The sequence below is a fragment of the Allobosea sp. 01N443 genome, from assembly GCF_056399325.1.
This window is the reverse complement of the sequence record NZ_JBFTRC010000028.1, coordinates 1-48,859: the sequence shown is the minus strand read 5'-3', so window position 1 is coordinate 48,859 and position 48,859 is coordinate 1. Positions and strand designations below refer to the sequence as shown.

Genomic DNA, 48,859 nt, shown 5'->3' with positions numbered 1-48,859 from the left:
GGGGCCAGGTCATTCGCGGCTTTGCCCCGACGACCGACATCGTCACCAATCCCAACATGCTCTACCTCGCGCTCGGCATCATTGGCGCGACGGTGATGCCGCATAACCTCTATCTGCATTCCGGCATCGTGCAGACCCGCGCCTATGGCGGCAGCCTGCCGGAGAAGCGCGAGGCGCTGAAATACGCGACACTGGATTCGACCGTCGCCTTGATGTTCGCACTGACTATCAACGCAGCGATCCTGATCCTCGCCGCCGCGACCTTCTACAAGACCGGTCAGAACACCGTCTCCGAACTCGGGCGCGCGCATGAACTGCTCGCCCCGCTGCTCGGCGCCTCGATCGCGCCATCGCTTTTCGCCATCGCGCTGCTCTGCTGCGGCCTGAACTCGACGGTGACCGCGACCATGGCGGGACAGATCGTCATGGAAGGCTTCATCGACATCAAGCTGCCGGCATGGCTGCGCCGCCTGGTCACGCGCCTGGTCGCCATCATCCCTGCCATCGTCGTGACGATCGTCTATGGCGAAGCGCAGACCGGCAAGCTGCTCATCCTCTCGCAGGTGATCCTGAGCTTCCAGCTGCCCTTCGCCATCGTGCCGCTCGTCATGTTCACGGCGTCGCGCAAGAAGATGGGCGAACTGGTCTCGCCGCGCTGGCTGACGGCGAGCGCCTTCGTCATCGCAGCGATCATCATCGCCCTGAACGTCAAGCTGATCTTCGACGTCGCCTTCGGCTGAACCGAGCGGACATCTACCGGTTCAGCCACCAGATCGAGATTGTCAGCACGGTCGCGAAGGACACCCAGGCGGCATAGGGCCAGAACAGGTTCGCCGCGAGACGATCGAGCGGAGCGAAGCGCTTGATCGTGATCAGGATCATCGCCAGCAGCGGCAGGATCACCAGGATCCCGGCGAGCGGACTCTGCATTCCGAAGAATCCGAATGACCACAGCACGTTCAGCAGAAGCTGGACATGATAGGCGATCAGCGCCCCGGACTTGCCGGGCGTCTCTGCCGGCAGTCGGAGGATGCGGTAGACGCTCAACGCCATGATCGCAAACAGCGCCGTCCAGACCGGCGCGAACAGCCAGTTCGGCGGGTTGAATGGCGGCTTGGCAAGCGTCGCATACCAGCCTGGGATTTGCGGAACGGTGGCCGCGCTGCCCAGCAGCGAGGCGGCGACCACCGGGACGATCGCAATCAGCAGATCGACCCAGATCGGCCTCGGCGAAGATCCGGCCTTGCTCGACAAAGTGCTCATGCCCCCAGCATGGGGTGCGTCTGCGGCATCGGCAAGCCGAGACCCTTGCGCCAACCCCCATGCCTGCGCCAGATGGACATTCCCGTTCCTCATGGAACCTTTCCGGAATCGCTCCATGACCAAGCGCCCGCTTCATCCCCGTTCGCTGGCCGCCCAGGCCATGGGCAAGATCGATCAGCTCACCAAGGGCGTCGTGACGCCGATCCATATCGCCACGACCTATATCCGCGACGAGGACAACGGCTACTCCTCCGGCTTCGTCTATGGACGCCCGGACAACGAGACGGTGCGCGAGGCGGAAACCGTGCTCGCGATGCTGGAAGAGGCGAAGGCGGGGGCATTGCTCTTCAGCTCGGGCATGGCGGCCGCCACGGCTGTCTTCCAGGCGCTCTCGCCGGGGGATCATGTCGTCGCCTCGAAGGTGATGTACTGGGCGCTTCGCTCCTGGCTGCTGACCGAGGCCACGCGCTGGGGCCTGAAGATCGAATTCGTCGAGACAGATGATCTCAACGCGCTGAAGGCCGCCGTAAAGCCAGGCGTCACCAAGCTGGTCTGGGCCGAGACGCCCTCGAACCCGCTCTGGACCATCACCGACATCGCCGGCGCCGCCGAGATCGCCCATGCGGCCGGTGCGAAGCTTGCGGTCGATTCGACCTGCGCGTCCCCGGTCCATACCCGGCCGCTTACGCTCGGTGCCGACATCGTCATGCACGCTGCCACCAAGGTGCTGAACGGCCATTCCGACGTCGTCGCCGGCGCCCTCTGCGCCCGCGAGGATGACGCCTTCTGGAACCGCGTGAAAACAGTCCGCAAGATGCAGGGCGGCGTTCTCGGCCCCTTCGAGGCCTATCTGCTGATGCGCGGCATGCGCACCCTTCACGTCCGCCAGGAACGCCAGACGGCCTCCGCCATGACGCTCGCCCAGAAGCTCTCCGCCCACCCGCTGGTGGCCCGCGTGCTCTATCCCGGCCTGCCACAGCATCCGGGCCATGACATCGCGGCGCGCCAGATGCAGAACGGCTTCGGCTATATGCTGTCGATCCAGGTCACCGGCGGCGAGAGGGCGGCGATCAAGGCGGCGGCGCATGTCGAGCTCTACAAGCGCGCCACCTCGCTGGGCGGCGTCGAGAGCCTGATCGAGCATCGCGCCTCGATCGAGGGCGCAGGCTCGCCCTGCCCGGTCGATCTACTGCGCCTCTCGACCGGCATCGAAGATGTCGAGGACCTCTACAACGACCTCGACCAGGCGCTGAAGGCCGGGCACGCCTAGCGCAGGGTCGCCCGTGCCATAGCCAGCAGGCGCACGTGCCCCCCTTTTCCACCGCCTTTGACCGGCAGCGGAAAGGGTCCCGAATTGCCGGTCGTTCCAGCAGCTTCAGGGCTGGAACAGGCCGCAGCCGTGGGAACGCATGCCGTCGCCCTGAATGGTGTCGTGGCTGCGCGCGCTTGCAGCGCACGAAGGGCATGGCCCGCCTCTTCCTCGGGCGTCCTGAAGCCATGGGAGCCAATCTCTGGGCCGTGTTCGGGTGCGGCCGCGAAACCTGAGCGCGCTGGTAGCCCGACCCGGTGCTTCCGAGCCCGCTGGGGGACAAGGCCCACGATCAATCCGGTGGATCGTCACAGGTCTGCAACAGACCATCGTTAGCTCTGCGCGGCATCAGCGAGGAGATGACGCTCATGACCGGCCAAGCCTTCGAAACGAATCGCCGCACGCTTCTGCTCGGCCTTGGCGCCGCAGCGCTGATACCGCAGCCGATGCCTGCCGCCGCGCGCAGCCTGCCGGCATTTCCGACCGTCAATCCCGGAACGGACACGAGCTACTGGAACATCGTGCGCGGCCTCTACAGCGTCACGCCCGACATGGTGAATCTCGAGAACGGCTATTGGGGCATCATGGCCGAGCCGGTGAAGGCCGAGTACAAGCGCCTGACCGACTTCGTGAACTTCGAGAACACGGTCTATGCCCGCAGCAGGATCGGCGCCGATCTCGACAATGTCCGCACCCCACTCGCCGCATTCCTCGGCGTTGCGCGCGAGGAGATCGCGCTGACGCGGGGCGCAACCGAGGCGCTGCAGGCGCTGATCTCCGGCTACAACAAGCTCAAGCCCGGCGACACCGTGCTCTATGCCGATCTCGACTACGATTCGATGCAGTATGCGATGAACTGGCTGAAGGCTCGGCGCGGTGTCGATGTCGTCAGGTTCGACATCCCGGAGCCCGCCACGCGCCAGGCCGTGCTCGACGCCTATGACGCAGCGCTCAAGGCCAATCCCAGGACGAAGCTTCTCCTGCTGACCCATATCAGCCATCGCACCGGGCTGATGATGCCGGTCAAGGAACTGGCCGCGATGGCCAAGGCGCGCGGTGCCGATGTCATCCTCGACGCGGCCCATAGCTGGGGCCAGGTTGCCTTTCAGGCCCGGGATCTCGGCGTCGATTTCATCGGCTTCAACCTGCACAAATGGATCGGCGCGCCGCTCGGTGTCGGCCTGCTCTACATTGCTAAGGACCGGCTCGGCGATATCGACCCCTATATGGCCGACGAGGATTTCAAGGCCGACGATGTCCGCTCGCGGATCCATACCGGCACGCCGAACTTCGCAGCGCAGCTCGCGGTCCCTGCCGCACTCGCCCTGCATCAGGAGATCGGCCCGGAGGCCAAGGAGGCGCGCTACCGCCACCTGCGCAATCACTGGGTCGCCAAGGCACGCGAACTCAAGGGCGTCGAGATCCAGACCCCGGACGATCCCGGCATGGTGGCCGGCATCACCTCGTTCGCCCTGGCCGGCAAGCGCAGCCCTGCGGAGACCAATGCGATCGTTGCGGAGCTGCGCGACAAGCACAAGGTGATGACCGTTCGCCGCGGCGGCGTCGCCAAGGGCAACACGATCCGGATCTCGCCGGCCCCCTACATCATGGAGGCGGATCTCGATCGCTTCGTCGAGGCCCTGGCGATCGTCTCCGGCAATCGCGCGGGATAAGCCAGCTCGTCGGCCCGCGCGAGCGCAGAGCTCGGCCGCGCCACATCCTCAAGAGGCAACAACGGGGATGAGGCGCGTCGCCGATCCCCGTCCTGTCTTCTCCCTCTCCTCGGAGAGGGAGAATCTCAGGCCTTCGCGACCTTCTGATAGTCCTTGACGTCGGAGAAGGTGATCTCCGGGACGCGCTCCGCATCGTATTTCAGCGTGAACTGGGACGAGGCCATGAAGACCGGGTCGCCGTCGAGATCGTCCGCCATCGAAGACGGCTTCAGCGCGACGAATTTTGCGAGCGCCGCCTGATCGGCCGAGGAGACCCAGCGCGCGATCGCKAACTGGCACGGCTCGAAATCGACGGGCAGCGAATACTCGACATCCATGCGCTCCTTCAGCACGTCGAGCTGCAATGCGCCGACCACGCCGACGATCGCCGGCGCGCCGTCATGCGGCAGGAAGAGCTGGACGACCCCCTCCTCCGCCATTTGCTGCAGGGCCTCGCGCAGCTTCTTCGCCTTCATCGCGTCCTTGAGCTTGACGCGGCGCAGGATTTCCGGCGCGAAGCTCGGCACGCCCTTGAAGACGATGTCCTCGCCCTCGGTGAGCGTATCGCCGATGCGCAAGGTACCGTGGTTCGGCAAGCCGACGATGTCGCCGGCAAAGGCCTCTTCGGCAATCGAGCGGTCTCGCGCAAAGAAGAACTGCGGCGCGTTCAGCGGCATCGGCTTGCCGGTGCGAACCAGCTTCGCCTTCATGCCGCGCGAAAGCTTGCCCGAGCAGACGCGCATGAAGGCGATGCGGTCGCGATGGTTCGGATCCATGTTCGCCTGGATCTTGAAGACGAAGCCGGTCATCTTCGGCTCTTCCGCCTCGACCGCGCGTTTGTCCGCGACCTGGGCGCGTGGGCTCGGAGCGTGCCGGCCGAGCGCGTCGATCAGGTCGCGCACACCATAGTCACGCAGCGCCGCGCCGAAATAGACCGGCGTCAGATGGCCCTCGCGAAAGGACTCCAGGTCGAACGGCTTCAGGCCCTCGCGCGCCAGGAAAACCTCCTCCCGCCAGGTCTCGGCAAGGCCGTTCGGCAGGAGCTCGTCGAAGAGCGGATCGTCCTCGCCCGCAACGGGGGTTCCCGCGTCGCTCTCGTCGCCCTTCTGGTTGCGACGGAAGGTATTCGAGGCGAAATCGAGTGTCCCGACGAAGTCGCGCCCGCGCCCGACCGGCCAGGTCATCGGCGCGACGTCGAGCGCCAGCGTCGTCTCGATCTCGTTGATCAGGTCGAAAGGATCGCGCGTCTCGCGATCGACCTTGTTGATGAAGGTCACGATCGGGATGTCGCGCAACCGGCAGACCTCGAACAGCTTCTTGGTCCGCGCCTCGATACCCTTGGCGGCGTCGATCACCATCACCGCGGAGTCGACCGCCGTCAGCGTGCGATAGGTGTCTTCCGAGAAGTCCTCGTGGCCCGGCGTGTCGAGCAGATTGAAGACGTGCCCGCCATACTCGAAGGTCATCACCGAGGTGACGACCGAGATGCCGCGCTGACGCTCGATCTTCATCCAGTCGGATGATGTCTGGCGGCGGCCCGCCTTGGCGCGCACTTCGCCCGCGAGCTGAATCGCGCCGCCGAAATAGAGCAGCTTCTCGGTCAGCGTCGTCTTGCCGGCGTCCGGGTGCGAGATGATGGCGAAGGTACGCCGGCGCGCATGCGGCGCGACGGCGGTCGCCGGGGCATCAAGGATGGAAATATCGGTCATGCCGGTGTGAAGACAGGAAGGGCGCCCGCTGTCAATGATCCGCAACGCGACTTCGACGTCAGCCGCGCCACCTGATGGGCCCGCAGATCACCATGGATTAACCATTCGCAGCCATCATCCGGCGCCGCGATCACATCTGCGCCAGCTGCGGCCGGCGCTTCAACCCACGAGCGGATGGCGTCCCTGCGCAAGATTTCCAGCCAGATCTTCGGAGCCGTCCTGCTTCTCGCCGTCACTGCCGCCCTGGCAACCATCCTCGGGGTCCAGGCGCTTGGCCGCTACGCGGCGATGACGGACGAGATGCAGCTCGCATCGCGCCGCGTGTTGATGGCCGAACGGATCAACGGGTTGGTCAACGCCGTCGTGATGGAAACGCGCGGGCTCTATATGAGCCGCGATTCCGCCGATGCCGAGCGCTTCGCCCAGCCACTCCTGGATGATCTTGCCCAGATCCATGAGGTCATGGACGATTGGCGCCCTCTCGTTCAGGCAGAGGACGGCGCAGCCTTTGCCGCTGTCTCCGACCAGATCGAGCAATTCATCCGCTTCCGGCGGGAGACGGTTCGGCTCGCACGCATCGAGGGCCCCTCCGCAGCAAACAGGCACGGCAACAACGAGGTCAACCGGGCGAACCGCAAGGCACTGAACGAAGCGTTGAAACACATCGCGGTTCTCAACGACGTCAACAGCCGCATCATCGATTCCCGCCTCGACGCGCTGCAGGACAGCAGCGCGAGGCGGCAGACGCTGATCGGCGCTCTGATGATCGCGGCCGGTCTCGCTCTCGCGCTCTGGATCGTGCATCGGCGCGTTTCACAGCCGCTCAGGCGGTTGGCGGCAACGATGCGCCGCTTGGCACAGTCGGAACCGGTCGCCGAAATTCCTCTGTCGGCACGCCCGGACGAGATCGGCGATATGGCCCGCTCGGTCGTCGTCTTTCGCGACAACGCCATGGCGCGCGCCGAGCTCGAAGGCACCGCCCGGGTGACCGAGACCGCCCGTGCCGAGCGTCAGATCAGGATTGACACGCTCATCCGCAGCTTCGATGCCAGGATCGACGCCGTGCTGAAGACGGTGAGATCCGGTTCGAGCCAGATGGAGAGCACGGCCCGGACGTTGAGCGATGCAGCGACAGCGGCAACCTCGCAGGCCGAAGACGCTCGCGCTGCCTGCCTTGATGCCGCCGACAGCGTTCGGAATGTTGCCGCGGCTTCGGAACAGCTCTCCGGCTCGATCGCCGAGATCACGGGGCGGGTCGCCAAGGCCAATGGCGTCGTCGGCAATGCCGCGCGCGATGCCACCAGCGCGAGCGCGAATGTCGCCAACCTGACCTATGCCGCCGAAGAGATCGGCAAGATCGTCTCGATGATCCGCGACATCGCTGCCCAGACCAATCTCCTCGCCCTCAACGCCTCGATCGAGGCTGCACGTGCCGGCGAGGCCGGGCGCGGCTTCAGCATCGTCGCTGGCGAGGTGAAGACCCTGGCGAGCCGAACGTCCCAAGCGACGGATGAGATCGCCGCCCAGATCGCGGCCTTCGAAACCGAGACACGCGGCGTAGTCGCCGCAATCGAAGCGATCGCGGCGGTGATGGCCGACGTGGCCCAGCACACCGTGGCGATTGCAGGGGCGACTGAGCAGCAGATGCAGGCAACGGCGCAGATCGCCCGCAATGCGCAGGCAACGTCGGATGGCACCGTCCGCGTCTCGCGCAAGATGGAGGGGGTCACCGCCGCATCCGAGGAGACCATGCTTTCGGCAAGTCAGGTTCTGAAGACAGCCGAAAGCCTGAGTCGTGAGGCGGAGACTCTGCGGGGTGCCGTCGAGACCTTCTTCTCTGACGTCAAGGCGGCCTGAGGCCGGCTCAGGTCTTCAGGCGATATCCGGTCCGGAAGATCCAGCCGACAGTCGCAATGCAGGCGGCGAGGAAGACCAGCGTCATTCCCAGGCTGACGACGATGCCGACCTCGGAAACGCCGAAGAAGCTCCAGCGGAAACCGCTGATCAGGTAGACGACCGGGTTGAACAGCGCCACCGTCCGCCAGAATCCCGGCAGCATGTCGATCGAGTAGAACGACCCGCCGAGGAAGGTCAGTGGCGTCACCACGAGCAGCGGGATCACCTGCAGTTTCTCGAAACCGTCGGCCCAGATGCCGATGATGAAACCGAACAGGCTGAAGGTCATCGCGGTCAGGAACAGGAAAAGCAGCATCCAGACCGGATGCTCGACCCTGAGCGGCACGAAGGCCGTCGCCGTCAGCAGGATGATCAGGCCGAGAAAGATCGATTTCGTGGCCGCCGCGCCGACATAGGCGATGACCGCCTCCCACCATGCCACGGGCGCCGAGAGCAGTTCGTAGATCGTGCCGGTGAATTTCGGAAAATAGATCGCGAAGGAGGCGTTGGCGATGCTCTGCGTCAGCAGCGAGAGCATGATCAGGCCAGGCACGATGAAGGAGCCATAAGCGACGCCGTCGATCGCCTGCATGCGCGAACCGATCGCGGCACCGAAGACGATGAAATAGAGCGAGGTCGAGATCACCGGCGAGACGATGCTCTGCAGTGGCGTACGCCAGGTGCGCGCCATCTCGAAGCGATAGATCGCGCGCATCGCGTGGAGATTGATAGCCATGATCAGTGCCGCTCCCTCACCAGGCTCACGAAGATGTCTTCCAGCGAGCTCTGGCTGGTGCGCAGATCCCTGAAGCGGATGCCTGCGGTCGCGAGATCCTGCAGGAGCGCGGTGATGCCGGTCCGCTCCGCCTTGGTGTCATAGGTATAGACCAGTTCCTCCCCCTCGGCCGCGAGCGCCAGATCATAGGCTGCAAGCCCCACCGGCAACGCGGCAAGCGGCTCCTGCAGGGAGAGCGAAAGCTGCTTCTTGCCGAGCTTGCGCATCAGCTCGGCCTTGTCCTCGACCAGGATGATCTCGCCCTTGCTGATCACGCCGATCCGGTCGGCCATCTCCTCGGCCTCCTCGATGTAATGCGTGGTCAGGATGATGGTGACGCCGTCGTCCCTGAGGCGCCGGACGAGCTTCCACATGTCCTGGCGGAGCTCGACATCGACGCCGGCCGTCGGCTCGTCGAGGAACAGGATCTGGGGTTCATGCGCCAGCGCCTTGGCGATCAGCACACGCCGCTTCATACCGCCCGAGAGCGTCATGATCCGGTTGTCGCGCTTGTCCCAGAGCGAGAGATCCTTGAGCACGCGCTCGACATGGGCCGGGTTCCGCGGCAGGCCGAACAGCCCCCGGCTGAAGCTGACCGTCGCCGAGACGGTCTCAAAGGCGTCCGTGGTCAGCTCCTGCGGCACCAGCCCGATGCGCGCGCGCGCGGCCCGATAGTCCTTGATGATGTCATGACCATCGGCGAGCACGCTGCCGGAGGTCGGGTTCACCAGTCCGCAGATGATGCTGATCAACGTCGTCTTGCCGGCACCGTTGGGTCCGAGCAGGGCGAAGATCTCGCCGCGGCGGATTTCCAGATCGACCGATTTCAGTGCGCTGAAGCCGGACGCGTAGGTCTTGGACAGGTTGGAAACGCGGATGATGGACATGGCCACGATATAGGGGAAGCGACGGAGGGATGCGACCGCGCCGCCATGCGCCGCGAGCACGTCAGCAGATCATATGACGACTGACTGATTTCGTCAGCAGTAAAATGCCAATGGCCGGGACAAGCCCGGCCATCCCCAATCCTCGCTGGCCCTTCGTCTCAGCGCATGAAGAACCAGAGCAGGATGATGACGGGAATCGGCACGCCAAGCAGCCAAAGTGCAATCGAACGCATTGGGACAGCCCCTTATGAATGATCGTGCTGGAGCAACGTCCTGAGGCTGCCCAAGGTTCCGGCCGCTCCCTCCTCGCTTCCTCGGGCGCAGCCTCACGAAAACAGCGTCGCGCTTCCATGCCAGAGCGGACGATAGCCATGCGCGAGGGCCGCGATGGTCGCAGGCGGCGTCAGTACCAGGACGGTCCCGGGCGCCCGCCGCCGTCGCTCGATATATCCGTTGGGAGACCAGAGCAGCGCGGCCTCACCGCGCAAGGCCAGCCACTCGCCGGCCCCAGCCTCGATCATGGTTCCGTCCGGCAATCGATCGGCCTGAAGCCGGTGCTTCTGCTTGGCTCGTCCGATCCGGCGCTCGCCATCCAGAATCCGGTCGATCTCGGGAAAGAGCGGCTCGGACATGAGGCCGAGGCCTCGGACCAGCGCCGCACGGTAGCCGAGCGCATCCGCCCGCCGGCACTCCATGCAGGGCCGGTGCCCGGCCGCAAGCGCCGTCACCTCGTCGCAAAAGAACAGCTCGGTGTAACCCTTGCCCCAGACCTGTCGCCGTCGCCCCTTGAAGGAGAGCACGCAACAGATCCACTGCCGCGTGGCGTGCGACCGGATCGGCGCGGCCTGCGTGTGCGGATCGTGAAACCGGCCGCCGCGATTGCCGAACACCAGGCCACGCGCAGGGTCGCGGGCGAGCGAGCCGTCGGGCCTTACACGGTTGGGCAGGGGCATGGCTGGCTCCTGGGTTCTCTCTTCAGAACTTGGCACATCATGCTGCCGGATCCTGTCGGCAGCATTCTTCCCTCCCTGCTTGCGGCACCATGCCCATCTGGCCGGGCACGCGACTTTGCGGCAGTCTTGCCTCTATCGGGAGCGGTCGAACGGGCGTCGGGGCGACATGATCGAGCACCAGAAGGGCGGCCTCGTACCGCACCCCGACCGCGAGGTCATTCTCGCCGAGGTCCACGCCCGCCCCTTCGCGCCGATCGAGACCCCGCGCCGCCTGCTGCATTTCGCCTTCCTGACCGATGCGGCTCAAGCGGCGGCAGACCGCGACGCCTTGGCTCGATTTTGTTCCGAGCGCGGTGTGACGCCCCTGGCCGAAGGCGCCAAGCATCACCGCGCCCGCCTCGCGGAGATTGGCCTGCGCTGGGAACAGCATAGCGAGTTCACGACCTATAGCTGGGAATTGCCATCGCCCGAACGCTCCGCCTTCGTTCCGACGGCAATCGATCTGCAGCATCCCATGCACGAGTTGCCGCAGCCCGGCCCGCACCTCGTCTCGATCGACCTCCATCTCCTGCCCGCGATCGGGGCTGGGGAGCTGGATGCGATCTTCGATCCTGCGAGCCTCGCCGCATCGCTCGTCGATAATGCAAGCGCCGTTGCGGCAACCGATTTCCGGGTCAGTGCCGGCGGGTTCGTCCGCATCCTCCTGCTTGACCGCGAACTGACATCGTCCCGTTCGGGGGCCCTGCCCCAGAGGCTTCTGGAGATCGAAACCTATCGGACATTGGCTCTGCTCGGCCTGCCGGAGGCGCAGCGCATCGGCCCATCGGTGCGTGCCACGGAGGAAACGCTGGTGCGCATTGCCTCGACGATGACGGCGACGGAGGGCCTTGTCTCCGACAATGCGCTGCTCGACGAGATGACCGCGCTCGCCGCGCGTCTCGAATCCGAGGCGGCGTCCACGAACTATCGCTTCGGTGCGAGTCGCGCCTATGACAACATCGTCCAGCAGCGCCTGATCGCGATCGGCGAAACGCCGCATGCCGGCTGGCCGACGCTCGCAGCCTTCCTGTCCCGGCGGATGGCGCCGGCGATGCGCACCTGCCAGATGCTGCAGGAGCGCCAGACCGACCTGTCGCGCAAACTCGCGCGCGCCGCCAATCTGCTACGCACCCGCGTCGATGTCGCACTCGAGCAGCAGAACCGCGACCTGCTGGCGGCCATGAACGAGCGCACCCGCCTCCAGCTGCGGCTGCAGCAGACGGTCGAGGGCCTCTCGGTCGCGGCGATCGGCTATTACGTCGTCAGCCTCTTCGGTTACCTCGCCAAGGGCGCGAAGGATGCCGGCTTCCTGCCCATCGACGTCGGCATGGCGACAGCGCTCTTCGTACCCATCGCCCTCATCGGGGTCTGGGCGGCGGTCCGACGCATCCGGCGCGGGCATAGCGAAGAGAGCTGAGCACGGGCCGTGCCGGTCCTGACATCTACTGACATCAAGTACCGTCACAACTCCCGCCATCGCCGCGACGACGCACCCTATCGGGAGCGCCGTCCTCATGATGGAGAGAGCCATGCTGACCTTCTACCACGCCCCGCAATCGCGTTCCTTCGGCGTGCTCTGGCTTCTGGAAGAACTCGGGCAGCCCTACCGGATGGAGATGATCGATATTCGCGCCAAGAGCGGTGCCCCCGAGGACTACCGCGCCATCCAGCCGCACAAGAAGGTACCCGCCGTCATCCATGACGGTATCATCGTCACCGAGCGTGCCGCGATCTGCATCTACCTCGCCGACGCCTTCCCCCAGGCGGGTCTCGCGCCTGCGCTGAGTGATCCCGCGCGAGCCCCCTATCTGACGGCCCTCGTCTATACCGACGCAGTACTCGACCCGATCATCGCGACCAGGGCGACCAATATCGATTACGTCCCGCAGCATTTCTCCTTCGGGTCGCACGAGGACACCGTTGCCTATCTGGAGAAGCGCCTCGGCAATCAAGATTTCGCGGCCGGCGACCGCTTCACCGCCGCCGACACCCAGCTCGGCAGCGGCATCCATTTCGGCATGAACATTATCGGCGCGCTGCCGCGCCTGCCTGTCTTCGAGGCCTATCTCGCTCGCGTATTCTCGCGGCCGGCGTTGCAGCGCACCCTCGACAAGGATGGTGTCCTTGAAGAAGGGCAGGTCGCCTGAGCGCAGGTCTCGAGGATCGGTCGATCTTGCATGCCCCGGCGACCGCCATGCCCGCCAGAACCGGCGGGGAACAGGGCATGCGAGATCCGCGAGACTTGTCCCCAAGGCCTCAGCATCTTCTTAAGGTTACGGTTAGGTAAGGTCGCTGACGTAAGGCATTTGAAGTATTTTCAGCCGCATTCAGGGCCCGTCAAGAACGCGGACAAATGCTGCCCCGATGAATTCCTACATACCCCTGATTCTGTTTACCGTGCTGACCAACGCAGCCGCGCAACTGATGCTGAAACGGGGCATGACCGGCATCGGTAACCTCGATATCGCGAATGACGGACTGATCTGGACCGTATTTCGGGTCGTCTTCAACCCCTTCGTCTTCGCCGGCCTCTGCACCTTCGTGGTCAGCATGGCCTCGCATCTGATCGTATTGTCCAAGGTACAGATCAGTTACGCCTACCCGTTCCTGAGCCTCGCTTACGTCGTGGTCGCGGTCTACGCCTACTTCGTCTTCCAGGAAGACCTGAGCCCTGCCCGCATCGCCGGCATTGGCTTCATCGTCGTTGGCACCATCTTCATCGCACAGAGCTGAGTCATGATGGACCTGATCGCACGCTTCATTCTCCGCCTCGGCATCCTGTTCGAACCGCCCGAGAACAGACCCGCCTTGCGCCCGGTGCCCGTGCCCGTGCCGGTCCGTGACCGGCGCCCTCGCCTTCCCGACACGTCGCGCTGACGCATCTCATCATCGAACCAGCGGCAAACTCAGCATGAAACACATCATTATCGGCGGAGACGGCTTCGTCGGCTCGCATCTCGCGGCGGACCTCGCCGCCATGGGCGAGGAGGTGCTGGTCGCGGATATCCAGAAGAGCGCTCACGCCCATTACGCGGCGGTCCCCTTCCAGACGATCGACGTAACCAGAGCCGAGAGCGTGGAGAGCATCCCGCTCGGCCAGGATGATCTCGTCTACAATCTCTCGGCCAAGATGCTCTCGCCGATCGTGACCCGTCGGGAACGCCACGATTTCTTCTGGCCGGTGAACTATCACGGCACCGCCAACATCCTGAACTGGATGGAGAAGCGCGGCGCCAACAAGCTCGTCCACTTCACCACGGACATGATCTACGGCCACTCCATCACCGTGCCGCAGGACGAGACCCATCCGGCAAGACCCCTCGGCGAATATGGCGAGAGCAAGCTCGCCACCGAGACCCTGGCGCAGACCTATCGCGACAAGGGTTTTCGGATCCCGATCTTCCGGCCGCGCCTGATCATCGGCCCGGGCCGCCTCGGCATCCTCGTCAAGCTCTTCCGCCTGATCGACATGAACCTCCCGGTGCCGATGATCGGCGGCGGCGGCAATCCCTACCAGTTCATCTCGGTGTTCGACTGCGCCAGCGCCTGCACCGCAGCCTGGAAGGCCGACTTCCCCAACAGCGCCTATAATCTCGGCTCGGACGATCCGCCGCCGGTGAAGAAGCTGCTGGGCGACCTGATCAGGCATGCCGGCTCGAAATCGATCCTGCTGCCGACGCCTGCACCATTGGTCAAGTTCGCCTTGAACACGCTTGACGCGATCAATCTGCCGATCATGGACCCGGAACAGTACATGATCGCCGACGAGATCTGCATTCTCGACACCAGCAAGGCCAAGCGCGAGCTCGGCTGGACCCCGAAATACCGCGACGAGGACATGCTGCTCGCCGCCTATACCGAATATCGCAAGAGCAAGGGCGAGCAGAGGAGCAAGGCCGCATGAGCATGCCAGCTTTCAGGAACGACGATTCCCCAGCCCGCCCGAAGCTGATCAGCGTCGAGGAGGCCAAACAGCTCGACGCCGCACAGGTGAAGGAGCTCTTTGCCAACCACATCAACCCCGGACAGCTGCATTTCCTCAAGCTGCTCGGCTTCGACAAGATCATCGTCGATCGTGCCGAGGGCATGCATTACATCACCCGGGACGGACGCAAGATCCTCGATTTCTTCGGCGGGTTCTGCTCGGTCGCCTTCGGCCATAACCACCCGCGCATCATCGCCGCCCGGCAGAAGTTCCAGGACGAGAACCGCCACGAGATCTGCATGGCGTTCATGTCGCAATATGCGGCCGCCCTGGCCCGGAATCTCGCCACGATCTCGCCCGGCGATCTCGACATGGTCTTTCTCGGCTCGACCGGCTCGGAAGCCATGGAAGCTGCGCTGAAGGTCGCCGAGCAGGTTCAGGGCCCGGGCAAGTCGAAGATCCTGCATGCCGCGAATTCGTTCCACGGCAAGACCAAGGGCGTGCTCTCGGTCACGGATTCGACGCTCTACCAGTCCCAGTTCAAGCTCGTCGAAAACCGGGTCAAGGTGCCGTTCGGCAATATCGAGGCCGTGCGCCTAGCGCTCGAATCCGATCCGGCGATCGGCATCGTCGTGATGGAGACGATCCAGGGTGGCGGCGGCATCGTCGAAGCCCCCGAAGGCTTCTGGCGCGACTTGCGCGCGCTCTGCGACAAGCACGGCGTCCTCTGGATTGCCGACGAAGTGCAGTGCGGGCTCGGCCGCACCGGCCAGTTCTTCGCCTTCGAGCGTGACGGCGTCGTGCCCGACGTCACCGCACTCGCCAAGGCTCTCGGCGGCTCCAAGGCTGCGATGGGTGCGATGATCGCCCGGCGCGAACTCTACATGAAGGCCTATGGCAAGCCGAAAACCGCATTGATCCATGCCCAGGCCACCTTTGGGGGCATGGGCGAGGCCTGCGTCAGCGCGATCGAGGCCCTCAACGTGCTCTATGAGGAAGACCTCATGGGCAACGCCAAGCGCCAGGGCGACTACCTGATCGAGAGGCTGAACACCCTTCGCGCCAAGCACCCGACGCTGCTCAAGGAGATCCGCGGCCGTGGCCTGATGATCGGCGTCGAGTTCCAGGACATCAGCGAGGCCATGCCTTTCGGCGTCAAGCACATGGTCGCGCTGCTCGACGACAAGCTGAAGGGTTCGCTCTGCGGCTTTGTCGGCGCGCTGCTCCTGAAGGATTACGACGTGCTCGTCGCCTTCACCGAATACAACCGCAACGTCATCCGCCTCGAACCGCCGCTGATCGTGACGCGCGAGCAATGCGACCAGTTCATCGAGGCACTCGACGACCTGCTCTCGCGCGGCATCACGCGGATCGTCACCGATTATCTGCGCAAGGTTGCGACCGCGAAGAACTGAGCTCCCTGCCCAGGCAGCTTCCCCAGGGTCGGCATGCGCCGGCCCTTTTGCGTCGCAGCGCCTGCTGACAGAAATCCGTGGCCGCTCGTGCAGAACTCTCCCTTCCGCAGCATCAATCCGGTGAGCCATGTTGAGCCATCTCTCCTTCGGCGTGTCCGATCTCCCACGGGCGATTGCCTTCTATGATGCTGCACTGGCGCCGCTCGGCCTCGTGCGGGTCTGGACGGTTGCCGATGGAGCAGGCTACGGGCCGCCGAATGGCGGCGATCTCCTGGCGCTGAAGCTGCAGGCTGGCCCGGTCACTCCGCCGGGGCCGGGGTTCCACCTCGCTTTCGCGGCGGGGACGCGTCAGGCTGCCGACGATTTCCATCGGGCCGCGCTTGCGGCAGGCGGACGGGACAACGGCGCCCCCGGGTTGCGACCGCGCTATGCACCTGACTATTACGCCGCCTTCGTCATCGATCCGGAAGGCTATCGGCTTGAAGCCGTCACCCGGGCAACCGCCTGAACGACGTTAGCCCGCAGTCACGCGGCGCCAGAAGCCGGATGAGAAGCCCGGATCGACATGCCGGGCAAAATCCCGCCACTGCGGGAAGGATGCCTCGAAGGTCGCAGGCGACATGCGGGCATCCTTGTAAGGGTTCACCCGGCCGCCCGCCGCGATTGCCACGCGATCAAGCTCGTCCAGCAGCTTGAGCGTCCGCTCGCCGCGATGCGGGAAATCGAGCGTCAGCGTCGCGCCCACAACCGGAAACGACATGATGCCTGGCGACGGCACGTCCCCAAACAGCTTCAGCACCGTCAGAAAGGATGCCTCGCCAGCCGCGAGCGTGCGCCTCAGCATCTCCTCGACCGCCCTATGCGCCTGCGCCATCGGCACCGCGCATTGGAACTGGCGCAAGCCCCGAGGGCCATAGGCGCGGTTCCAGTTACTCACCCGGTCGAGCGGGTAGAAGAACGGCCGATAGGGAATGCGCCTCGGCTCCGGCGAACGCGGCTGCGCGGCCCGGTAGAGCATGTTGAAGGCACGCAGCGTCAGGCGGTTGATCAGCGGAAAGGGAGGATTGATCGGGAATGGCAGCGGGCGCGCTGCGCGCGACTGCGGCAATTCCGACGCCGGAGCATGATTGGCACGGAAAAAAACGCCGCGTCCGAAGCTAGTCCCGCCAGCAAGCGAGTCGATCCAGGCCACGGTGTAGTCATGGGTTGCATCGGATTCCGCCGCGACCTCGAAGAAGCGCCCGAGGCTCGGGAAATGGATCGCCTCCTGACGCATCTCGGCGGATGGGATCGGCATCAGCTGCAATGTCACCTGGGTGATCAACCCGGTCAGCCCATAGCCGCCGATCGTGGCGGCGAAGAGCTCTCTGTTCATGTCAGGCGCGCAGGTGAGCCGGGCCCCGTCCGAACGCGCCAGCTCGAAGGCACGCACATGCCGCCCGAACGTGCCGGCGCGATGGTGGTTCTTGCCGTGCACGTCGTTGGCGAGCGCCCCGCCAACGGTGACGAAGGCGGTGCCCGGCGTGACCGGCAGAAACCAGCCCAGCGCAACCACATGCTCCAGGATGGTGTCCAGYAACACTCCGGCTTCGCAGGTGATCAGTCCGCTTTCGCGATCGAAGGCCAGGATCTGATCGAGGCGACGCGCCGCGATCAGCCCGCCGCCATCATTGAGGCAGGAATCGCCGTAGGAACGGCCATTGCCATAGGCGAGCACGGTCGAAGGGTAGCGCGCAGGCTCGGCACTCCAGGCGTCCGGCATGATGATCTGCGTATTCCGGGCGATGAGGCCGCCCCAGGACCGATATTCGGGCGCTCGTCCGTTCACGGCAGGACCGTCGCGGCGACCATGATCAGCAGCACCAACCCACCCGTCACCTGGCTGCGCCAGTCGCGGATCATGAAGACCAGCGGATCATCCGGCATCTGACCACGACGGGCGAGAAACCAGATCCGCGCCATCTGATAGAGGATGACGGGGCAAACCAGCCAGATGATCTCGGGGTGACGATAAAGCTGCTTCACGGCCGCACTATCGACATAGAGCGCCATGATCAGCGCGCAGGTGCAGCCCGAGGCCATGCCGAGCTGCGACAGGGCCTCGATATCCTCGGCCTGATAGCCGCGGCCGGCCTTCTTCAGCCCGGACTGGTCCTGCGTGATTCGCAGCTCCGCATAGCGCTTGACCAGCGCAAGGCTGAAGAACAGGAACATCGAGAAGGCGAGCAGCCAGGACGAGACCGGAATCGCCGCCGCGGCGTTGCCGGCCAGGATGCGCAGGGTATGCAGAGCTGCAAGCCCGAGCACGTCGACCAGCAGCTTGCGCTTGAGAACGAACAGATAGAGCAGCGCCAGGACGAGATAGGCGGTCAGCGCCAGCAGGAACGTACCCGGCTCAGGCACGAACACTGACGAAGCGAAGGCCGCGATCATCAGCAGTGGCACCGCAGCATAAGCCTGCTTCGCGGTGATCTCGCCGGCAGCCAGAGGGCGCTTGCACTTGGTCGGGTGCCGCCGATCGGCCTCGACATCGACAATATCGTTGAGGAGATAGATCGCCGAGGCGAGCAGGCTGAACGCGACGAACGCAATCGCCCCGTGGCCGAGCGCAGCGAGATCGAACACGTCATGGTTCAGCAGGATGGGGACGAAGACGAGCCCGTTCTTGAGCCAATGATGCGGTCGCATCGCTCGGATCATCGCGCGAACAGACATGTCAAAGCCCTTGTCCACCTTTCAGGGCCGCCAGGCGATCGAACAAAGATCGTCATGGCTTCCCGTGCGAGGCGAACAGGAACGGCCTCGGCGCGTCCTGCTATGGCGGTCAAATCCCTAAACCGCGGTGGAAATCACGTCCGCCTCGTCGAGATTCAACCGCCATGCTTAATGACAGGCTGACGATAGGTCAGATTGCCGATGTGCCGCGCGGCCCCCGGAATTCAGGGGGCCTTCTTCGCGGCCACAGCGGTGATCTCGATCGCATATCCCGGCGAAGCGAGCTTCGCTTCCACCGTTGCGCGCGCCGGCGCGCTGCCGCGGGCGACCCATTTGTCCCAGACGGCGTTCATCTCGGCGATCCCAGCAATATCGGTCAGGAAGATCTGAACGCTCAGAATCCGGTCCTTCGCACTACCGGCGGCTTCGAGCGTTTCCTCGAGCAAGGCCAACACCTCCTCGGTCTGCCGCGTCAGCGTCTCCCCTTCGGTCTTCTCCGCGACATGGCCGGCGAGGAAGACAATGCCGTTGAAAATGGCGGCGTCGCACCACCGTTCCGTCAGGCCTATACGTTCGATCGACATGGCTCTGTATCTTCCTGGTTGTTTGAATCGTGACGGCATAGAGCGTCGCGCATGCCAAGCCCCGCCTCGGAGCGCAACTCCACGGCAGACTGGTCCGCATTCTGCGTTGCGCTCCGCATCTTATGGGCGAGCCGGCGCAAGACTCGTCACGGACTGCAAAGGGGTAAGCAACGCCCGACGCACAATCCATGCGCGCGGGCCAATCACGTGCAAGGCACTCTCGCGACCCCGCACGTCCAGGCCTCGACTGGGCAAGAGCTGATCCTATGCAGGCAACGGCGCGAGCTGCGATCAGGCCGAGCGGTCAGACCGGTCCAGTATCCGGCCTCAGGATGTGCGCAGCGCGCGACCGCCCGCTGCGCGATCGCGAGGTCTACTTCATTTCACCGAGATAGGCGGTCGCGTCGATCTCGACGAGACAGTCGGGCGAGCCGAGGCCATTGACGATGCAGGACACGCGATGCGGCGAATCCTCGGCGAAATTGGCGAAATAGACCTCGTTCATCGGCTCCCAATAGGCACGGTCGGTGACATAGACTGTGCACTTGACGACATCCTTCAGGCTGCCGCCCGCCTCCCCCAGGAGAGCGCGGATGTTGTCGATGCATTGCTGCGTCTGACGCCGTGCGTCGCCGACGGCATACTTGCCCTCCCTGTCCATCCCGACGCAGCAGACGAACATGAAGTCCCCGGCGACCGTCGCCTGGGCGAAAGGGAGCCTTCCCTTGAAGACACGGTCGGAAGAGATCGTACGTTTGGGCATCGTGAACCTGTGGGGTGGGAGTTGCGCGGCGGCCGGCCGCTATCGGGCAACAGTCGCGAGGGCTGCACAAGCCAGCAACGGCGCCTGAGCCAAGGCTAACCTATGGTCAGAAGCCCAGCCAGACGGGTCACCCCGTCCAGTCTCAGATTGCTGTGGGAGAACTGGCGTCCCGGAAGGGATTCGAACCCCTGACCTACGGTTTAGGAAACCGTTGCTCTATCCTGCTGAGCTACCGGGACGCACGTGAATGCGTTTAGCATAAAGCGCATGCGGGTGAAGCCTCTTGTTGCAGTCATGCTGAGTCTCATTGCCGCGTCGGGCAAGGCGCTGGCGAACGATTCCTGTCCGGCCGCGGCCGCCGAGACGCCGACGGTTCGTTTGGCTGGCACCGACACCAGCGGCGATCTGCTGCTCGACGATGGCCGGCGGATACGCCTCGTCGGACTGGCCCCTCGGCAGGACGACGCGGAGATCGCGCGTTTCGTCGCGGCCCTGGCAGCGTGGCAAGGCCGCGATCTCCGGATCGTCATCCTGGCCGAGCCCGATCGCTGGGGCCGCATCGCGGCGCGCCTGCTGGCCGATCCGGATACCCAGGCCACCGCACCGCTGGACCTGTCGGTCGCCCTCATCCGAAGCGGCGCAGCCTGGCATCTACCCGATTCCGTCAGCAGCCCCTGCGACGCGCTCTTGCGGGCATCTGCCCCGAATGCCACCCCATCCGCGCGACAAACTGGCCCAAAACCAGCCAATCTCGTCGATGGTCACGATATTGCCGCGTTGAAGGTGCACGCCGGTCGCGTCATCGTGCTGGAGGGGCGGATCGCATCGATCGGCGAGCGACCGCAGCGTTCCTATCTGAATTTTTCGCGCCGGCGGGGAGCCGGTGCGTCGGTCGTCGTGTCGAGGAGGCTCTGGCGGGAGATGCGGGAGGTCGGCTGGACCGCCAGGACACTGACGGGTAAACGCGTGTGGGCGCGCGGCGTACTGAGCGGGCCGGATGGATTGTCGCTTGAACTCCCCTCCCGCGCAGCCCTGGAACTGATCGATTAGAACCATGCTGGCCTTTCGCCGACAGACTGTGTCACGCCCCATGGCGCGACTAGGCGCCCTGCTCCTTCCCGCCCTGCTGCTTTCCGGCTGCTTCGGCGACCAGAGCGTCCTGCCCCCCCAACCGGCCGATGGCGAGCTTGCCCCGCGGCTGAGCACGTTCCAGCGCGCGTCGGACCGCGAGCATTTGCGGCTGCTGGCCGCTTTCGGCGGCGAGTACCGCGCGCCAAACGCTCGGGCCCAGCTCAACGAAGTCGTGGCGCGGCTGGTCAAGGCTGGCGAAGGGCAGATCGGCAGCTACGAGATCACCATCCTGAACTCGCCGGCGGTGAACGCGTTTGCCCTGCCGAATGGCCGGCTCTACGTCACGCGCGGGCTGCTGGCGCTCGCCAACGACACCAGCGAGATCGCTTCGGTGCTCGCCCACGAGATCGCTCACGTAACCGCCCATCACGCCGTCGAGCGGGCTGAGGCCGAAGCTGAGTCTGCGCTTGTCACGCAAGTCGTCACACAGGTGCTCAACGATCCGGCTGCTGGCGCCTCCGTTCAGGCCGGCTCCAAGATCTCGCTCGCCCGCTTCTCGCGACAGCAGGAGCTGATTGCCGACCAGATCAGCGTCCGCAACATCGCGCGCGCCGGCTACGACCCCTATGGAGCGGGCCGCTTCCTGGGCGCGCTCGGCCGCAATACCAGCTTCCGCAACAGCGGCCAGGGCCAGAGCGGCAGCGAGAAGCGGCTCGATATTCTCTCCAGCCATCCCTCGACCCCGGAGCGCGTCGCCGCCGTCACGGCGTCCGCCCGCCAGATCGGTGCACCCGGGCTTGGCGAGCGCGATGCGGCCCGCTGGCTCGCTGCGATCGACGGCATCGCCTATGGCGACGACCCGAGCGATGGCGTGGTACGAGGCCGGCGCTATCTCAACAGCACCTTGCGCATCACCTTCGATGCCCCCGACGGGTTCGACCTCGAGGCGGCGCGCGACATGGTCATCGGTGTCAGCGGCAACGGTGCCCAGGCGCTGCGTTTTGATTCGGTCACGCTCAAGCCCGGCCAGACCCTCGAATCCTATGTCGCCTCCGGCTGGATCGACGGGGTCGAGACCGGCCCCGTCGAAAAGCTCGACCTTGAGGGCCAGTCCGCCGTCCTGGCCAGCGGCAAGGGGACCGACTGGACCTTCAGGCTCGCCGCCATCCAGGCAGGCAATCGCGTCTATCGCTTCATCCTGGCGGCCCGCGGCAGCAGCGATCCGGAGCGCCCGATGCGCGCCGTGCTCAGCAGCTTCCGGGTCCTGACTGCAGCGGAAGCACAGGCCACGAAGCCTCTGCAATTGCGGATCGTCAGCGCCTCCGAAGGCGACACGCCTGCAACGCTGGCCGCCCGCATGGCGACACATGAGCGCGCGTTCGACCTCTTCCTGCTGCTGAACGGGCTCGATCGTAACAGCAAGCTGACGCCCGGCCAGCGCTACAAGATCGTCGCCGAATAGGGGCTGCCCGCGCGGGCAGCCCTGGCTTTCCTTGCTACAGCATCAGGCGCCACCGACGGAACCGGCGTGATCGGCTTCTGCAGGCGCCCCCTGCACCGGCAACAACCTTGCCGGCGCCGCTTCCGAACTGACTGGCCGCAAGGTTCTCCATGGGCGCTCGCCCGATCTGGCCCAGGTCCCGTGGGGTCACGCAGATCAAGGTCCGCCTGCTGATCCACCGGACCGCGCGCGATGGGCGGCCCGTCCAGCAGCTGCCGGATCACGAGAAGACGCTCAGGGCCGCCAAGCCAGCCTGGGAGCGCTTAGTCGCCCTTCTCCCGCGCAAAAACCGGAGCCGTCTGGCCAAGAAAAAACCCGGCGGTTGCCCGCCGGGTTGATTGGCATCATGCCGGAGGAATCGCCTCAGGCGGCTTCTTCCTGCAGATCGTCATTGTCGCTTTCGAGATCGGCATCAGCCGGGTCGACCTCGGTGCCCTTGGCCGCACGACGCGGCGACTTGGCGAGCTGGCCCTCGATCTTCTTCAGCGCTTCGGTCTCGGTCACGTCGTCGACGACCGCGATCTCACGGGTCATGCGGTCAACCGCAGCCTCGTAGAGCTGACGCTCGGAATAGGACTGCTCGGGCTGCGCCTCGGAGCGGTAGAGATCGCGGACGACCTCCGCGATGGCGACAAGATCGCCCGAATTGATCTTCGCTTCATATTCCTGGGCGCGGCGCGACCACATGGTGCGCTTGATCCGGGCCCGGCCGGTCAACGTCGTCAGCGCCTTGCTGACGATATCGGTATCGGCAAGCTTGCGCAGGCCGACGCTCACAGCCTTGGCGGTGGGAACACGCAGCGTCATCTTGTCCTTGGCAAAGCTGACGACGAAGAGTTCAAGCTTGAAGCCGGCAACCTCCTGCTCTTCGATCGCCGTGATCTGGCCGACGCCATGGGACGGGTAGACGACGAACTCGCCCGTCTTGAAACCCTGGCGCACAACAGCTTTCTTCGCAGTGGACATGCCGTTACGACTCCTGACGGGACCGCTTGACACGGCCCACGATGACACGTCCCCGGCCGGAATGACCGGAGACACTCTGCCTGATGCGTTGCAATCCCGACCGAGCGGTCACGGACCCGCAGCCTCACGCTCCCTCAGCCGATTGCTACTTGACCACCGAACACGAAAATCACCACGCTCCGGCCTTCTGCCGGAAGCCCTGGTCATCCCGTATCTATGGGGGTGCCCCGTTTATGAATCCTCGCAGGGGCAGGCGGAACCAATTCGACTGCACGAAGAGGTGTATCACAAAAAACACGCCGAATCAAAGGTAAACGCCGATTAACACCGGAACTGCATGTCGCAGCGCCGGTGTGCTCATCGCTCAGCCTCTTCCCCTTGGGTGAAATTCAGTCGCCTTCGCCGGGGTTCGGCGAGAAATGTTCTTCGAGCTTTCCAGCCACGCCATCAAAGTCCTTGGCGTCGGCCGGCGGGTCCTTCTTCTGGGTCAGGTTCGGCCAGCTCGACGCATATTTCGAGTTGAGCTGCAACCAGCTCTCAAGGCCGGGTTCGGTATCGGGCTTGATCGCCTCGGCCGGGCATTCGGGCTCGCAGACACCGCAATCGATGCACTCGTCGGGATGGATGACGAGCATGTTCTCGCCTTCGTAGAAACAGTCGACGGGACAGACCTCGACGCAGTCCATGTACTTGCACTTGATGCAGTTTTCGGTGACCACATAGGTCATGTCGCCAGTCCTTCCCGGTCCATCCTGCCGGATCATAAAGACCCGGAAGGCGGGTATTTCAAGGTCGATATCCGGGCTGCGGCAGAAAGAAAAATCTCTTCCGGCCAGCTCCGGAAGGAAACTCCTCCTGAAGCACCCAAGCCTGCCCAGGCAGGCCTATCGAACCGCTCCCGCGCTCTATCCGCTCGGATCGTCCTCCGCAAGCGGCGCATCGCCGCGCGTGCTCTCCCCCAAGCGCTCATAGAGCAGTTGCGCCTCCTCATAGGGACCGCGCCTGCTGCCCAGGGCGAGCAGGCGCACCACTATGGTCTCATGCACCAGCGCCAGTGTCAGCACGTCGCCGAGCTTGAGCCCAAGCGCTGCATTCCCTGCACGCCGACCATTCACGCGGACATGGCCGTCATCCACCAGACGCACAGCGACCGAGCGCGTCTTGGCGAAACGCGCGAACCAGAGCCACTTGTCGAGACGCTGGCGATCTTCCCGCAAGGACAGCCTTTCCGCTCAGCCCCAGGTCAGTTGAGCCCCATGTCAGGTCTTGCGCCCGCCGCCCTCGAGCTGGGCCTTGAGAGCCGCAAGCTTCGCAAAGGGCGAATCCGGATCAGGCTCGCGCTCGGCCGGACGCGGCTTTGACGCCTGCTGGAAACGCTCGTTGCCGCGCTCCTCGCGGCGTGGGCCACCTGGGCGTCCATCGCGCTTGAAGTCCGGCCGCGGGCCACGCCCCTGCTCGGGGCGGCCATTGCGCTGCGGCCGGCCGCTGCGCTTCTGATCACCCTCGCGCGGCTGCGCATCCTGTCGGGGAGCATCACCTTGAGACGCATTGGCGGCAGCCGGACGGCCACGATCGCCCTGGCGGCGACGCTCGTCGGGCCGGCCGTCACGGTTCGGACGTTCACCACGCCCTGCGCCAGGCTGACGCTCGCCCTGAGCGCCGTCGCGGCGACCGCGCCCGGCATGCTCCGGCCTGCGCCCACCCTGGTGACGATGCGGCCGCCAGACCTCGATTTCCTGCACCTCGGTCGCAGCAACGACATCAACTGCTGCCTCAGGGGCAAGAGCTCCCGCGGCAAGCGTCTCGGAGACAGCTGTCTCGTCGGCAGGCGCCGGCAGAGCAGACATGGCATCGGCTGGCACCGGATGTGCGGCTTGCTCGAGCTCAGTCTCCGCCGCGGTCGGGGCGTCGGCCGTTTCAGGCGCGGCAGCCTCCGAAGAGGCAGCCTCGGCGGTCTCGATGTCAGTAGCGGCCAGAGGCTCGTCGACAATACCGGCGCCGGCCTCATCGGCCACCACCGCCGGATCGGCCTCGTGCCCAGCCGGGACGTCCGTAGTTTCCGCGGTCGGCGCGTCGGCAACCGGAGCGGTAGCCGCGACCGGTGGCTGCGCCCGCGGCACGGTAATCGCCGGTCCCGGACGCTTGGCCGAGACATAGCCGAGGGAGCGCAGGATCGAGGCGAAATCCTCGCCCGCACAACCGACCAGCGAGGTCATGGCACCGGTGACGACAAAACCGTCCTGATCGGCCGCGCCGGTGGGCGGCTGGCCCTGGGTCAGGCCCGGGCGATAGGCGATAGCCGGCCGGATCAGGTCAGCAAGCCGCTCGAGGATATCGACACGCACGGCGCGCTCGCCGCAGACGCGATAGCCGGCAGCACGGTAAAGACCCTTCGGCACCGCCTTGTCGACGGCAAAGGATGTCCGACCCGAGGCTGCTAGATGGGCAATATCGTCGAGGCCCGACGTATCGGGCCCGCCATGCTTCAGCGCCCAGAGCTGGGCAGCCAGCGCACGTGGTGCCGGCTTCAGCAGGGCCGGGACGTAAAGATGAAAGGCTCCGAAGCGGATGCCGAGCTGACGGAGTGCTGCGCGGCCCTCCTGATCCAGCGTCTTCATCTCCTCGCCGACCTTGGCGCGCTCCAGCACGCCCAGCGACTCCCCGGCCTGATAGGCGATGCCGCGCGCGATACCGGTGACATTCTCGGCATTCTCGAGCAGCTGCAACGCACCAAGCAGACGGGCGATGTGATTCTTGAGCCAGAGAGTGAGGCGCGCGTCGACCTGCTCGCGCGCCGGTCCGGTCAGGTGCTCCTCGACCAGCAGGCGCAGGCGCGGCTCCAGAACCTTGTCGCCGGCGACAAGCCGCGCGACCGGCTCACCGATCCAGCGCACCAGCCCGTCATGCGAAAGCACGAAGGCATCATCAGCCGCGAGCACGACACGCGCGGCGCGCGCTTCGATCTCGCTGGCAAGCGCCTTCATCGCGGCCATGTTCAAGGCTTTCGCCTCGGGCCCGCCAGCCTTGGGATCCGCCGTGAAGCGAAATCCCTGAAGCATCCCGACATGCTGTCCCTCGACGAGCACATCGCCCGTCGTGGTGACCTCAGCCTCCAACATTGCATTCTCCCGCAAACGACGCATCAGCACGCTCGTGCGCCGATCGACGAAACGGCTGGCTAGCCGCTCGTGCAAAGCGTCCGACAGCTTGTCCTCTACAAGACGCGCCACCCCCTGCCAATGCTCTGGATCAGGTAACCAGTCAGGACGGTTTGCGACATAGGTCCAAGTTCGGACCTGCGCAATGCGGGCAGACAGCGTGTCGATCTCGCCATCGGTCCGGTCAAGCGCATCGAGTTGGGCGCGATACCAGTCCGGATCGAGCCGTCCGTGGCGCATCAGGCGCAGATACAGCGTGGTGGCGAGATCAGCGTGCTGCATCGGCGCGATCTTGCGATAATCAGGCAGGCCACACACCTCCCAGAGCCGCTCGACTGCTGCACGGCCCTGCGCCAGCGGCCTGACATCGGCATCGCGGGCCAGAACCTCCAGCGTCGTCATGTCCTCTGCGATCAGCGCACGGGTCAGCCCCTGCTCGGTTGGCTGGACGTTCAGGCTGGCGATCAGCCCGTCGACGGAGCGCAGATCGAGATCGGAATTGCGCCATTGCAGCTGCCGCACCGATTCAAAACGATGATTCTCGATCGCCTCGACCAATTCGGCGTCGAAGGGCGGGCAACGCCCGCTCGTGCCAAAGGTGCCGTCGCGCAGATGGCGGCCGGCGCGCCCGGCGACCTGGCCGAACTCCGCGGGGTTCAGCTTGCGGAAATGATGGCCGTCGAATTTCCGGTCCGACGCGAAGGCGATGTGATCGACATCGAGATTGAGCCCCATGCCGATGGCGTCCGTCGCGACGAGATAGTCGACATCGCCCGACTGGTAGATCTCGACCTGGGCGTTGCGCGTGCGCGGCGAGAGCGCGCCGAGCACGACGGCGGCTCCCCCCTTCTGCCGACGGATCAGTTCAGCGATCGCATAAACCTCCTCGACGGAGAAGGCGACGATCGCGCTGCGTCGTGGCAGGCGGGTGATCTTCTTGTCGCCGGCAAATGTGAGCTGCGACAGGCGTGGACGCGTGACGACGTTCACCCCGGGAATGAGCTGCTCGATCAGCGGCTTCATGGTGCCCGCGCCGATCAGCATCGTCTCGGCCCGACCGCGCCGGTTCAGCAGGCGGTCGGTGAAGACGTGACCGCGGTCGAGGTCGGCGGCGAGCTGAATCTCGTCAATCGCGACGAAATCGACGGCGAGATCGCGCGGCATGGCCTCGACGGTGCAGACCCAGAAGCGGGGCCGCTGCGGCTTGATCTTTTCCTCGCCGGTGACCAGCGCCACCGCCTCGGGGCCGACCTTCTCGACCACGCGGCCATAGACCTCGCGCGCCAGCAGGCGCAGCGGCAGGCCGATCATTCCGGTCGGGTGCGCCACCATCCGCTCGATCGCCAGATGCGTCTTGCCGGTATTGGTGGGCCCGAGAACTGCTGTGACACCCTGCGCACGAACCGAGGGCGGAAGAGAGCGTGCTGAAATCAAGACGCGACCGATCGTTTCCTTTGGGCCCTTGCCGGCAGCAGACGCTGGGGAAAGCGTCCTACCTTGGCACAAGCTGGAGCGCCGAAATTAAGCTGCGGAACGAGTCCTGAACGAAGCAAGCCCGAATCGCTGACTCCGGCAGAATCGGGATTCGTTCACGGCCAGATATCGCGGAGACGGCCGCAAGTACCACTATATCTGGAATCGTGACACGAGCTTGATCCACTCATTTTCGCGACCAGCGTAAACGGCCGGGCGCCGACAGTCCTCCGCGCTATTTATGTCGTGCTCACGGCGAAACGAGGGGCCGCCGTGTGATTTCTGCGTGCGCAACGGCGTGGAACCAGCCTGAGCCATCGCCTCAGCGGGCCGTTCGGACGAGACCCGCCTCCCGTCCGACACCTTGGCGATCGGGCGTTTCCCGGAGTGTTGTCAATAATACGTACGTACGTATTCTACCTTCATGAGCAAGCCATCCCTTCGTGAAAATCTCCTCGCCGCTGGCCGCGATCTCCTCTGGAAGAGCGGCTATTCCGCCACCGGCATACGCGAGATCGTCGCTGCAGCCGGAGCGAGCCCTGGCTCATTCACCAATCATTTCGGATCGAAGGAGGAATTCGCCGAGGAAGTGCTCGATCGCTATTTCGCCTATGTCGGCGGCCTCGTCGATGAAGCCCTGGCCGACCGCTCCCTGCCCGCAGCCGCGCGGTTGCGGCGCTATCTGGACGCGATCACGACCAAGCTCGAAACCGCCGATTGGTCGCGCGGATGCATGATCGGCAATTTCAGCGTCGAGACCTCTCCCAATAGCGAACGGTTGCGGCAGCGACTCTCGGAGATCTTCGTCCTTTGGCGAGAGCCCTTTGCGGCATGCATCGCCGAAGGCCAGGCCACTGGCGAGATCGCGACGGATTTCAGCGCCGACGACCTCGCTGATTTCCTGCTCACCGCCTGGCAGGGCGCGATCCTGCGCATGAAGGTCGATCGCAGCCCGGTTCCGCTCGAACGCTTCAAGGCCATCCTTTTCGCAACGCTGTTTGGAAGAAGGGCATCGCCATGACCCAGTCACCTGGATTCGCATCCGAATGGCTGCGCCGGGAGATTCCCGTCCTCGGCTCGACCATGTCCTATGTCGAGGCCGGCTCTGCGGGGCCGACCGTACTCTTCCTGCACGGCAACCCGACCTCCTCCTATATCTGGCGCCATATCATTCCGCACGTCGCGCCGCTGGCGCACTGCATTGCCCCCGACCTGATCGGCTACGGTCAGTCCGGCAAGCCGGACATCGCCTATCGCTTCACCGACCAGGTCCGCTATCTCGACGCCTTCATCGCTGAACTGGGCCTCGGACGGATGGTCATCGTCGCCCAGGACTGGGGCACGGCACTCGCCTTCCACCATGCCTCCTGTAACCCCAGCGACATGATCGGCCTGGCCTTCATGGAATTCATCCAGCCCTTTGCAAGCTGGGATGCATTCCATCAGCGGCCGCAGGCGCGTGAGCTGTTCAGGGCGTTCCGGACGCCGGGACAGGGCGAGAAGCTGATTCTCGAGGACAATGTCTTTATCGAGAGGGTCCTGCCCGCTGCCGTCCTGCGGGCCTTGAGCGATGAAGAGCTGGATGCCTATCGAGCGCCGTTTCCAACGCCCGAATCGCGCAGGCCGATCCTCCGACTGCCCAACGAGCTCCCCATTGCGGGCGCCCCGGCCGATGTCCATGCCATCAGCGAGCGCGACCACGCAGCATTACGTGCGTCCACCTATCCGAAGCTGTTGTTCTGCGGCGATCCCGGGGCGCTGATCTCTCCGGCCGAGGCGGATAGGTTCGCGGCGGGACTGCATGATTGCCGCCTGATCAATCTCGGCCCCGGCGCGCATTACCTGCAGGAGGATCACCCCGGTGCAATCGGGACGGCGCTCCGTGACTGGCTGGGTGAGATTACTGCAACGACGAAAGCGAGTGAACGCGCTGCGGCTTAGTTCTGCCGCGCGGCCGTGGTGGTGGTCGGATCGACCCTGAAGCTCGAGGCCTCGATGACCGCCGTCCCGATCATGGTCTTCACCGAGATGCGGATCGGCACCATCACATTGGTGCCGTTGACGGGGGCGAGCCAGGTGTTGATCTCGCGATTCTCGGTCATGAACTTGGTGCTCGGCCGCAGGGCGCGATGCCCTGCGATCGGCACATACCGCGCCTGGCAGATCGTGACCGGGCCGCTATAGCCTTCGAGCTTCACCTGCCGCGAACCGGAATAGCTCAGCTTGATGTCATAGCGCGCAGCGCCGTCGAAGATTGGCAGCGTCCGGTTGCAGGCGGCACCATTCCCGCCCTTGCCCTCCACGGGCATCAGGAAGGCGCTGATCGGATCGACCACATTGCGCTTGTGGCTCTCGTTGAGCGGCACGCGATCGGGCTTGTCGTCGATCGGCGGCGCAATATCCACGGCCTGCACCGTGCCGCCGTCGAGCGCCATGCGCACAGTGCGGCTCTCGCTTGAGTTCGCCGACGAAACCGCGAAGGTCGCAGGCGACAGGCGCCCGCCATGAAGATTGCCGGTTGCGGCACCTGAGCCGCGTCCGCCCGTGAAGCTGCCGACCAGGCCCGTCATCTTGGCGACGATATCGAGCTTGTAGCTGCTGCCGTCGATGCCGCCGCTGAGATGGGCGGTGCCGAGCGTCAGGCCGAGCAGGGAGACATCATATTTGGCCTCCAACGAGGTCGCCGCGGCCGACGACGCTCCAAAGCCGGAGGCCAGGGCCAGCGCAGCGAGACCAAGTCCGGCCAGGGACGACGCGATGGCGGGCTTCATCCAACTCCTCCGGACGGCATGCTTCGCACCGGCATGCACTGCGAATCGGTCCGAATCGTGACCCCTTTTACCGAATTTGGCGAGTGGCAATGCCGCCACGCTGCGGCCGCCCCGATCGTGCTATGGAATCAGTCGCGGTCCTTGACGCAGCAGCCGGCCTTGGCTATAGACCCGCGACTTCAATTTGACTTCCGGTGCTCGTGGGCCGGCACGTCGCGTGTCGGCATTTTTGTTTGAGACAACCGGTTCCAAGGGAACGATATCATGGCTCGCCGTTGCGAACTGACCGGGAAAGCCACCCTCACCGGGCACCTCGTCAGCCACTCGAACCGCAAGACGAAGACCGTCTTCCGGCCGAATCTCGTCAATGTTACGCTCCGTTCGGACGCGCTCGGTCGCTCCGTGCGCCTGCGTGTCTCGGCGAACGCCCTGCGTACGGTCGATCACCGTGGCGGACTTGACGCCTTCCTGGTCAAGGAGCCGGCAGGCAACCTCTCGACCGGCGCACTCACGCTGAAGCGTGACATCGAGAAGAAGCTCGCGACCAACTGAGCGCGCGGCTCCTTCACGGAATGAATGAAGCGGCCGCAAGGCCGCTTTTTTCGTTTGCATAGGACGCAGTGGCCAGCCCCGTATCATCCGTTCTCGGTGCTTGATCGCCGGCACATTCAGGACTTGTGCTCGCCGCAAGAGCKAGCTTGAAGTCACGCTCGTCCCCTTATCCCAACTCGAATTCCAGCAGCACGGTGCGCTGCAGGAAAGAGAAGTTGTCGTCCGAGATCAGGGTCAGAATCGTCCTGCCATGATCCTGATGGACGCAAAGCCCTTCCATATTGTCGATCTCCTGGCCGAGATCGGCCTCGATCAGGGAGGGGCCGTCAAGCATCGCACCCGGCCGGAGGCTTGCGCCGGGAACGCGGCGAATCCGCATGCCGACACCACGCAGAGGCTTGTACCAGCGCTCCAGCAGAAGCATGTCTCCGCCGGGCAGGAAGGCCAGATCGGTGATATCGAAGCCGCCATGGCGCCGCACCTGAAACAGGCCGGGCTGCCGCCCCCCGATGATCACGCCGAGCGTCGGTTCGTCTTCCCCGCCCGAGCGCTCGGCAATGGCGACGAGCGCGCCCGCAAGCGGCTGCCCGGCGGGAACGACACCAATCGCCTCCAGCCCGCGATTGCTCGGCAGGCGCTTCACCTCGCGCGGTACCGGGACGATGCGGGCACGCGCTTCGACTCCATACCGCGCCCATTCGAAACGCAGGACGTCATGCGTCCGCTCGACGCCGATATAGGCGACGCCATCGGCGATCGTCAGGCTCTCCGTGTCGAAATAGCGCGAACGATGCAGCGGCCGCCCGGAGGCGCCGAGGATCGGTGCGAGTTCGGCCTGCTCGAAGCGAACGATCCGCCCCTTCTCGGAGACAGTCTTCGCCGTCAACCAGAAGCCGTTATCGGTGATCGCAACCAGATCGACGCCGTTGCGCGAGCGCCAGAGGCCGGAAAACCCGCCGAAGCGCGGATGGTCGCCGCGCAACACCAGCCCGCCCCGGAAGCTGAGCTGGCCGAAGTGTGTCTTGCCGGGATTGCGCGGCTCGAAGGCATCGAAGCCGCGCACGCTGATGGTGAGCTTTATGCGGCCCGGCTCGATGCTCTGAGCCTGAGCGGCAGGCAAGCCCAAGCTGGCGGCGCCCAGCCCCTGGAGGACGCCGCGTCTGGTCAGCCTCATTGCATGCGACGAGAAACCGGAGCCTTGCCGGTGGGGCCATCCTCCTCGAAGAGCTCGGCCAGCTTCTCCGTCATCACCCCGCCGAGTTCCTCCGCATCGACGATGGTGACGGCGCGGCGATAGTAGCGCGTCACGTCATGGCCGATGCCGATGGCGATCAGTTCGACCGGCGAGCGCGTCTCGATCTCGGCGATGATATGGCGCAGATGCCGCTCGAGGTAGTTGCCGGCATTGACCGACAGCGTCGAATCGTCGACCGGCGCGCCATCGGAGATCACCATGAGGATCTTGCGCTGCTCGGGCCGCGCGAGCAGCCGCTTATGGGCCCAGTCGAGCGCCTCGCCGTCAATATTCTCCTTGAGCAGGCCTTCGCGCATCATCAACCCGAGATTCTTGCGAGCCCGGCGCCAAGGAGCGTCCGCCGCCTTGTAGATGATGTGCCTGAGATCGTTCAGCCGGCCCGGATTGGCCGGCTTGCCGGATTGCAGCCAAGCCTCGCGCGACAGCCCGCCCTTCCAGGCACGCGTGGTGAAGCCGAGCAGCTCGACCTTGACGCCGCAGCGCTCCAGCGTCCGCGCCAGGATGTCCGCGCAGGTCGCGGCAACCGTGATCGGCCGGCCGCGCATCGAGCCGGAATTGTCGATCAGCAGCGTCACGACCGTATCGCGGAAATTCGTGTCCGATTCCTGCCGGAAGGAGAGCGGCTGGAACGGGTCGATGATGATCCGCGGCAGGCGCGAAGGGTCGAGCGAACCCTCTTCGAGATCGAACTGCCAGGACCGGTTCTGCTGCGCCATCAGGCGGCGCTGCAACCGGTTGGCAAGCCGTGCCACCACGCCCTGGAGATGGGCGAGCTGCTTGTCGAGATAGGCCCGCAGCCGGGTCAACTCCTCGGCGTCGCAGAGCTCCTCGGCCGTGACCGTCTCGTCGAACTTGACGGTGTAGGGCTTGTAGTCCGTTTGCGGCCGGTCGTTCTGGCGCCCCTCGCGGGGGCGCGGCGCCTCGCCCGCCTCCTCGGATTCAGAGGAATCGTCCTCCTCGTCCCAGTCGCCGGCCGGAGCGTCGGTCGCTTCCGACGCGCCCTCCTGCAACTCGTCGGTCGCATCCTCGCTGACCTCGACCTCCGAGCGCTCGCCGCCGCTTTCCTGCTCGGCCTCGCCATCCTGCTGCTGCTGATCCTCGGAGGACTGGTCCTGGTTGTCCTCGTCCTCTTCCTCGTCCTGGCCCTGCGAACTCTGCTCGGCCATGTCGAGTGAAGCCAGCATATCGCGAACCGTCCGCGAAAAGGCGCGCTGATCCTCGACCGACTGCGACAGCCGGTCGAGATCGGCACCGGCCTTCGCCTCGATCACGTCGCGCCAGAGATCGACGATCTTGGTCGCGGCCTGCGGCGGCTTCAGCCCCGTCAGGCGCTCACGCACCATCAACGCCAGTGCGTCTTCCAGTGGGGCGTCGGCGCGATCGGAGATTTCCTCGTAGCGGCCACCGCGATGATAGCGGTCTTCCAGCATGGCGGTGATGTTGCCGGCCATGCCGCTCATCCGGCGCGAGCCGACGCATTCGACCCGGGCCTGCTCGACGGCGTCGAAGACAGCGCGCGCCGCATCGCCCTCCGGCGCGGCGCGGCGGTGGATCGAGGCGTCATGACAGGCGAGCCTGAGTGCCATCGAATCCGAGTGGCCGCGCAGGATCGCGACATCCTGGACCGTCAGCTTGCGCGGCGGTTCGGGCAGACGGGCTCGTTCGCCAACGAGCGATGGCTTGTCCGCCGCGAAGACGATTTCCATCTCGGGCTTGCGCGCGATCGCCTTCATCGCACCGGAAATGGCGCGCTTCAGCGGCTCGGCTGGTGCTTCCTTGGGCTGACCCGGCTTACGATTGGAGATGGACAAGGCGGAGCCGTCCTTTGACTTGATGCTAGCGCGAGCGCCCGTCGAACATCGTCGAATCGAGTTCGGCGGGCTCGACACCCTCGAGGCAGCGTACATTCACCGCGACCATCGGCGTGCCGTCCGGCATCGAGCCGCGAGCGAAGGATTCGATGCCGCAGGTTTCGCAGAACAGGTGCTGGATCTTCTGCGTGTGGAAACGGTATTCGGTCAGCGCATCCTCCCCCTTTTCAAGGGTGAAGGCCGTCGCCGGCGAAAAGGTCAGGATCGAGCCGCGACGCTGGCAATAGGAACAGTTGCAGGTGATCGTCCGCTCGAGGCTGGCCTCGACCGTGAACCCGACCCGCCCGCAATGGCAGCTCCCTTGATAGCGCGCGCTCGCCATGACCCGTTTCCCCTCAGCTCAGAACGACGTTGACCGCGCTCTCCGGCAATTCCTTGCCGAAGGAGCGCTGGAAGAACTCCGCCACGAGCGTGCGCTCCATCTCGTCGCACTTGTTCAGGAACGTCACCCGGAAAGCGAAGCCGATATCGCCGAAGATCGCGGCATTCTCGGCCCAGGTGATGACCGTGCGCGGGCTCATGACGGTCGAGAGATCGCCGTTCATGAAGGCGTTGCGTGTCAGGTCGGCGACGCGGACCATCTTGTTGACGATGTCCTTGCCCTCGGGCGAGGCCTGATAATGCTTCGACTTGGCGAGCACGATCGCGACTTCGTTGTCGTGCGGCAGGTAGTTCAGCGTCGTCACGATCGACCAGCGGTCCATCTGGCCCTGGTTGATCTGCTGGGTGCCGTGATAGAGGCCCGACGTGTCGCCGAGGCCGACCGTGTTCGCCGTGGCGAACATGCGGAAGGCAGGGTGAGGACGGATGACGCGCTTCTGATCGAGCAGCGTCAGCTTGCCGGACTGCTCGAGCACGCGCTGGATCACGAACATAACGTCCGGGCGACCGGCGTCGTACTCGTCGAAGACGAGCGCGATGTTGTTCTGCAGCGCCCAGGGCAGGATGCCGTCCTGGAACTCGGTGATCTGCTTGCCTTCCTTCAGCACGATCGCGTCCTTGCCGACGAGATCGAGGCGCGAGACGTGGCTGTCGAGGTTGACGCGCACGCAAGGCCAGTTCAGGCGGGCCGCGACCTGTTCGATATGGGTCGATTTGCCTGTGCCGTGATAGCCCGAGATCATGACGCGTCGATTATGCGCGAAGCCCGCGAGAATCGCGATCGTGGTGTCACGGTCAAATCGGTAGTCGACGTCGAGATCGGGCACATGGGCGTCGGCCTGCGAGTAGGCCGGCACTTCGAGATCGGAGTCGATCCCAAAAGTCTGGCGCACCGACAGCTTCATATCGGGAAGGCCCTGGGCAATCGTCGTCGTCATTGTCTTGTCTCCGGGCGCAGAACAGTGCCGGGCGAACCACCGGTTGTCCCACTGCCGACCGAAAGGGGAGGCGTACGAAACCTAATTAGTGCGAAAGCGTCGGAGCGGCAATTCGCAAACCGCCGCAACGGCAATACGCAGGAGGCATGTCGCAAAAGACATACCGAGCGTTCAGGCGCGTTCGGCCAGCAGCTTCGCAATGATCGCGACGGAGGTTTCGGCCCCTGCCCTGTCGATCGTGAGCGGTGGGGGCGCATCTGCCCCCAGCATCTCCGTCACCGCTTTCTCCAACCTGTTCGGTGTCAGCGAATCAGGTCCGGTCAGGCGCAGACAACGTGCGAGGCCTGCATTCTCCATCGCCTCGGCGCGGATCGCCTGCTCGGTCTCGTTTCCGGCATCGAAGGGCACCACGATCGCCGGCCGCCCGGCGCGGACCAGGTCTAGCACCGTGTTGTAGCCGGCCTGGCTGATCGAAAGCGCACAGCCTGCAAGCAGCCCGGGGAAATCCGGTCTCGCACGTTCGACGCGGACATGCGCCGGCGCCTTGCCCTCCAGGTCGGCGAATTCCTCTGCGCCGATGCCCTGACCGCCAAGGATACGCCAGCGCCTGCGATTGCCCATCAAGGTCGCGGTCGCGATGGCGAGCTCGAACAGAGGCAAGCCAGCAGCCGAACCGCCTCCGGACACCACGATCTCGCCAGGCTCCAAGGGAGCGGCGCACTCCTCGGGGCCGGTCAGGTAACCGGTATAGCGCAGCTTTCGCGCCAGCTCTGGTGCAACCGGCCAGGACCGCTCCAGCGGCAGGAAGGCTCTGTCGCCATGGACGAGGACCGCGTCGAAATGTGCCGCGATGCGCGCTTCGGCCTCACGGATGCGATCGGCGCGCGGCGTCACCAGGACATCGCGCACCGAGGACAGGACCAGCGCCCGTGGATTGGCCGCCGCCGCCACGCCGATGAGGCCCAGAAACTCATCGCCCAATTGTCGGCGTCCGAACGGAAAATGCTCGGTAATGACGACATCGGGCCGGTGCTGCGCCGTGAGATCGCAGAGCGTCTTCCGGCGCAAGGCGCGATAGTCCTGCGAAACCGGTCTCCCTTCCGGGTCGAGCAGGTTCCGGAAGTCAACACCCTCGACCTTGACCGGCGGCAACTGGGCAAAGGTGAACGAACCGTCCGGGACGGATCGCGGCGCGGCCCCGCCACTGACCAGCACGGTTTCGAATCCGGCGGCCCCAAGGGCACGCGCAAGATGAGCGGCCCTGACAAGATGGCCGCTGCCGAGGAGGTGCGTGACGGCGATCAGGACGCGGGGCGTCATGATCGCCGCCGGTTCGCTGCGTCCAACAGCATCGCCTGGACCCGGTCGAGTCCCGCCGCTGCCGAAAACTCCTGCGCCAATCTCTGGAAGGCGGCCTCCCCAAGGGCGACGCGCCGTGTCGGGGACGACGCGAGATCGGCCAATTGCCGCGCCAGTGCCTCCCGATCGCCCGGCGCCACGAGCACACCTTCGACGCCTTCGCGTACGAATTCGGGAATGCCCGCGAAATCGGTCGCAACGATCGGCAGGGCTTGGCTTGCGGCCTCCATCACGACATTGGGCAGGCCATCGCGATCGCCATCGCCCGCCTGCTTCGAGGGCAATACGAAGAGATCCGCATCGCGCAGGGCCGCAATCACGTCCTGCTGAGCCTTAGGCCCCGACCAGATGACCCGCTCCGCCAGTCCGAGATTCGCGGACAACGCCTTCAGCGCAGCGAGCCTTTCGCCGCCGCCGATATGGGTCAGCCGCCAGTGAAGCTCTGCCGGCAGCGCCGCCAGAGCTGCGAGCAGATCGTCGAAGCCCTTCTTCTCCACCGCCCGACCAATGGTGATGAAACGAACCGGATCGGCAGGGTCGCGACCATCGCGCATGATCCGCGCGACCGGAGGCGCGGGAAACCGCGCCAGGTCGAGCCCATGATAGAGCAGAGCGACCTTGTCGGTGCGATCCGCAAGCCGCGTCAGCTCCGCATGTCCATCACGAGTGCAGGTGACGCCCCAGGCTGCGTCGGCGATCTTTTCGCGCTTCTCCCAGTCCGGTGTCGTCCAGATATCCTTGGCATGGGCCGAAAATGACCAGCTCAAGCCACGCAGCAGCGCCGCGTATCGGATCACCGAGGCCGGCGTATGCAGATAGTGAACGTGCAGATGGTCGATACTCCCCGGGAGTTCCCGCGCCATCACGCAGGCCTGGCCGAAGCGGCGCACCCTGTTACGCGTCGGATCGCGGGCAAGATCGCGCAGGAAAACCGGCAGGAGCCGAAGGAATCCTGGCCGGAACAGAGCCCGCCCGATGCCGCGCAGCACACGCCCCGGCTCCTCGTGCAGATACTCCGGCAGGTATGTCACGGGCGCCGTGATCTGCTTGTGCATGAGGTGGCGTGCGCCATCCGTCGGCTGACGCAGCGACCAGATCGAAAAAGGCAGTGCGCGCTGCTGCAGGCCCAGCAATTCCTGTGCGATGAACGTCTCCGACAGGCGCGGATAGCCCTTCATCGCAATCGCGATCCGCGGCTCCTTCACCTCGCTCATCGCCGGCCGATCAGCATGAAGCGCGTATAGTTCCTGCCCGGCAGCGCGCCGGAAAAATGGATCTCGGACAGTCCGACCTGCTCCTTGAACGCTTCAAGACTGGCGACGCAGCTTTTGTGGTCCGGCTCGCGATAATAATCGTTCGACTGCAACAGCACCGGCAGACCGGGCGGCAGCGATGCGACCCAGCCGGGCACATCGGCCAGATGCTCGCAGCTCGTGTTGATCACCAGGCCGGGCCGCTCGGGCTCCCTCGTGAAATCAAGCTGCATCATATCGGCAGTGACAGCGCCGAAGCGCTCTTCCGCGACATGGCGGCGATTCAGGCGTTCGGCGATYTCCGCACACGCGGGATCGCGGTCGAGGCTGACCACCCTGCCGAGGTCGAGCCGCGGATCATCCAGCAACAAAGCGCCGAGCACGCCATACCACGCCCCGAGCACCCAGACCGGCCCCTCCGGTCGCGGCAAAGTCTCGGCCAGCGCATCGACCAGCCAGCGCTTGGACGCGATCTGCTTGTGGTTGAAGGCGATCCAGAGTTCCGGCGGCATCCCCTGGCCGATCAGCCGCGCGAGATCGGCCACGACCCTGTTTCCGGTCAGGGCTGCGACACCGCGCAGAATGTCGTAGAAGGCGTCCGAAGGCGTGTCCGTGGTCATGCCATATCGCGAAGGGATGGGATGAATTCGGCCGGACCATATGCAAGCCCGGATATAAAGGCCAGTCACGAGAATGACGGCGCAATGGCCCCTTCGGGAACCTTGTTGCCCCATCTCGCCGGCCCCGGCGCCTGCTTGAGACAGGTGCTCGCCGCGCACGCGGTGCGGCACTGCCCGCATATCGTGGAKATCGGGGGCGCCGGGCTGCCGATCACCGGCTTTCTCACCCATTCCCCGCAATCGGTGACGGTGATCGACCCGAAAATACCGGCTTTCAAAGCAGATATACTGAACGGAAAGCCCTGCACGGTCCTGCATCGGGCCGCCAAGCTTCAGGCCATCGCGCTTGCCCCGCCGAAGCCCTATGCATTGGTGCTGCTCGGCCTGTCGCTCAAGCCCTTCGGGGGAACCGCGGCGACCCCGCCCGAACTGCTCGCCCTTGCGGAAGCAGCCGAGACCCTTGTGATCGACTACGCGCTCGATCTGGAACGCGCCTGCGGCCAGATCGGCGCGATCACGGCGACGCGGCCGGCTCCGCCGCTTATCGATCTCGCCATGACGATCGACGATCCGGCATTGCGCAGCGCCGGATACGACCGCCGCCGCTTCCTGGTCTATGGCCCGCCCTGAGCCTCAGACGTCCTGATTTTCGGGCTTCTGGTCAGCCTGCGTCTTGGGGCGCCGCCCAGCCGGATTCGCGGGGGTGGGCGTCTCGGTGGGAGCCCGCTGCTCCCCATTGCCAGCATCCTGCGTCGCGCCTTGCGTCGCCACTGCGCTGGCGTCCACCGCGTCAGCCTCATCCGCAGCGTCGATGCGTGGCGTCCTGGCGAAGCCATAGGCCGCCATCGGCGCATCCCGGCCCTTGATCATCACCTTCAGCGGAACGGCTTCGGCAAAGCTCCGGCCGGTCACTGCAACAGTCGTCTCCGAAACCACGATATCGGCGAGAACACGCCGTGTCGCGGCCTCGAACTGGCTCGCGATCGCCACCGTCTCGCCGACCGTGATCTCATGCCGGCCGAGGCTGTCATTCTCGACCGCGCCGACGACAGCCTGGCCGGTATGGATGCCGATGCCGATCCGCAGCGGCAGCGGCAGGGCCGCGCTGAACTCACGATTCAGGGCGTCGACCGCCCGCACGATGTCGCCAGCAGCCGCGATCGAAGCCAGTGCCGCCTTGGCCGGGCTGGCTTCCAGGCCGAACACCGCCATGAAGCCATCGCCATAGAGAGCATCGATGCGCCCGCCATGAGCGATGATCGCCTGCGCCATCTCGTCGAAGAAGCGATTGAGCAATCCGATCAGCTCATGCGGCAGTTGACGCTCCGACAGCGCCGAGAAAGCGCGCAGATCGGCCACCATCACGGTCAGGCCGCGCCGGGCAATGGAACTATCCAGTTCGACGGCTCGTATGGCCGATCCGAGTTTGGATGCGAGCAACAACTGCACCTGCAGGTCGTCGCGCGGTCGGATCTGGCAGGCGAGGCGGACACGCGGCGGCGCCGAAATCCGACGCAGCAGCTTCGCCTCGTTCGGCCCTGGCCAGTTGGACATCGCCGACCGGGCGTCGTTGCGTGCCTCCGGCGGCAGGGCCATTTGCACGGCCTCGCGCGCGGCGACGGAGAAGCCGATCAGGGCAAGAACCGGAATGAGGATCGCGACCAGAAGAAAGGGATCGCGCCACCGCGCATAGCTATCCCGGCTGCGCAGGATGAAGTGCAGGCCGATCATGCCATGCGTCCAGACCAGGAGCAGGAGCAGCGACTGCGCCAAGGCGTGCCCGGGCCAGAGCCGTCGCAGCACCGCGTGGTAGCTCTCGTCGATATGGAAATAATGCCCGATGATCCGGGTGCTGACGATATGGTCGACGAGCAGCAGGGGGATGGCGAGGCCCAGCGCGATCTGCAGGATTTCGCGCACCGGCATGCGGAAGGTCCGGCGCTGCGCGACTCGCACCAGAGCAAAGAGCGGGTGAACGATCAGAGCGCCATAGAGCGCGACGGTTCCCGGCCAGGAATGCCAGACAGCGTAGCGCCATTCCTGCACCTGCTCCATCGCCGCAACACCGGCGATCCCAACGGCATGGTTGAGGAAATGGGTCGTCGCGAAGACGAGCAGGACGAACCCTGACACCAGGCGGATATCCCGGCTCCAGGACGAAACCTGGCTCATGCCGGCATCGAATCCAGGCGAACGCTTCGTGCCGGTCTGCGGCAGACTCATGAGTTTTCCCGTGTCCTCAATGGACCTTCTCGCTATGCAGGACGTAATTGGCCAGTCGGTACAGGCGCGAGGCCAGATCACGTGACAGCGCAACGCTGAAATCGGGAACGGTGCCGAGCAGTTCGAAGAACAGATCCTTCGGCAGGCGGAGCGCGCAGACCTCGGTCTTGGCGACAGCTTCGCCGAGATAGGCCTGGTCGCTCAGCATCGGCACGTCGCCGAAGATGCTTCCCGTCTCGAACTGGAAGCGCTTGGCGGGGCGTTCACCCTCCATGTGGAGGAGCTCCACCTCTCCCTCCAGGATGAAGTAGACGCCTTGCGGCCTCTCTCCTTCCCGGATGATGACGGTCCCCGGCTCGAAATGCAGGCGTTCACCCATCAAGGCCACAAGCTTGAGCCGTGGCGCCGGCAGGCTGCGAAAGAGCGGTATGCTCCGCAGGCAGGCGATATCGCTTTCGAGCGTCATTGTCGCACCTCTACCCCCTCGGCGACCCGCAACGGAGATGAAACGGCCCGATGTTCCGTTTCGTCCTCGCCATCGCTGTCGCCGTCTTCAATCACGCCGAAGGATCCGTTGAACACGAGCCTCGGCGAAATGTCCCTGGCGAGACTACCATCACCAAGAAGTAGAAACAGTGTCATGCCGGCACAATGCTTGCGCAAGCGGCTGATGATTTCACCACCCTTGTTTGTCGTGGCAAGCAGCGCACTCGGATCGAGAATCGCGATCTGCGGCGTCTTGATCAAGGCTTGGGCGAGTGGGATCGCGAGCCGGATCCGGGCCGGCAGATAGCGGCCACGCAGCCCGCAATCGGTGTTGAGTCCGACGCGATAGAGCGAGCCGTCCAGACCTGCGCGAGACAGCGCCGTTCGCATGATGTCGGCAACCTTGCGGCCGGCATCGCTGATGCCGAAGCCGATGCGCCCGAACAGAAGATTGTCGCGGATGCTGGCCCCATCCATGACGCGGTCCGGGTCATAGAAATCGACCGAACTGGCAGCATCCGCCGGCAAATGGGCCTTGAAACTTGCCCGCGCACGCAAAATCCGCCGCCGCAGGGCATCGTCCAGCAAGTTGAGGCGGTGCTTCGGTTCGATATAGCCGAGCGCGAGCGCCATCAGGTTTCGCTCCGTTTCCGGATCGAGCGGGCTGCGCATATCGTGCTTGGCAAGAACCGAGGCCAGGCTCTTCAGTATCTCGAGGTCGAAGTTCGTGCCAAAGGAATACCTTTCGAACAAGGCATGGCCGGCCGGCAGTCCCTCGAAGATCTCGACCACCGTCGAGACGATGCGCGCACCCACTTCGACGAGCGGCTCGATCAGCGCTTCGGCCTGCATCAGGGCGCGCGCATAGGGCTCCGCCAGCAGGGTATCATTGGCGAAACGCGCCCCCTTGCGCGCCCCGAAGATCAGGTTCTCCGCAATGGTCGCGTTGGCATTGTAGCGTTTGGGATCGAATGTCTCGACCAGTCCGGCAAGCTTGCTCTTGGACAGTTCCGCCGCCACGACCTTGCGGGCTTCGGTGATCCTGTCGATGATCGACTGGTCGAGCGGCAGGACGACCTTGCCGTCCAGTCCGAGCTCGTAGACGTCCTCGTCGCAGCCAAGGACCTCCAGAATCCGCTGGACATGCGCTTCAAGCTCGGCGGCGTCGGCGAGCCCCACCCCTTCATAGTCGGTCCAGTCGGCCGCAAACGAGAAGGGCGTATTGCCGGAGCGGACCGCTTCGATCAGCCGCCTGTGCTCTTGCGGCGTGATCGGTTCCTTTGGCTTCAGGCTCGGCCGCCGGCGCCTGAGGGGCAGCAGGATGTTGTCGCGCAGCGTGCCGTTGATGATCTCGACCTCCTGGCCGGCATAACCGATCAGATGGCTTGCCTTCTCGACCGAAAATCGCGCGAGGCTGGCCCTGTCGATCAGGACCCGTCCCGAATAGGACATGATCTGGCGGCCTAGGATGCGGCCGAAGACGTCGCGCGCTCCCCCCGGCGGCCCGATGACGGCAACGACACTGGGACGAGGCACCTGAAACGACAAGGGCGACAGCAGCGGCTGGCCGCGGTTATCGAGCATCTGGACGCTGTCGAGCCTGATCTCGCCCTTGTCGGGCAGGTTCGAACAATCCTCCTCCTCGTCGAGCACCATTGTCTCGTCAGGGTTGAACTGGCCGACGACCTGTTCGTACTTGATGGTGACGTCGTTGCGCTGCTGATCCCAGTCGATCAGTTCCTTGATCGGCGGCGGCAGATCGCGATAGGCCGCGATCACGGCAACGAGCTGGCCGATATCGAGCCGGCCCTGCAGGGCAAAATAGCCCCCGACTGCGTAGAAGAAGAATGGCGTGATCTGGGCCAGCAGGTTGTTGAGGAACTTGACCGCGAATTTGCGCTTGTAGAGCGCGTAGCGGATGTCGAAAAGGTTGCCGAGACGCCCGGCAATATCCGACTGCATATAGTTGGTGACGCCATGCCCCTGAATGGTCGGACCGGCATCCACGATCTCGCCGATCCTCCCCGCGAGCAGGCGCGATGCGATCTGCCTTTCGCGGCCAAGCCGTAACTGCTCCCGCCGCAGGATCGGGATGATGATCGCCTGGGCGATCACGATGAACAGTGCGATCGAGCCCAGCCAGACGCTTTGCACCATGATGAAAACCAGCGCCGTCAACGCCTGGCTAAGCAGGAAGACCGGCTGGATGAAGGCATCACCGACGAAACCGCCGATCGGCTCGACCTCGTCCTTGATCATGCTTGCCACTTCGGCCGGCTTGACCGCCCTGATATCCTCCGGCTGGAAGCGCATGAGCTGGCTGAACAGGTCGTAGCGCATGCGCCTCAGCATCCGCTCGCCGAGGATGCCCTTGCGCACGTTGATCACGTATTTGAAGACGCCGTTGATCAGCACCAGCACAAGGAAATAGAAGCTCAGCCCGAAGAGCAGCCCGAGCTGGCCGACCTGGAAGCCGTCGAACAGGTGGACGCTGCCGCCGCCGAAGATGTCCGGCCAATGCAGCGTGATGTCCATCAGCGTCGCGCTGGTCTGGCCGTCCTTGAAGGCTCCGCCCTGGATCGCATCGTTGACGATGCGCTTCGGCACGACGAACGAGGCCCAGTTGAATGGAATTGAGGCAAGGATGATCAGCAGGACGACGATCTGTTCGCCACGGCTCTTCTGCCAGATGTAACGAAAGAGGTTCGTCTCCAAGGGACGTCCTGTCTGGCGAACCGGATGGTGCACCGCTTATTGAGTTTCGCGTCATATGTGTGTCAGTCACGGCCCTTGCGCAATGTCGCAATGCGGCATGCCCACGGCTTGCTTGGCGCCCGGCCGCATGTTTCGATCACAATGCGCGGAGGAACGACGATGCGGCTGAGAGGTGTCGGACGGCGGTTGGCAGGGATGTCAGGGATTGCCCTGCTCGCGCTGACACCGCCGTCATTGGCTGCGGCACAGGACGGATCTTCGCTGTTCCTGAGGGATGCTTTCGATGCCGGGCGCTTCGCCCTCGAAGGCGGGCTCTATTATAAGGACAATGCCGAACAGCGCGCCGGACAGGTGACATTTCAGGAGAAAGGCGCCCTGGATGGCAGGGGCGCGCTCACCCTGTCGGTCAAGCCGCTCTGCGCGAAGGGCGCGCGCAATTGCAGCGAAAGGGCCGAGGTCTGGGAGAAGCCCGAGGTCCTGGCAAGCTACGATCAGACGGTCTGGCACGGCTTCGCCATGCGCCTCGACGATCCCGTGCCGCAGGACGATGCCCGCTATGTCATGGCGCAGTGGAAGCGCCAGATCACGCCCGGAGCAGAGGGAGATTATTCGCCCTTTCTGGCGCTCAGGCTGTTTCAGGGGCGGCTTGGTGTCACCGTAGAGACCGACATGATCGAGGTCTTTCCGATCGGCGGCGCAGAACGCCCAGACGGCTGCCTCCCCGGAGAGGCCCTGGCCGTGAACCGTCGTGTCGCGCGGCAGACCCGCGCTCTGGTGGCGCTTGAGACCGGCAGCACGCGGGCCGACTACCCCGCCTATTTCAATGCCTGCGCGCCAGGAATCCAGGTGACCCATCACGCCGGGCTGCCGCCTGCTCGCGCGGGCTGGATCGACTTCGTTTTTCGCTCGAGCCCCGGCCCGCAGGGCAACGGCCATGTCGAGATCGTGGCGAACGGCCGACACGTCGCCACGATCAAGGGCCCGATCGGCCATCGCGGCCCAGGCCTCGGAAAGAAGCAGTATTTCAAGTTCGGACCTTACCGCGCCGCCAACACAGGCCCGTGGAGCGTAAGTTACGACGATTTCCGGCGCGGGCCGCGTTGCGCGGATGTCATCCGGAACGGGCAATGTCCGCCGGAATGAGCGCGCGCAAGACAGAGATTGGCAAGACGCAACTTTCCACGTCTAGTGCCAGGGGACCCGGTGACCCGGGAGTGAATACGGGGTTCAGGCGTTAGCAGCTCATGGATATCTTGCGGATCAGCGATTTGCGGATCGGCTTCACGGTGCACGGGTTCGCCCGGGATGTCGTGAAGGGGGTCAGTCTGCGTGTCCCCGCGGGGAAGACAGTTGCCCTTGTCGGCGAGTCCGGATCCGGCAAATCGGTGATCTCGCAGGCGATCATGGGGCTCCTGCCCCGCGCGGGCGCCGTCACCGGCGGAGAGATCCTATTTCGCGATCCGCTCGACCGGAACACCGTGATCGACATTGCGGGCCTGACCGCCGAAGGCGAAGCGATACGCGCGCTGCGCGGCGGCCGTATCGGCATGATCTTCCAGGAGCCGATGTCCTCGCTCTCACCGGTGCACACCATCGGCAACCAGATCGAGGAAGCCCTGCAACTGCATCGCCCGACCGATGATGCTTCGGCACGCCGGCAGATCGAGACGATGCTTCGGCGCGTCGGCTTCAAGGACCCGGTGCGCGCCTACGGCTATTACCCGTTCGAGCTTTCCGGCGGTCTGCGTCAGCGCGCCATGCTCGCCATGGCCCTGATCTGCCAGCCCGCCCTGCTGATCGCGGACGAGCCGACCACTGCTCTTGACGTCACCATCCAGGCCCAGGTGCTCGACCTGATGCGAGATCTCCAGGCCGAGATGGGCATGGCGATCCTGCTCATCACCCATGATCTCGGCGTCGTTGCCAACATGGCCGACGAGGTTGTGGTGATCTATCACGGCGAGATCATGGAAAGCGGTCCTGTCGAGGATATCTTCCGACGTCCGCGACACCCGTATCTCAAAGCGCTGCTGAAAGCCTCGCCGCATTTCGACATGCAGGAGGGCGAGCGGCTGGTCGCATTGCGCGAGGCACGTGCCCAGCCTGTGGCAACGCCGCGTGCCGCCCCGCTCATCTCCCGGCCTGCCAATGCGCCGCCATTGCTGAGCGTGCGCCACCTGCGCAAGACCTACACCACTGGCTCGCGCGGGTTCTTCGGCAAGGGCACCCAGGCTACGGTGCTTGCGGTCGACGATGTCGGGTTCGACATCGCGCGGGGCGAATGCCTCGGCCTTGTCGGCGAGAGCGGCTGCGGCAAGACCACCGTCAGCAAGATCATCATGCGCGCGATCACGCCCGATGCCGGGGCGGTGACCTTCAATGACGGCTTCGGCCCGACAGACGTCCTCTCCCTGCAGGGCGAGGAGCTGCGGCGCTTCCGTCAGCGAGTCCAGATGATCTTCCAGGACCCGGTCTCGTCTCTGTCGCCGCGCATGACCGTCATGAACATCCTGCGCGAGCCGCTGGTGATTCACGAGCGCGGTGACGGCGCCGAGCAGACGGCCCGCGTGCGCAGCCTGATGGAGAGCGTTGGGCTCGATCCGCGCTTCCTCAGCCGTTACCCGCATTCCTTCTCCGGTGGCCAACGTCAGCGCATCGGCATTGCGCGCGCGCTCGCGCTCGACCCGGACCTGATCGTTTGCGACGAACCGGTATCGGCGCTCGATGTCTCGGTGCAGGCGCAGATCCTCAACCTGCTCAAGGACCTACAGGCCGAGCGCGGCCTCACCTTCCTGTTCATCTCGCACAATCTCGCCGTCGTGAACTACATGGCGGACCGGATCGCGGTCATGGCCAATGGCCACATCGTCGAACTCGCGCCGCGCCACGCCCTCTTTGCCTCGCCAGCTCACCCCTATACGAAAGCCCTGCTGCGCTCGGTGCCCTTCGCCGATCTCGACCGCAAGCTCGATTTCAAGCTCGTCGCACCCGGCGGCGCCTCCGATTACAGCCATTGGGCGCCGGCCTTCAGACCGGAACCCGGCGTCAGCCTCGAGCCGCTATCCCTGGGCGAAGGCCACTACGTCCTGGCCCGTCCGGAAGCAAACCACAGGGAGTTGGTCTGATGACATCCCGCCGGCAGCATCCCACACGCCGTGCCGCTCTCTTGCTCGGAGCCGGCGCTCTCGCCGTTCAGGGCCTGCCGCGCGGCGTGCTCGCACGCGAACCCAACCCGATGGATTTCATCGACAGCCCATTCTGGGCCGAGAAGGTGGCGGCAGGCACCATGCCGGTGATCGCGCTTCGCCTGCCGGAAGAGCCCCGCGTGATCGAAGTGTCCGGCCCCGACCGTGTTCCCGGGCGGCATGGTGGCACGATGCGCATGCTGATGGGCGACCAGCGCGACATCAGGATGATGACGCTCTACAGCTATACCCGGCTTCTCGTCTATGACGACAACCTCGAACTCGCGCCGGACATCCTGGAGGCGGTCGACGTCAAGGACGGCCGTGTCTTCACGCTGAAGCTGCGCAAGGGGCATCGCTGGTCGGACGGCAGCCCCTTCACCACGGAGGATTTCCGCTACTGGTGGGAGGATTTCGCCAATAACCGGCGCCTCTCACCTGGCGGGCCGCCCCAGGCGATGCTCGCGGGCGGCGAGAAGCCGGTCTTCGAAGTGCTGAGCGAGACCGAGGTCCGCTACAGCTGGAGCAAGCCGAACCCGGTCTTCCTGCCCTCGCTCGCCGACGCCCAACCGACCTATATCTACATGCCTTCGGGCTACCTGAAGCAGTTCCACGAGCGCTACGCCGACAAGGTCACGCTCTATGCCCGCGTCAAGACGGCGCGCGTCAAGGACTGGGGCTCGCTGCACGAGCGGTTCTCGCGCATGTACAGGCCCGAGAACCCCGATCTGCCGACGCTCGACCCCTGGCGCAATCTGACATCGCTCCCCGCCGAGCAGTTCGCTTTCCAGCGCAACCCCTATTTCCACCGCGTCGACCAGGCCGGGCGGCAGTTGCCCTATGCCGACGAAGTGACAATCACGATTGGCACGAATTCGCTGATCCCCGCGAAGACCGCAGCCGGCGAGAGCGACCTCCAGGCGCGCTATCTCCGTTTCGACAATTACACCTTCCTGAAGGACGCCTCGAAGCGGATGAATTTCGACGTCAGGCTCTGGAAGCGGGCCGAAGGCTCCTGGTTTGCGCTGATGCCGAACCTGAATGCCATCGATCCGATCTGGCGCGATCTCAATCGCGATGTCCGTTACCGCCGCGCCCTCTCCGTCGCGATCAATCGCAAGGACATCAACCAGGTG

General features: G+C 64.9%; 44 protein-coding genes and 1 tRNA gene. 20 read left to right on the top strand and 25 right to left on the bottom strand.

Annotation, left to right across the window (positions count from 1 at the left end):
* Positions 1–740, top strand: a 740-nt coding sequence (locus AC1DRP_RS10440) for a divalent metal cation transporter (RefSeq protein WP_476768446.1), incomplete at its 5' end; no start/stop codon positions are given.
* Positions 741–753: 13 nt separating this feature from the next.
* Here the strand turns inward: AC1DRP_RS10440 and AC1DRP_RS10435 are convergent.
* Positions 754–1,263: a TspO/MBR family protein gene (locus AC1DRP_RS10435; protein ID WP_441492208.1), complete on the bottom strand. Its 510-nt coding sequence runs from the start codon at positions 1,261–1,263 to the stop codon at positions 754–756.
* Positions 1,264–1,378: 115 nt separating this feature from the next.
* On the opposite strand from AC1DRP_RS10435, the gene AC1DRP_RS10430 reads away from it, so the two are divergent.
* Both AC1DRP_RS10430 and AC1DRP_RS10425 read left to right on the top strand, forming a co-directional pair.
* Positions 1,379–2,533, top strand: a complete 1,155-nt coding sequence (locus AC1DRP_RS10430; protein WP_441492209.1) for a trans-sulfuration enzyme family protein — start codon at positions 1,379–1,381, stop codon at positions 2,531–2,533.
* Positions 2,534–2,940: 407 nt separating this feature from the next.
* Positions 2,941–4,245: an aminotransferase class V-fold PLP-dependent enzyme gene (locus AC1DRP_RS10425; RefSeq protein WP_441493230.1), complete on the top strand. Its 1,305-nt coding sequence runs from the start codon at positions 2,941–2,943 to the stop codon at positions 4,243–4,245.
* A gap of 125 nt (positions 4,246–4,370) precedes the next feature.
* Here the strand turns inward: AC1DRP_RS10425 and AC1DRP_RS10420 are convergent, their stop codons facing one another.
* On the bottom strand, positions 4,371–5,993 hold the full coding sequence (locus AC1DRP_RS10420; protein WP_476768445.1) for a peptide chain release factor 3: 1,623 nt from the start codon (positions 5,991–5,993) through the stop codon (positions 4,371–4,373).
* Between the two features lie 174 nt (positions 5,994–6,167).
* On the opposite strand from AC1DRP_RS10420, the gene AC1DRP_RS10415 reads away from it, so the two are divergent.
* Entirely contained in the window at positions 6,168–7,850 is a 1,683-nt protein-coding gene (locus AC1DRP_RS10415) for a methyl-accepting chemotaxis protein (protein WP_476768444.1), read from the top strand.
* Between the two features lie 7 nt (positions 7,851–7,857).
* Here the strand turns inward: AC1DRP_RS10415 and AC1DRP_RS10410 are convergent, their stop codons facing one another.
* The 3 genes from AC1DRP_RS10410 to AC1DRP_RS10400 form a co-directional block, all read right to left on the bottom strand.
* Positions 7,858–8,619 carry an ABC transporter permease gene (locus AC1DRP_RS10410; protein ID WP_441493236.1) on the bottom strand — a complete coding sequence of 254 codons (762 nt, stop codon included), beginning with the start codon at positions 8,617–8,619 and terminating at the stop codon, positions 7,858–7,860.
* A gap of 8 nt (positions 8,620–8,627) precedes the next feature.
* On the bottom strand, positions 8,628–9,551 hold the full coding sequence (locus AC1DRP_RS10405; protein ID WP_441505811.1) for an ABC transporter ATP-binding protein: 924 nt from the start codon (positions 9,549–9,551) through the stop codon (positions 8,628–8,630).
* A 326-nt stretch (positions 9,552–9,877) separates the two neighbouring features.
* A complete protein-coding gene (locus tag AC1DRP_RS10400; RefSeq protein ID WP_441505648.1) occupies positions 9,878–10,504 on the bottom strand; it encodes a hypothetical protein in 627 nt (208 codons plus the stop codon).
* A gap of 166 nt (positions 10,505–10,670) precedes the next feature.
* On the opposite strand from AC1DRP_RS10400, the gene AC1DRP_RS10395 reads away from it, so the two are divergent.
* From AC1DRP_RS10395 to AC1DRP_RS10365, 7 genes are all read left to right on the top strand, one after another.
* The gene (locus AC1DRP_RS10395) at positions 10,671–11,960 is read left to right on the top strand and encodes a DUF3422 family protein (RefSeq protein WP_476768443.1); all 1,290 of its coding nucleotides are present in this window, start codon (positions 10,671–10,673) and stop codon (positions 11,958–11,960) included.
* A gap of 112 nt (positions 11,961–12,072) precedes the next feature.
* On the top strand, positions 12,073–12,690 hold the full coding sequence (locus AC1DRP_RS10390) for a glutathione S-transferase family protein (RefSeq protein ID WP_441493225.1): 618 nt from the start codon (positions 12,073–12,075) through the stop codon (positions 12,688–12,690).
* 217 nt (positions 12,691–12,907) lie between these two features.
* A complete protein-coding gene (locus tag AC1DRP_RS10385; RefSeq protein ID WP_441505650.1) occupies positions 12,908–13,276 on the top strand; it encodes a DMT family transporter in 369 nt (122 codons plus the stop codon).
* Positions 13,277–13,279: 3 nt separating this feature from the next.
* Complete coding sequence (locus AC1DRP_RS10380; RefSeq protein ID WP_441505651.1) at positions 13,280–13,420, top strand: hypothetical protein; 141 nt, start codon at positions 13,280–13,282, stop codon at positions 13,418–13,420.
* Between the two features lie 34 nt (positions 13,421–13,454).
* Complete coding sequence (locus AC1DRP_RS10375) at positions 13,455–14,447, top strand: NAD-dependent epimerase/dehydratase family protein (protein WP_441505652.1); 993 nt, start codon at positions 13,455–13,457, stop codon at positions 14,445–14,447.
* On the top strand, positions 14,444–15,883 hold the full coding sequence (locus AC1DRP_RS10370) for an aspartate aminotransferase family protein (RefSeq protein ID WP_441505653.1): 1,440 nt from the start codon (positions 14,444–14,446) through the stop codon (positions 15,881–15,883). The genes AC1DRP_RS10375 and AC1DRP_RS10370 overlap by 4 nt, the downstream gene beginning before the upstream one ends.
* Before the next feature lie 127 nt (positions 15,884–16,010).
* A complete protein-coding gene (locus AC1DRP_RS10365; protein ID WP_441505654.1) occupies positions 16,011–16,391 on the top strand; it encodes a VOC family protein in 381 nt (126 codons plus the stop codon).
* Between the two features lie 6 nt (positions 16,392–16,397).
* Here AC1DRP_RS10365 and AC1DRP_RS10360 read toward each other — a convergent pair whose 3' ends face one another.
* From AC1DRP_RS10360 to AC1DRP_RS10340, 5 genes are all read right to left on the bottom strand, one after another.
* The gene (locus AC1DRP_RS10360) at positions 16,398–17,711 is read right to left on the bottom strand and encodes an FAD-binding oxidoreductase (RefSeq protein WP_441505655.1); all 1,314 of its coding nucleotides are present in this window, start codon (positions 17,709–17,711) and stop codon (positions 16,398–16,400) included.
* The gene (locus tag AC1DRP_RS10355) at positions 17,708–18,583 is read right to left on the bottom strand and encodes a UbiA family prenyltransferase (protein ID WP_476768448.1); all 876 of its coding nucleotides are present in this window, start codon (positions 18,581–18,583) and stop codon (positions 17,708–17,710) included. The genes AC1DRP_RS10360 and AC1DRP_RS10355 overlap by 4 nt, the downstream gene beginning before the upstream one ends.
* Positions 18,584–18,822: 239 nt before the next feature.
* Positions 18,823–19,182 carry a RidA family protein gene (locus AC1DRP_RS10350; protein ID WP_441505657.1) on the bottom strand — a complete coding sequence of 120 codons (360 nt, stop codon included), beginning with the start codon at positions 19,180–19,182 and terminating at the stop codon, positions 18,823–18,825.
* 373 nt (positions 19,183–19,555) lie between these two features.
* Positions 19,556–19,945 carry a RidA family protein gene (locus AC1DRP_RS10345; protein WP_441505658.1) on the bottom strand — a complete coding sequence of 130 codons (390 nt, stop codon included), beginning with the start codon at positions 19,943–19,945 and terminating at the stop codon, positions 19,556–19,558.
* Between the two features lie 162 nt (positions 19,946–20,107).
* Positions 20,108–20,184 (bottom strand) — tRNA-Arg (locus AC1DRP_RS10340).
* A gap of 28 nt (positions 20,185–20,212) precedes the next feature.
* On the opposite strand from AC1DRP_RS10340, the gene AC1DRP_RS10335 reads away from it, so the two are divergent.
* Both AC1DRP_RS10335 and AC1DRP_RS10330 read left to right on the top strand, forming a co-directional pair.
* Entirely contained in the window at positions 20,213–20,995 is a 783-nt protein-coding gene (locus AC1DRP_RS10335; protein ID WP_441505674.1) for a hypothetical protein, read from the top strand.
* 40 nt (positions 20,996–21,035) lie between these two features.
* On the top strand, positions 21,036–22,478 hold the full coding sequence (locus tag AC1DRP_RS10330) for a M48 family metalloprotease (RefSeq protein ID WP_441493216.1): 1,443 nt from the start codon (positions 21,036–21,038) through the stop codon (positions 22,476–22,478).
* A gap of 402 nt (positions 22,479–22,880) precedes the next feature.
* On the opposite strand, the gene AC1DRP_RS10325 is transcribed toward AC1DRP_RS10330, so the two are convergent.
* The 4 genes from AC1DRP_RS10325 to AC1DRP_RS10310 all read right to left on the bottom strand — a co-directional run bounded on the left by AC1DRP_RS10325 (position 22,881) and on the right by AC1DRP_RS10310 (position 28,072).
* Positions 22,881–23,483: a CarD family transcriptional regulator gene (locus AC1DRP_RS10325; protein ID WP_069878873.1), complete on the bottom strand. Its 603-nt coding sequence runs from the start codon at positions 23,481–23,483 to the stop codon at positions 22,881–22,883.
* A 389-nt stretch (positions 23,484–23,872) separates the two neighbouring features.
* On the bottom strand, positions 23,873–24,211 hold the full coding sequence (gene fdxA, locus AC1DRP_RS10320) for a ferredoxin FdxA (RefSeq protein WP_069878872.1): 339 nt from the start codon (positions 24,209–24,211) through the stop codon (positions 23,873–23,875).
* Between the two features lie 177 nt (positions 24,212–24,388).
* Positions 24,389–24,700 (bottom strand): RNA-binding S4 domain-containing protein, encoded by a 312-nt coding sequence (locus AC1DRP_RS10315; RefSeq protein ID WP_441505675.1) that lies wholly within the window; start codon positions 24,698–24,700, stop codon positions 24,389–24,391.
* Between the two features lie 42 nt (positions 24,701–24,742).
* Positions 24,743–28,072 carry a helicase-related protein gene (locus AC1DRP_RS10310; protein WP_476768447.1) on the bottom strand — a complete coding sequence of 1,110 codons (3,330 nt, stop codon included), beginning with the start codon at positions 28,070–28,072 and terminating at the stop codon, positions 24,743–24,745.
* Between the two features lie 466 nt (positions 28,073–28,538).
* Here AC1DRP_RS10310 and AC1DRP_RS10305 point away from each other — a divergent pair, with 466 nt between their 5' ends.
* Together AC1DRP_RS10305 and AC1DRP_RS10300 are read left to right on the top strand one after the other, a co-directional pair.
* A complete protein-coding gene (locus AC1DRP_RS10305) occupies positions 28,539–29,135 on the top strand; it encodes a TetR/AcrR family transcriptional regulator (protein WP_441505676.1) in 597 nt (198 codons plus the stop codon).
* Positions 29,132–30,055: a haloalkane dehalogenase gene (locus AC1DRP_RS10300; protein ID WP_441505677.1), complete on the top strand. Its 924-nt coding sequence runs from the start codon at positions 29,132–29,134 to the stop codon at positions 30,053–30,055. The genes AC1DRP_RS10305 and AC1DRP_RS10300 overlap by 4 nt, the downstream gene beginning before the upstream one ends.
* On the opposite strand, the gene AC1DRP_RS10295 is transcribed toward AC1DRP_RS10300, so the two are convergent.
* The gene (locus tag AC1DRP_RS10295; protein ID WP_441505678.1) at positions 30,052–30,885 is read right to left on the bottom strand and encodes a DUF3108 domain-containing protein; all 834 of its coding nucleotides are present in this window, start codon (positions 30,883–30,885) and stop codon (positions 30,052–30,054) included. The genes AC1DRP_RS10300 and AC1DRP_RS10295 overlap by 4 nt on opposite strands.
* Positions 30,886–31,149: 264 nt before the next feature.
* Here AC1DRP_RS10295 and rpmB point away from each other — a divergent pair, with 264 nt between their 5' ends.
* A complete protein-coding gene (gene rpmB, locus AC1DRP_RS10290; RefSeq protein WP_113516050.1) occupies positions 31,150–31,437 on the top strand; it encodes a 50S ribosomal protein L28 in 288 nt (95 codons plus the stop codon).
* Positions 31,438–31,603: 166 nt separating this feature from the next.
* Here rpmB and AC1DRP_RS10285 read toward each other — a convergent pair whose 3' ends face one another.
* The 7 genes from AC1DRP_RS10285 to AC1DRP_RS10255 form a co-directional block, all read right to left on the bottom strand.
* Positions 31,604–32,563, bottom strand: a complete 960-nt coding sequence (locus AC1DRP_RS10285) for an esterase-like activity of phytase family protein (RefSeq protein ID WP_441505679.1) — start codon at positions 32,561–32,563, stop codon at positions 31,604–31,606.
* 44 nt (positions 32,564–32,607) lie between these two features.
* Positions 32,608–34,503 carry a cobaltochelatase subunit CobT gene (gene cobT / locus AC1DRP_RS10280; RefSeq protein WP_441493210.1) on the bottom strand — a complete coding sequence of 632 codons (1,896 nt, stop codon included), beginning with the start codon at positions 34,501–34,503 and terminating at the stop codon, positions 32,608–32,610.
* Between the two features lie 25 nt (positions 34,504–34,528).
* Positions 34,529–34,885 carry a GFA family protein gene (locus tag AC1DRP_RS10275; protein ID WP_441505680.1) on the bottom strand — a complete coding sequence of 119 codons (357 nt, stop codon included), beginning with the start codon at positions 34,883–34,885 and terminating at the stop codon, positions 34,529–34,531.
* A gap of 13 nt (positions 34,886–34,898) precedes the next feature.
* Positions 34,899–35,882, bottom strand: a complete 984-nt coding sequence (gene cobS / locus AC1DRP_RS10270) for a cobaltochelatase subunit CobS (protein ID WP_069878864.1) — start codon at positions 35,880–35,882, stop codon at positions 34,899–34,901.
* Positions 35,883–36,053: 171 nt separating this feature from the next.
* A complete protein-coding gene (locus AC1DRP_RS10265) occupies positions 36,054–37,202 on the bottom strand; it encodes a glycosyltransferase family protein (RefSeq protein WP_441505681.1) in 1,149 nt (382 codons plus the stop codon).
* A complete protein-coding gene (locus AC1DRP_RS10260; RefSeq protein WP_441505682.1) occupies positions 37,199–38,455 on the bottom strand; it encodes a glycosyltransferase in 1,257 nt (418 codons plus the stop codon). Before AC1DRP_RS10260 ends, AC1DRP_RS10265 begins: the two co-directional genes overlap by 4 nt.
* The gene (locus AC1DRP_RS10255; protein ID WP_441493206.1) at positions 38,452–39,114 is read right to left on the bottom strand and encodes a class I SAM-dependent methyltransferase; all 663 of its coding nucleotides are present in this window, start codon (positions 39,112–39,114) and stop codon (positions 38,452–38,454) included. The genes AC1DRP_RS10260 and AC1DRP_RS10255 overlap by 4 nt, the downstream gene beginning before the upstream one ends.
* Before the next feature lie 84 nt (positions 39,115–39,198).
* Here AC1DRP_RS10255 and AC1DRP_RS10250 point away from each other — a divergent pair, with 84 nt between their 5' ends.
* A complete protein-coding gene (locus AC1DRP_RS10250) occupies positions 39,199–39,744 on the top strand; it encodes a hypothetical protein (protein ID WP_476768442.1) in 546 nt (181 codons plus the stop codon).
* Between the two features lie 3 nt (positions 39,745–39,747).
* On the opposite strand, the gene AC1DRP_RS10245 is transcribed toward AC1DRP_RS10250, so the two are convergent.
* Genes AC1DRP_RS10245 through AC1DRP_RS10235 form a run of 3 tightly spaced genes read right to left on the bottom strand, consistent with a single transcriptional unit; the run spans position 39,748 to position 44,538 of the window.
* Positions 39,748–41,337 (bottom strand): adenylate/guanylate cyclase domain-containing protein, encoded by a 1,590-nt coding sequence (locus AC1DRP_RS10245; protein WP_476768441.1) that lies wholly within the window; start codon positions 41,335–41,337, stop codon positions 39,748–39,750.
* A gap of 16 nt (positions 41,338–41,353) precedes the next feature.
* The gene (locus tag AC1DRP_RS10240; RefSeq protein WP_441493203.1) at positions 41,354–41,803 is read right to left on the bottom strand and encodes a cyclic nucleotide-binding domain-containing protein; all 450 of its coding nucleotides are present in this window, start codon (positions 41,801–41,803) and stop codon (positions 41,354–41,356) included.
* Positions 41,800–44,538: an ABC transporter transmembrane domain-containing protein gene (locus AC1DRP_RS10235; protein WP_441493202.1), complete on the bottom strand. Its 2,739-nt coding sequence runs from the start codon at positions 44,536–44,538 to the stop codon at positions 41,800–41,802. Before AC1DRP_RS10235 ends, AC1DRP_RS10240 begins: the two co-directional genes overlap by 4 nt.
* A 195-nt stretch (positions 44,539–44,733) precedes the next feature.
* Between AC1DRP_RS10235 and AC1DRP_RS10230 the strand changes: the two genes are divergently transcribed.
* From AC1DRP_RS10230 to AC1DRP_RS10220, 3 genes are all read left to right on the top strand, one after another.
* Entirely contained in the window at positions 44,734–45,681 is a 948-nt protein-coding gene (locus AC1DRP_RS10230) for a polysaccharide lyase family 20 protein (protein WP_441505685.1), read from the top strand.
* A gap of 101 nt (positions 45,682–45,782) precedes the next feature.
* Positions 45,783–47,663, top strand: coding sequence for an ABC transporter ATP-binding protein (locus AC1DRP_RS10225; RefSeq protein ID WP_441505686.1), 1,881 nt, complete (start codon positions 45,783–45,785; stop codon positions 47,661–47,663).
* On the top strand, positions 47,663–48,859 hold a 1,197-nt coding region (locus AC1DRP_RS10220; RefSeq protein ID WP_476768440.1), incomplete at its 3' end, for an ABC transporter substrate-binding protein. The genes AC1DRP_RS10225 and AC1DRP_RS10220, both read left to right, overlap by 1 nt.

What these genes read in the sequence shown, in the direction of transcription:
- AC1DRP_RS10435 (WP_441492208.1), bottom strand. Translation starts at nt 1,263, where the DNA reads ATGAGCACTTTGTCGAGCAAGGCCGGATCTTCGCCGAGGCCGATCTGG.
- AC1DRP_RS10430 (WP_441492209.1), top strand. Translation starts at nt 1,379, where the DNA reads ATGACCAAGCGCCCGCTTCATCCCCGTTCGCTGGCCGCCCAGGCCATG.
- AC1DRP_RS10425 (WP_441493230.1), top strand. Translation starts at nt 2,941, where the DNA reads ATGACCGGCCAAGCCTTCGAAACGAATCGCCGCACGCTTCTGCTCGGC.
- AC1DRP_RS10415 (WP_476768444.1), top strand. Translation starts at nt 6,168, where the DNA reads ATGGCGTCCCTGCGCAAGATTTCCAGCCAGATCTTCGGAGCCGTCCTG.
- AC1DRP_RS10405 (WP_441505811.1), bottom strand. Translation starts at nt 9,551, where the DNA reads ATGTCCATCATCCGCGTTTCCAACCTGTCCAAGACCTACGCGTCCGGC.
- AC1DRP_RS10400 (WP_441505648.1), bottom strand. Translation starts at nt 10,504, where the DNA reads ATGCCCCTGCCCAACCGTGTAAGGCCCGACGGCTCGCTCGCCCGCGAC.
- AC1DRP_RS10395 (WP_476768443.1), top strand. Translation starts at nt 10,671, where the DNA reads ATGATCGAGCACCAGAAGGGCGGCCTCGTACCGCACCCCGACCGCGAG.
- AC1DRP_RS10390 (WP_441493225.1), top strand. Translation starts at nt 12,073, where the DNA reads ATGCTGACCTTCTACCACGCCCCGCAATCGCGTTCCTTCGGCGTGCTC.
- AC1DRP_RS10385 (WP_441505650.1), top strand. Translation starts at nt 12,908, where the DNA reads ATGAATTCCTACATACCCCTGATTCTGTTTACCGTGCTGACCAACGCA.
- AC1DRP_RS10380 (WP_441505651.1), top strand. Translation starts at nt 13,280, where the DNA reads ATGATGGACCTGATCGCACGCTTCATTCTCCGCCTCGGCATCCTGTTC.
- AC1DRP_RS10375 (WP_441505652.1), top strand. Translation starts at nt 13,455, where the DNA reads ATGAAACACATCATTATCGGCGGAGACGGCTTCGTCGGCTCGCATCTC.
- AC1DRP_RS10370 (WP_441505653.1), top strand. Translation starts at nt 14,444, where the DNA reads ATGAGCATGCCAGCTTTCAGGAACGACGATTCCCCAGCCCGCCCGAAG.
- AC1DRP_RS10365 (WP_441505654.1), top strand. Translation starts at nt 16,011, where the DNA reads ATGTTGAGCCATCTCTCCTTCGGCGTGTCCGATCTCCCACGGGCGATT.
- AC1DRP_RS10355 (WP_476768448.1), bottom strand. Translation starts at nt 18,583, where the DNA reads ATGATCCGAGCGATGCGACCGCATCATTGGCTCAAGAACGGGCTCGTC.
- AC1DRP_RS10350 (WP_441505657.1), bottom strand. Translation starts at nt 19,182, where the DNA reads ATGTCGATCGAACGTATAGGCCTGACGGAACGGTGGTGCGACGCCGCC.
- AC1DRP_RS10345 (WP_441505658.1), bottom strand. Translation starts at nt 19,945, where the DNA reads ATGCCCAAACGTACGATCTCTTCCGACCGTGTCTTCAAGGGAAGGCTC.
- AC1DRP_RS10335 (WP_441505674.1), top strand. Translation starts at nt 20,213, where the DNA reads ATGCGGGTGAAGCCTCTTGTTGCAGTCATGCTGAGTCTCATTGCCGCG.
- AC1DRP_RS10330 (WP_441493216.1), top strand. Translation starts at nt 21,036, where the DNA reads ATGGCGCGACTAGGCGCCCTGCTCCTTCCCGCCCTGCTGCTTTCCGGC.
- AC1DRP_RS10325 (WP_069878873.1), bottom strand. Translation starts at nt 23,483, where the DNA reads ATGTCCACTGCGAAGAAAGCTGTTGTGCGCCAGGGTTTCAAGACGGGC.
- fdxA (WP_069878872.1), bottom strand. Translation starts at nt 24,211, where the DNA reads ATGACCTATGTGGTCACCGAAAACTGCATCAAGTGCAAGTACATGGAC.
- AC1DRP_RS10305 (WP_441505676.1), top strand. Translation starts at nt 28,539, where the DNA reads ATGAGCAAGCCATCCCTTCGTGAAAATCTCCTCGCCGCTGGCCGCGAT.
- AC1DRP_RS10300 (WP_441505677.1), top strand. Translation starts at nt 29,132, where the DNA reads ATGACCCAGTCACCTGGATTCGCATCCGAATGGCTGCGCCGGGAGATT.
- AC1DRP_RS10295 (WP_441505678.1), bottom strand. Translation starts at nt 30,885, where the DNA reads ATGAAGCCCGCCATCGCGTCGTCCCTGGCCGGACTTGGTCTCGCTGCG.
- rpmB (WP_113516050.1), top strand. Translation starts at nt 31,150, where the DNA reads ATGGCTCGCCGTTGCGAACTGACCGGGAAAGCCACCCTCACCGGGCAC.
- AC1DRP_RS10275 (WP_441505680.1), bottom strand. Translation starts at nt 34,885, where the DNA reads ATGGCGAGCGCGCGCTATCAAGGGAGCTGCCATTGCGGGCGGGTCGGG.
- cobS (WP_069878864.1), bottom strand. Translation starts at nt 35,882, where the DNA reads ATGACGACGACGATTGCCCAGGGCCTTCCCGATATGAAGCTGTCGGTG.
- AC1DRP_RS10265 (WP_441505681.1), bottom strand. Translation starts at nt 37,202, where the DNA reads ATGACGCCCCGCGTCCTGATCGCCGTCACGCACCTCCTCGGCAGCGGC.
- AC1DRP_RS10260 (WP_441505682.1), bottom strand. Translation starts at nt 38,455, where the DNA reads ATGAGCGAGGTGAAGGAGCCGCGGATCGCGATTGCGATGAAGGGCTAT.
- AC1DRP_RS10245 (WP_476768441.1), bottom strand. Translation starts at nt 41,337, where the DNA reads ATGAGTCTGCCGCAGACCGGCACGAAGCGTTCGCCTGGATTCGATGCC.
- AC1DRP_RS10240 (WP_441493203.1), bottom strand. Translation starts at nt 41,803, where the DNA reads ATGACGCTCGAAAGCGATATCGCCTGCCTGCGGAGCATACCGCTCTTT.
- AC1DRP_RS10230 (WP_441505685.1), top strand. Translation starts at nt 44,734, where the DNA reads ATGTCAGGGATTGCCCTGCTCGCGCTGACACCGCCGTCATTGGCTGCG.
- AC1DRP_RS10225 (WP_441505686.1), top strand. Translation starts at nt 45,783, where the DNA reads ATGGATATCTTGCGGATCAGCGATTTGCGGATCGGCTTCACGGTGCAC.